The following is a 57,671-nucleotide window of genomic DNA, read 5'->3' as shown; positions in this document are numbered from 1 at the left end:
CGGGTCCTTTCGGGCCCACTCTCATTACGCGGATCGTATGAGAAGATGAATTGGCGCTGATATAGCCCTTTCCGGCCGCCCGGACAAGGCCCCTCGCAGGCGGATGCCGCCTTTTTGCGCGCGCGACGACACCCCCCGGGGAGCAACGCTTCCTTCATGAAGCAGGCCTAAATTTCAAGCTTGTGGGGCGGCTTGAGCTATGGCGCGCCCACGGCGTGCCAGATTTCGAGTTGCGTTCATGACCGTTGCCACGTCGCTCATTCCCGGACTGGACGATATCGTCAAACGCGGCGATCCCCGGCGTCGTGGCGAGATCGCGAGCGCCATTGCCGCGCTGTTTTTCCAGGATCCCTCAAAACTCCGTCCCGAGCTCGTCGATCTCTTCGACGATCTCCTGATCGATCTCGTCCCGCATGCGGAGCTTGCCGCGCGCGTCGATCTCGCCGAGCGCTTCTCGCGGGTGGACAATGCGCCGCGTCATCTGGTCGGCCAGCTCGCTCGTGAGAACGAGATCATGGTGGCAGGTCCGGTGCTGCGCCGCTCGCCCGTGCTCGATGAGGCCGCACTCATCGAGATTGCTCGGCTGAAGGGTCAGGGTCATCTGCTGGCAATGACGGAGCGGCCGACCCTGTCGACGCAAATTACCGACGTGCTGGTCGAGCGCGGCGATCGCGACGTGGTGCGCCGCGCCGCCGGCAATGCCGGCGCGCATTTCTCGCCCGGCGGCTATTCCGAGCTGATCAAGCGCGCGAGCCAGGATGGCGTGCTGACGCTCAAGATCGGCCAGCGCGCGGATCTCTCGGGCGAAAACCTCAAGGAGCTTCTGAACGGCACCCTCGACGTCATCAGGCGTCGTCTCTCCAGCGTGGTCAATCCGACCCGTCAAGCCGAGATCAAGCGCGCCATGGCCGCGATCGAGGAGGCCGCGCTGCCGCCCGGGCCGCGGCGCGATTTCTCGGCCGCGCAGCGCACGGTGCTCGGCCTGCATCGCGACGGCCATCTCGGCGAGAGTGCGCTGCTCGGCTTCGCCAAGGCGCACAAATACGAGGAATCAGTCGCCTCGCTCTCGGCGATGTCCGGCGTCAGGCTCGCGATCCTCGACCGCTTGGTCGCGGGCGATCGCTACGACCCGATCCTGGTCCTCGGCCGGGTCCTGAATCTCGGCTGGCCCACGGTGCGCGCGTTGATCCTGATGTGGTACGGGCCGCATCGTATGCCTGCCGAGGCCGATCTCGAAACGGCGCGAATGAACTTCACCCGCCTGATGCCGACGACCGCCGAGCGCGTCGTGAATTTCTGGCGCAACCGGCGCACGATCTGAGATTTTCTTGCTGGTCATTCCGGGGCGGTGCGAAGCATCGAACCCGGAATCTCGAGGTTCTCAGGTGCGCAATTGCGCACCATAGTTCGCGCTTTGCGCGCGCCCCGGAACGACAGTCAAATCCGCCTGAAGCGTAGATAGGCCGCTTTGCGGCCCTCGCGTGCGGCTTTTCGTCCATAGCGCGTCATGGTGTAGCCGGCCCAGGGCTTTCGGAAATCATCGGCGCGTTCCGCGAGCCACTGGAAATCCGGTGCGCGCGCGAGATGCGACAACGTCCAGGCGCAGTAATCGTCGATATCGCAGACGAAGCGGAATTCACCGCCCGCCTTCAGCACGCGCGCCATCGCGGCGATCGTGCGGTCCTGAACAAAGCGCCGCTTCCAGTGCCGCCGTTTCGGCCATGGATCGGGATGGATCAGATCGATCCGCGATAGCGAGGTGTCAGGCAGCCAGGCGAGCAGCTCTGCGGCATCGCCGGCGAACAGACGGATGTTGCCGATGTTGGCGACCTCGATCTGCGCCAGGATCTTGGCCATGCCGTTGACGTAGGGCTCGCAGCCGATGAAGCCGGTCGTCGGAAAGTTCTGGGCTTCCGCCGCAAGATGCTCGCCGCCGCCGAAACCGATCTCGAGCCGCAGATCTTCCGCGGCGGGACTGAAGATCTCAGCGGCGTTCGCCGGCCGCTCCGTCGTGATGTCGAGCGCCAGATGCGGCAGCAGATGATTGACCAGTTCGGCCTGATGCTGCCTGAGCCTGTGGCCCTTGCGCCGTCCAAAGAAGGCGCGCTCGCTCTCGCTGCGATCAGGGTCTGATTTGCGTTCGCTCATCGCAGCGTCTGGTACAGCCGATAGAGCAGCCGCGCGCGGGGCTCGAGCGAGGAGACGTAGAGCTGCTCATAATGCGTGTGTGCGCCCTTGCCGTCGACGCCGAGCCCGTCGAGCGTGCCGGTGTGCGGCGCCGTGAAATTGCCGTCCGAGCCGCCGCCGGTGTGGGTGTCGATCAGCTCGAAGCCGATTTCCGCGGCGAGCGTCTTCGCATGCTCGAACAGCGATGCGCCTGCATTGCCCTTTTCATAGGGCGGACGATTGAGCTCGCCGGTGACGGTCACGGTCACACCGTCCGTCTTCGATGTCAGCCCGAGGATCTTGCCGACGAACTCTTCCGCATCGTCGAAACCAGGCACGCGCAGATCGACTTCGGCATAGGCCTCTTCCGGCGTGACGTTGGGGCGCGTGCCGCCGCGCACCACGCCGACATTGACGGTGACGCCGCGCTTCAGGTCGTTCATCGCCTCCAGCGTCTGGATGACATTGGCGAGCTCGCGGATGGCGCTGCGGCCGTCTTCGGGCCGCGAGCCGGCATGCGCGGGCACGCCTTTGATGAAGACCTCGAACCGTCCGACGCCCTTGCGCCCGGTGACGATCTTGCCGCCGTCGCGCGCCGGTTCCGTCACCAGCACGTATTTGGCCTTGCGACCCTCGTTCTCAATCAGCGCACGCGAAGTCGGGCTGCCGATCTCCTCGTCGGAGGTGAACAGGTGGGTGATGCCGAGCGGCGGGCGATCGGAGGCGGCGCAGAGTTCGCGAAAGGCGTGATAGGCGATGTAGGCACCGCCTTTCATGTCGTAGATGCCGGGACCGAATGCGCTATCGCCCTCGACCTTGAACGGCAGGCGCGCGATGAAGCCCAGGGGGTGAACGGTATCGAGATGACTGAGCACCAAGATACCGGGCCGGTCCTGGCCCCAGGTCGAACGCACCACGAGATGATCGCCACAGCCATCGACGCCGGCGACACGTTCGAGCGTGACGGGCAGATCACGATAATGATCGGCAACCATCGAGGTCAGCTTGTTGACCTGCTCGGGCATTTCCGTCGGCGTCTCGACCTCCACCCAGCGGCGGATACCAGCGAGGATAGTTTGGGAATCGAACGAATTGGAGCTCGCCATGAACGTATCTGTGCCTTCGAATCGCATCACTTAAGCGGAGGCAGCATAAGGCGCGGTCCGCAAATGACGACATAAGCCAGATTTGGCGCAGTCTCAAATCGGAATGAAGCGTCGCGTCAGCGCTTGTCCGGGCCTTCGCGGGCGGCGATCTGCTCGACGAGATCGACGATCGAACGACGCAGCTTCGAATCAGTGATTCTCGTGAACGCCCTGGTCAGCGCCAGTCCTTCGGAGGTCGCGAGAAAATCGGAGACATAGGAGGGCGAAGCACCTTCAGCGAAGCCTTCGGGGCCGGGCACGCCACTCGGTCCGCCTTCGAACAGGAACGATACCGGCACCTGGAGAATCTCGGCAATTTGCTGGATTCGGCTCGCGCCGACCCGGTTCGTGCCTTTCTCGTACTTCTGAATCTGCTGGAATGTCAGGCCCAAAGCTTCGCCGAGCTTTTCCTGACTCATGCCCAACATGATGCGGCGCATGCGCACGCGACTGCCGACATATTTGTCAACAGGGTTGGGCGCTTTCGACATTTCCTCAGCCCTCCAAACATCACCCTCGGCGCAATCGAAAACATTGCCTCAGGTGCCAGCGACGCCAAACTTCACTCTGATTGGGGAAACATTGCGGAGAAATTTAGCAATGCACCGCTGTCTTGCGCAGCCCGTGCAGAATGGGGAGGCCACATGCAGTCTGTCAACCGTGGGACTGCGGTTGTCAAAGGTTTCCGGCCGCCTTGCCTGAAATCGCTAGCGCGATCAGGGGTGCCGTTTGGCAACACGGCGGCGCATCGCCAAAATCACGGCCAACGCAACGAGCATGGCCGCGGGGATGTCGCCGACCTTTGCATAGATCGTGGGCGGAATTGCGGTGGGCAGGCCCGCGTCCAAGATGCCTTCGATTCCGAGACCGAGGCTGGCCACCGTGCGTCCCATGGGATCAATCACCGCCGAGATGCCGGTATTGGCAGAGCGGACCAGCGGCAATCCGAGCTCGACGGCGCGCATCCGCGCTTGCTCTAGATGCTGATAGGGGCCAGTCGAGATGCCGAACCAGCCGTCATTGGTGAGGTTCACCATCCAACCCGGGCGCTCGTCGCGCGTCCCAACCTCGCCGGGAAAGATCGCCTCGTAGCAGATCAGCGGCAGCGCGGATGGCGCACCCGGCACCGGCAGCACGTGTCGCACCGTGCCGGGAATGAAGCCGCCGCGGACTCGCGTCAGCTGCTCGAAGCCGAGCTTCTCCATTATCTCCTGGAACGGGAGATATTCTCCGAACGGAACCAGGTGCAGCTTGTCGTAGACCGCGAGTACGCTGCCGTCGTGGTCGATCACGTAGATCGAATTGTAGGCGCGCGTGATCGGCCTGCCGGGCGGTAAATCGGGGGCGCGGACCGATCCGGTGATCAGCACCGTGCCCTTGGGCAGCAGCTCGGCGATCGCGGCCATCGCATCGGCTTCGCGGGTCAGGAAAAATGGAAAGGCGGATTCCGGCCAGATCAGGATGGTGGCATCGCGCACGCCGGTCGATTGCGGTCCGGAGGCGCGGTCCGACAGCGCCAGATATTTCTTCATCACCTCCGCCTTGGCGGAGTAGTTGAACTTGGCATCCTGCTGCAGATCCGGCTGCATCAGGCGCAGCTTGGTGCCCGCGACCATCGAGGTCGGATGCAGCGACATCCGGATGGCACCGAAGATTCCCATGACGACCAACAGCGCAATCGCCGCAGCCGGCACACGCCACGCCAGGTTGCGATCGCGCGTGCGGTCGATCAGCACCGCCGGGCTCGCGAAGATCGCAACGGTGAGGAAGGTCATGCCCCATTGGCCGATCAGCGAGGCCGTCTGCGCCAGCGCCAGCGGTTCCGACAGTGCATAGCCGAACGCATTCCAGGGAAAGCCGGTGAGCACGTGCCCGCGCAACCATTCACCGATCGTGAGGCTCGCGGCGAGCGCGAGAACGCGGGCGGCATCCTTGGTCCAGAGCAAACGGGCCAGCGCGAAACCGATCGCCGTGAAAATCGAGAGATAGGCTGGCAGCCCCAGCACGGCGAAGGGTGTCAGCCAGGCGAACACATCGGCGTCGACGAAGAAGGCGTAGCCGATCCAGTAGAGGCCGGGGACGAAATAGCCGAGCCCGAACCAGTAGCCCGTCAGCGCTGCGGCGGGGACACCGCCATACCGTCCGGCACCGGCGCCGTCGATCAGCCAGACCATCATGGGAAAGGTGATGAACAGCACGGGAAAGATGTTGAACGGTGCCAGTGCCAGCACCGACAGGGCGCCGCATGCCATCGCCAGCAGCGCGCGCTTCCATCCCCAGGTCAGGATGACGGCAAGCGCAATCTGTCGAAATCGCTGGACGACGCTCACTGCGGGCCAGTCCCGTCGGCCGGCGGCGGGGTCGGCGTGTCGCCGGTCGGCGGCTGACCGCTCTCGGACGCGGCCTCGCGGCGGCTTCTCTCGCGTTGGGTGCGCGGCGTGGGCCGTTCCTTCCGGGTCGAGATGCGCAGCCGTTTGACGCGGCGCGGATCGGCGTCGAGCACTTCAACCTCGTAAGTGCCGGGGCCCGAGATCACCTCGCCGCGCACCGGCAGACGGCCGACGAAGCTGACGAGATAACCGCCCAGCGTCTCCACCTCCTCGCCGGCCTCGCCGGTGACGAAGTCTTCGCCGATCACAGTGCGGACGTCGTCGAGACTGGCGCGGGCGTCCGCAATGAAGGCGTTGTCGGGCAGCCGCACGATCGAGGGTGGCTCGTCGCTGTCATGCTCGTCGTCGATCTCGCCGACGATCTGCTCGACGATATCCTCGAGCGAAACCAGCCCGTCGCTGCCGCCATATTCGTCGACGACCAGCGCCAGGTGGATGCGGGTGGCCTGCATCTGCGCCAACAGGTCGATCGCGCGCATCGACGGCGGCACGTAGAGCAGCTTGCGGATGATGCGCGCGTCCTGCAGCGGCAGCGCAAGGTCCACCGCCTTCAAATCGAGCCCGGCCGGCAGCGGCTTCTTGCGCTTGGTCTTGGTGGCCTCCGAGACGCGCGCGCGCACGGTCATGAAGGCGAGCAGGTCGCGGATGTGGACGATGCCGACGGGATCGTCGAGCGTCTCGTTGTAGACGACGAGGCGCGAATGGCCGGCGCTCTCGAAACGGTCCATCAATTCGCCGAGCGGGATGTCGCGCTTCACCGCGATGATATCGGCGCGATGCACCATGACGTCGGCGATGCGACGCTCGTGCAGGCCGAGAATGTTGCGCAGCATGGTGCGCTCGACCGCGGAGAAGCCGGTGTCGTCGGGCGTCGTCGCATTGAGCACGACCTGGAGATCGTCGCGCACCGATCCCGCCTTCCAGCCGAATAGCGTGCGGATCGCGCGCAGCAGCCAGCCCTCCGCCGTCGGGCGCAGGGCTTCGCCCGGCGTCACAACGGCTGGCAGATTGGCCGTGTTGCGCGGATTGTCGTGAATAGGGTCTGAATCCGGCATCTCAGTGCGTCCCCGCGCGGTCTGCATAGGGATCGGGGATGCCGAGGTGAGCCAGGATCTCGGTTTCGAGTGCTTCCATCTCTTCCGCGTCGTCGTCGTTCTCGTGATCGTAGCCGATCAGGTGCAGGAAACCATGCACGGCGAGATGACTCAAATGATGATCGAACGGCTTGTGTTCCTCGTCCGCCTCGCGCCGCATGGTCTCAAAGGCGATCGCGATGTCGCCGAGCATGCGTGGCGCATCCCCCGGCTTCCACGCGCCCTCCGGCTGGAGCGCGGGAAACGACAGCACGTTGGTCGGCTTGTCCATGCCGCGCCAGTTGCTGTTGAGCGTGCGGATGCCGGCGTCATCGGTCAGCATCACGGCCACTTCTGCGTCCGCAACGTCTTCCTCGACGGATTCGGCGGCTGCGGCGACGGCGCGCTGGATGACGGTTTCGGCGTCAGGCTCGCTCTGCCAGCAATCGGCGACGACGAGGACCTCGGTGATGGGAAGGTTGGGATGCGACATGGCTTTGTTCGGAACGATAAGGCGCCGTGCTTGCGCCCGGATGGTCCCGCTGTATCTCGTCAGGATTTGTTGCCGGCGGGTGGCCGCTGCGGCGACCCTTCATAGGCGGCGACGATTCGTGCCACGAGCTCGTGGCGGATCACGTCCTCGGCCTTGAAATGAACTTGCGCAATGCCTTCGACGCCATCGAGCAGACGCGTCGCCTCGGCCAGACCCGAAGTCTGGCCGTTCGGCAAATCGATCTGCGAGGGGTCGCCGGTGACGATCATGCGGCTGTTCTCGCCGAGGCGGGTCAGGAACATTTTCATCTGCATCGATGTCGTGTTCTGCGCTTCGTCGAGGATGATCGCGGCGTTGGTCAGCGTGCGGCCGCGCATGAAGGCGAGCGGCGCGATCTCGATCTCGCCGGTCTGCAGCGCGCGCTCGACGATGCGCGCATCCATGAGATCGTACAGCGCGTCGTAGATCGGGCGCAGATAAGGATCGACCTTCTCGCGGAGGTCGCCGGGCAAAAAGCCCAGCCGCTCGCCGGCTTCCACCGCCGGACGCGACAGGATGATCTTGTCGACCTCCTTGCGCTCGAACAATTGCGCGGCATGCGCAACCGCGAGCCAGGTCTTGCCGGTGCCGGCCGGACCAATGCCGAACACCAGCTCGTGGCGCTTCAGCGCGCGGATGTAGGAGTCTTGCGCCGCCGTGCGCGCGCGCACCGGGCGCTTGCGCAAGTTGATGCTGTCGAAGGTGGACTTCGCCGACTTGGCGTCGAACTCGAACAGCGAGCCTTGCGCGATCACGGCGCGGATCGCGCCTTCGACCTCGCCCTGGTCGACATCCTGCCCCTTCACCGCGTGCGCATAGAGGGTTTCCAATACGCGCCGCGCCGCGTCGCAGCCGTCGCGCGTGCCGCCGATGGTGATGTGGTTGCCCTTGGAGTCGACGACGACGCCAAGCCTGCGCTCGATCTGCGCCAGGTTCTGGCCATAGGGGCCGACCAGCGCGGATGCGGCGCGATTGTCATCGAAATCGATGACGACCTGGGTCTCGGGCGGAACTTGCATGTCGCGGTCAAATTTGCGGCTGGGAGCGATAGATGACGAATCCGATGCGCTTTTTGGCAAGGGTTCAGGCTCCAGTGGCTGGCGATAAAGCGGGCTCGCGCACATTGCGTCGCGCGGCGAGCTCGCCGAGGAAACTGTAGCGCTCGAGGCTGTCGATCCGCACAGGCAGGATCTGTCCGATGATGTCGGGCGAGGCCATGACATGCGCGGGCTGGAGAAAGGCGGTGCGGCCGACGATCTGGCCGTCCTTGCGCGCCGGACGCTCGAACAGCACGTCGACCGTTGTGCCAATCGCAGCCCTGTTGAAGGCCGATTGCTGGCTGTCGATCAAGTCCTGGAGCCGCTCCAATCGCTGGTCCATCTCGGCGGGGGACACCGTCTCCTGCATGTCCGCGGCCGGCGTTCCCGGCCGGGCGGAGTATTTGAACGAATAGGCCGCAGCGTAGCCGATTTGTGCGACAAGCGCGAGGGTGGCGAGAAAATCTTGCTCGCTCTCGCCGGGGAAGCCCACGATAAAATCTGATGAAAAAGCAATGTCTTGGCGCGCCGTGCGGAAACGATCGATGACACGCCGATAATCATCGGCGGTATGTTTCCGGTTCATGGCGGCCAGAATCCGGTCCGAGCCGGACTGTACCGGCAGGTGCACGAACGGCATCAGGGCGTCGAGATCGCGATGGGCTGCAATCAAGCTGTCATCGACGTCGCGGGGGTGGCTGGTCGAGTAGCGCAGCCGCGCGATGCCGGGAAGTTTGGCCAGATGCTCCAGCAATTGGCCGAGCCCCCAGCTTTTTCCGTCGGGTCCCTCGCCGTGATAGGCGTTGACGTTCTGCCCGATCAGCGTGAGTTCGCGCACCCCGTTGTCGGCAAGGCGCTTCACGTCCTCGACGATCTTCGCGACGGGGCGGGAGACTTCGGAGCCTCGCGTGTAGGGCACGACGCAGAAGGTGCAGAACTTGTCGCAGCCTTCCTGCACCGTGACGAAAGCGGAAATGCCGCGGGCGCGGATCGCGTTGGGCTTGGGCTGGGCGAGGAAACCGAACTTGTCCGCGGCGGGAAATTCGGTTTCGATCGCGCGGCCTTCGCTGCCGGCGCGCTTCAACAGCGCGGGCAGGTGATGATAGCTCTGCGGGCCGACCACGACGTCGACCGTGGGCGCGCGGCGCACGATCTCCTCGCCTTCGGCCTGCGCCACGCAGCCGGCGACGGCGATCTGCATGGCGCGGCCCTCGCGTGCAGCCCCGTCCTTGGCCACGCGCAGGCGGCCGAGTTCGGAATAGACCTTTTCAGAGGCCTTCTCGCGGATGTGGCAGGTGTTGAGGATGACGAGGTCAGCGTCCTCGGCGCTATCAGTCTCCACAAATCCTTCAGGAGCCAGCGTGTCCACCATGCGCTGGGCATCGTAGACGTTCATCTGGCAGCCATATGATTTGATGTGCAGCTTGCGCGGCGTCGTCATGGAACCCGAAAATTGCGGTGGAGGAAGGCCTTCAAATAGAGGTTGGAGAGCCGAAAATCCAGCGATTGGGGGCCAATTGCGAGCGCTGTGGGGCGTTCGCGGCGCCAGTGAGCCCGGAATCCGGACATTTTGGAAGGGATTCAGCCTGCCAGAGCGTCCGCCGCGACCCGCCGGATCAGCTCTGGCAATTGATGCATGTCGGCGAAGACCAGATCGGCGCCGGCGCGGCGCAGGGTCTCAGCATGGCCGGCTCCGCAATGGCTGCCGCCGTAAAAGCCGAATACCTTCATCCCGGCTGCTCGCGCCCCAGCAATTCCTGCCAGACTGTCTTCGATCACGACACAGCGCTCGGGCGGCACGCCCATTTCCTTGGCCGCGAACAGGAACAAGTCCGGTGCCGGCTTGCCGTTGGTCACCTGCGAGGACGAGAAGATGTTGGGCGCGAGGCGCTCATAGAGCCCCGTGCTGCCGAGACTCACTTGCATGCGCGGATGCGAGCCGCTCGAGGCAACGCAAACGCGCTGCGTTACGACATCAAGTACATCGTGGATGCCGCGGATCGCCTCGAGGTCGGCTTCGAACGCGCGAAACAGCTCGTCTTGGAGATCGCCATGATACGCCTCGGGCAGCTTGCGGCCGAGCTCGGTCTCGATCTCGAGATTGGCCTGTTTTGTCGCGCGGCCGAGGAAGCGCGCGGATACCTGCTCCGCGGTGATCGGATAGCCGTGCCGGGTCAGCGCATTCGCATGCGCGCGACAGGAGATCACCTCGCTGTCCACGAGCACGCCGTCGCAGTCGAAGATGATGAGATCAATGGGCACGAGGTTTAAGACGCCGGCTTGTCGTCGTCGAGCGGGACGCAATAGAGCTCGAGCCGATGATCGACCAGCTTGTAGCCGAGCTTGCGGGCGATCTCAGCCTGGAGCTTTTCGATCTCTTCCGAGGTGAACTCGATCACCTTGCCGTCGCGCAGATTGATGAGGTGATCGTGATGGCTGTCGCGCATCTGCTCGTAGCGCGCGCGGCCTTCGCGGAAATCGTGGCGTTCGATGATACCGGCGTCCTCGAACAGCTTGACGGTGCGATAGACGGTCGAAATCGAGATCTTGTCGTCGACCGCGACGCAGCGCCGGTACAATTCCTCGACGTCGGGGTGATCGACCGCTTCCGCCAGCACGCGGGCGATGACGCGGCGCTGCTCGGTCATGCGCATGCCGGTGGCGGCGCAGCGCGCCTCGATGCCGGTCGCCTTGGATGCGGAAGAAGGTTTAAGTCCAGTCATATTGTATCTGCCTGACGGATCGCTTTCTGCCATCAATGTTACGACAAGTCACGCCGCATCAGTAGTGCATTCGATTGTTCCCCGCTGGCCTGCTTATAGTAGCGTTCGCGGCGCCCGACCACCACGAATCCGCATCCCGCATAGAGTCGTCGTGCCGGCTGGTTGTTCTCCTCGACCTCCAGAAATATCGTGCGCACGCCGCGCCCCGCGAGATGGCCGAGATGGGTCATCAGCAGCGTGCGGGAAAAACCGCGGCCGCGATGGGCCGGATCAACCGCAACCGAGAGGATTTCCGCTTCGTCCGCGCCGATCCGCGACACCGCAAAGCCGATGATCTTGCGCCCCAGGCGCAAGCGGTGGACGAGGGTGTTGCTCTCGATGAGCATGCTCTCGAATTCGCCTTCGCCCCAGCCGTGCGCGAAGGATTGGCCGTGAAGCTGCGCCAGCCGCGCCGCATCGCGCGCGGATGCCGGCTCGACGGCCGCAGTGTCGCCGCGCCACCAATCCGAAAGCCATCTCATCATGAGCTTGCGGCTTGTGCGAGCGGCGGCTGCGCGGCCGGCTTTGCATCGGGCGCCTTCAGGTAGAACGGCCGGGCCGGATTGGTATCGGGATTGGCCGCGGCGCCGAGCCAGGCGACCCAACTGATGTCCGGCGCGGGCTGCGCATCAACCGCAACGGGTTGCGGCCCATCCTTCGGCCAGCGGTCGGCGAGGATCTTTGCGGCATTGCCGACCAGATGCGGCGCGCCGAACTGCGAGGCCGCGATGGCTTCGCCGATCGGAGCGATGGCCGGCTGCACCAGCTGGCTGCCGTCTCCGGCGACAATCTGGAAATAGACATGATCGTGCCGGGCATCGATTGCCGAGATCACCGGCGCTGTTCCGCTCTGGCCGACGATGGCCGCCGCATACGCCGACAAGGTGGTCACGCCGACGGCGGGCCGCTTCGCCGCGAGCGCGAGGCCGCGGGCGGCCGATATGCCGACACGCAGGCCGGTGAAGCTTCCTGGACCCAGTGTGACCGCGATGCGATCGAGCGAGGTGAAGGCAAGATCGGCCGACCGCATCACGCGCGCGATCATCGGCATCAGCGCCTCGGCGTGACCGCGCTTCATGAGCAGCTGCTCCCGCGCAAGGAGTTCGCCGGCGTCGGTGTCCAGCACGGCGGCCGCGCACGCCTCGAGCGCGGTATCGATGGCAAGGATCAGCATGGAAAAGCGAATGACTGATGGCGAATAGCGAACAGCCTAGCCGATCGGAGTGCCATTCGCCATTCGCTACTCACTATTCGCCCACCGATTACATCGGCCGGACTTCGACCACGTCGGGCACGAAGTGCTTCAGCAGGTTCTGGATACCGTGCTGGAGCGTTGCGGTCGAGGACGGGCAGCCCGAGCAGGCGCCCTTCATGTTGAGATAGACGATGCCGTCCTTGAAGCCGCGGAAGGTGATGTCGCCGCCGTCATTGGCGACCGCCGGTCGCACGCGGGTCTCGATCAGATCCTTGATCATGTCGACCGTCTCGGCATCGGCCTCGTCGAAGAACTCGTCCTCGTCGTCGAGATCGACATCGGCTTGCGCTGTGCCGTCGGCGAGCAGCGGCGCGCCGGACATGTAGTGCTCCATGATCGCGCCGAGAATCGCGGGCTTGAGCTGCTGCCATTCACCGCTCGCTTTGGTCACGGTGATGAAATCCGATCCGTAGAACACGCCGACGACGCCGGGCACCTCGAACAGCTTTTCCGCGAGCGGCGAACGGCCAGCAGCTTCGCGGCTCGAAAATTCCATCGGGCTGCCATCGGAAACGACGCGGCCGGGAATGAATTTCAGCGTGGCAGGATTGGGGGTGGCTTCGGTTTGAATGAACATGGCTTTCTCCAGACGTCGCCGGTTCAAGGCCGGCGCGTGCGCTATTCCCTAGCAGATGGCGACGGGGAACGCACGGTCAAGGCCGTTTTGCAGATAAATCAGCAAGTTAGAGGCCTATTGCCGTCCCTCGCATGCTTCTTGCTCCGTCATTCCGGGTTTGCCCTACGGGCCCCCCGGTATGACGGTGACGATAAGCAATCACCGTCGGCGGATGAAGCCGACGATGTCCTTCGAGAGCTTCATGGTCTCGTCGGCGATGGCGCGGGCGCGGTCGGAACCGTCGTTCAAGATCGCGTCGATATGGCCGGGATCGACGACCAGACGCTTCATTTCGCCGGCGATCGGCGCGAGCTTGGTGACGCACAGCTCCGCCAGCGCGTTCTTGAAGCTGGAGAACGGGCCGCCGCCGAAATCGCGCAGCACGTCCGCCTTCGAGCGATCGGAGAGTGCGGCGAAGATGCCGACGAGATTGTCGGCTTCGGGTCGCGCTTCCAGGCCCTTCTCTTCCGTCGGCAGCGGCTCCGGGTCGGTCTTCGCCTTGCGGATCTTCTGCGCGATGGTGTCGGCGTCGTCGGTCAGATTGATGCGCGAATTGTCTGACGGATCCGATTTCGACATCTTCTTGGTGCCGTCGCGCAAGCTCATCACGCGCGTCGCCGGTCCGGTGATGAAGGGTTCCGGCAGCGGGAAGAACAAACCATCATCGAAGCCGTGGCTGCGGATCGAGTCGCCGAAATCGTTGTTGAACTTCTGGGCGATGTCGCGCGAGAGCTCCAGATGCTGCTTCTGGTCCTCGCCAACAGGAACGTGGGTGGCGCGGTAAAGCAGGATGTCGGCAGCCATCAGCACGGGATAGTCGTAGAGCCCGACCGAGACGTTCTCGCGGTCCTTGCCGGCCTTCTCCTTGAACTGGGTCATGCGGTTCAGCCAGCCCAGACGGGCGACGCAGTTGAAGATCCAGGTGAGCTCGGCGTGGCCCGAGACCTGGCTCTGGTTGAACACGATGTGCTTCTTCGGATCGATGCCGCTGGCGATGAACGCCGCGGTCACCTCGCGGGTGACGCGCGCGAGCTCGGTCGGCCCGCCCCAGACGTCGACGCCCTGCGTGATCGCGTGCATGTCGACGACGCAATAGATGCAGTTGTGGGTCTGCTGCATCTTCACGAAGTTGACGATCGCGCCGAGGTAATTGCCGAGGTGCAGATTGCCCGTCGGCTGGACGCCCGAAAAAACCCGTTCAACGAATGGCATGGCCAGTTTTCCTGAGATGTCGCCGGCCGTCGTTTCCAACAGCGGCGCTGCCCCGTCAAGGGCAATTCGTCAGGCGGACCGCTTCAGGGCGCTAACCGCATCGCGCCAGGAAGCCGCGCCGAGGACTTGCAGGAGCACGCCGTAGGTTGCGATCCCGGCGGCGATTTGCAGGCCCAGCGCAATGAAGCGGATCAGGCCATGGGCCTCTACCGGCACCAGTCCCGTCGTAAGCCAGAGCAGGACGCCCATGGCGGCTGCGGCGAGAACGATCCGCGGCAGCCGATTGCGGGCCGCCGCATCGATCGAGAAGCCGAATTCGCTGGTGCCTTTCCGAAGCAGCGAGACGGCACTGCTCCAGGCGCCGGCCGCGATGCTCGCAGCGATCCCGCTCGCGCCGAAGACGCGATTGAGCAGCACGGCGAGCAAGATTGTGACCACAAATCCTTTGGCCATTGCGAGCAGCGGCGTCATCGTGTCGCTGCGGGCATAGAAGGCTGGCGACAGCGCCTTGATCAGCACATGGGCCGGCAGGCCCAGCGCCAGCCATATCAGCGCATACGCGGTCGCCGCGCTGTCCTCAGCGCCGAAGGCGCCATGCTCGAACAACAGCCGCACGATCGGTTCGGCCAGCACGGCGAGGCCGAGCGTCGCGGGCAGGGCGAGCCCGGTCGCGAGTTCCAGCGCACGCGATTCCGCATGTGCGACAGCATCGCGATCGCCGCTCCCGACTGCCCGCGTCAGCTCCGGCACCAGCACCGTGCCCATCGCGACGCCGACAATGCCGAGCGGCAGCTCGATCAGGCGGTTGGCAAAATAGAGCCAGGACACGGCGGATGGCGTTGCGGAGGCGATGATCGCGCCCGCGACCATCAGCCATTGGGGGCCAGAGCTTGCGATCATGCCGGGGATCGCCTTGGCGAAGAAGCCGCGCATCTCCTTGTCGAAGCTCGCGCGCAGTGGTGTCGCAAGGCGCGCACTTCGCTGCGAGGACAGCATCACCAGTTGCAGCAGGCCGGCGATGCCGACGGTCGCAGCGAGTGTCCATGCGGCGAGCGCCGCATCGGCGTGCCACAGCAGCAGCGCGGCGATGGCCGCAATCAGCGCGATATTGAACAGCAGCGGCGAGAATGCGGTGAGCGCAAATTTCCCTTGCGCGTTCAGCAATCCCATCAGCACCGTGACCGGACCGGCAAAGGCGAGATAAGGCAGCATCAGCCGCGCGTTCTGCACCGCGAGATCGAGCGTGCGACTTCCGATGAAACCCGGCGCGATGATCACAATGATCAGCGGCATCGCGACCGCGATGCCAATCGAGATCACGATCAGTGTCGCGCTGACCGTGCCGAGCACGCGCCCCGCAAAAGCAGACGCGGCCTCCGCGCCATCACGGTCACGAACCCGCAGCCAGGCTGGAATCAGAGCCGCATTGAGCGCCCCTTCGCTGAGCAGCCGCCGCACCACGTTGACGAGCTGGAACGCGGCCAGAAATGCATCCGCCACGGCACCGGTGCCGAGCAGCGCGGCGATCAGGGAATCGCGGGCAAAGCCCAGGAGGCGCGAGGCCAGTGTTCCCGTCGAGACGGTCAGGAAGGAGCGGATCATGTCCTTTGATCATACCGTTGCTTGCCCGCGTAGGGCCGGTCGTGATAGGCCGCGGGCCAGATTTCAAGCCGACAGGAAGCGGATTTCCGCAGGGACCGCAATCCGCCAAGCAGGATCAAGGTGAATGGCTGACGTGAAATATGACGTTCTCGGCATCGGCAACGCGCTGTTCGACGTGCTGGTCCGGACCGATGAAGCCTTTTTGGTCAAGCATGGCATGGCCAAGGGCAGCATGTCCCTGATCGATGAGGCGCGGGCCGCCGCCATCTACGCCGACATGGGCCCGGCGACGGAAGTCTCGGGTGGCTCGGCCGCCAATACCATCGTCGGCATCGGCAGCTTCGGCGCGCGTGCGGCCTATGTCGGCAAGGTCAAGGACGACCAGATCGGCAAGCTGTATGTCCACGACATCCGCGCCGCTGGCGTCGCCTTCAGCACGCCGGCCGCAAAGGATGGCCCCGCCACCGGATGCTCCTACATTTTGGTGACGGGCGATGGCGAGCGCACCATGAACACCTATCTCGGCGCGGCGCAGGACCTGTCGCCGGCCGATATCGATCCGGCCGAGGTCGCGGCTGCAAAAATCGTCTATCTCGAAGGCTATCTCTGGGATCCGCCGGGTGCCAAGGAAGCCTTCCTCAAGGCTTCCAAGATCGCGCATGAGGCGGGCAGAAAGGTGGCGCTGACGCTGTCGGACTCCTTCTGCGTCGGTCGCTACCGCGACGAATTCTTGGGGTTGATGCGTAACGGCACCGCCGATATCGTCTTCGCCAACGAGTCCGAGCTGCACTCCCTCTACGAGACCTCCGACTTCGACACCGCGCTCAAGCAGCTGCGGAGCGACGTCAAGCTCGGCGTGGTGACCCGCAGCGAGAAGGGCTGCGTGGTGGTGACGCCGACCGATGCCGTCGCGGCTCCCGCTTCGCCGATCACGCAGCTGGTCGACACCACCGGTGCCGGCGATCTGTTCGCCGCTGGCTTCCTGTACGGTCTCTCGCGCGACCTCTCGCACAAGCAGTGCGGCGAGCTCGGTGCGCTTGCTGCCGCCGAAGTCATCCAGCATATCGGCGCGCGTCCGCTTGTGTCGTTGAAGGAGCTGGCCCAGCAGCGCGGGCTGACGGTTTAGGGCGAAGTCGCGCCTCATACTCCGCTGTCATCGCCCGCGCAGGCGGGCGATCCGGTATTCCAGAGACGTTAGTGGGAAACGGAGAAGCTGCGGCGTACCGGATTCCCCGCTTTCGCGGGGAATGACAGTCGTCGTGTCGGGAGTAGTCGGCCTCACGCCGTCTTCGCCGCCTTCAACCCAAGCCGCTGTTCGACCGCGTCCCGCATCACGAATTTCTGGATCTTTCCGGTCACGGTCATCGGGAATTCATCGACGAATTCCACATAGCGCGGGATCTTGTTGTGGGCGATCTGGCCGTCGCAGAAGGCGCGAATCTCCTCGGCGGTCAGCGTCTCGCCCGGTCTGACGCGGATCCAGGCGCAGAGCTCCTCGCCATAGCGGGTGTCGGCCACGCCAAAGATCTGCACGTCCTGGACCTTGGGGTGCCGGTACAGAAACTCCTCGATCTCGCGCGGATAGAGATTCTCGCCGCCGCGGATCACCATGTCCTTGATGCGGCCGACGATGTTGCAATAGCCCTCGTCGTCGATGGTGGCGAGGTCGCCGGTATGCATCCAACCATTGGAGTCGAGCACGTCGGCGGTCTTCTCCTTCTCTTCCCAATAGCCGAGCATCACGCTGTAGCCGCGGGTGCAGAGCTCGCCGCGTTCGCCGCGCTTGACGATCCGCCCCTCGAGATCGACGACCTTCACCTCGACATGCGGATGGATTCGCCCGACGGTGGAGACGCGCCGCTCCAGCGGATCGTCGGTCGCGCTCTGGAAGCTGACCGGGCTGGTCTCGGTCATGCCATAGGCGATGGTGACCTCGCGCATGTTCATCTCGGAGACGACGCGCCTCATCACCTCGATCGGGCAGGGCGCGCCGGCCATGATGCCTGTGCGCAGTGATGTCAGGTTGAACGTCTTGAACTCGGGGTGATCGAGCTCGGCGATGAACATGGTCGGCACGCCGTAAAGCGTCGTGCATTTTTCCTGCTCGATCGCGCGCAGCGTCGCGAGCGGATCGAAGCCCTCGCCGGGATAGACCATGGTTGCGCCGAGCGTGACGGAGGCGAGATTGCCCATCACCATGCCGAAGCAATGGTAGAGCGGCACCGGAATGCAGATGCGATCCGCTTCCGTCAGGCGCATGGCGCGTCCGGTGAAATAGCCGTTGTTGAGGATATTGTGGTGCGTCAGCGTCACGCCTTTTGGTGATCCCGTGGTGCCGCTGGTGAACTGGATGTTGACGGCGTCGTCGAATTGGAGCGCAGCGCCAAGCGCGGCAAGCTGCTCGCGATGTTCGGCTTTGCCCATGTGCGCGACCTTCTCGAACGGAATCGTGCCTGATGCGGCCGGACCGCCAATCTGGATCACCGTCCGCAGGGCCGGTAGCCGCGCGGCCCGCAACTGTCCGGGCGTGGCGCTCGCCAGCTCCGGCAGCAGCGTGTTGAGCATTTCCATGTATTGGCTGGTCTTGAACGCCGTCGCGGTGACGATCGCTGCGCAGCCGACCTTCTTCAGCGCGAACTCCAGCTCGCTGAGCCGATAGGCGGGGTTGATCGTCACCAGGATCAGGCCGGCCTTGGCAGCGGCGAACTGGGTCAGGGTCCATTCCGGCCGGTTCAGCGACCAGATGCCGATCCGCTCGCCACGCTGCAGTCCCAGCGCGAGAAAGCCTGCCGCCAGCGCATCAACGCGCTCGGCGAATTCCGTCCAGGTCCATCGCACGCCGTGGCTGGGCGAAACCAGCGCCTCGCGATCACCCCAACGCCGCACCGCGTGGTCGAGACTGCGGCCGATGGTGTCGCCGAGCAGCGGAGTGTCCGAGATGCCGCAAACGTAGCTGTCGGCTTTGCCTGCAAGATCGTTCGCCAAGTTGGTCTCCTCAAACCTTTATTGCCTCGTGCCCGTGAGCCGATGGCTCTTGGGCACGAGGTTATCCCTTGCCGGGGAGGCGCGCGATGGCGCGCGCCTCATACTAAGGGTTAGGCCGCCTTCTTGCCGCTGCCCGCATCAAGACCGGCATAGACGCCACGCTCGAAGCCCGCGAAGGCCTGGAGACACTTGGCGTCGACGAACGGCAACACCTGCATCAGGATGACGCCGGAAACATCGCGCGCCGGGTCGATCCAGAAATAGGTGTTGGCAAGGCCCGCCCAGGCGAGGCTGCCGGCACTGCGGCCCTCCGGCGTCTTGGCCGTATTGATCAGGAAGGACAGTCCCCACTTCTTCACGATGTCGGGGAAGAGATCGACGTCGTTGGTGTACATGGGCGCAACTGTCGTCATCTTGCCGATCGTAAGATCGCCGATGTGGTTCTGGCCCATCAGCGCGACCGTCTCCGGTTTCAGGACCTGGTTGCCGTTGCCACGGCCCTTGTTGAGGATCATCTGGGTGAACTTGATGTAGTCGCCGGCCGTGCTGTAAAGGCCGCCGCCGCCCATGTGGAATTCCGGGTTCTGTTCGATCTCGAACGGGATCGGCGCCAGCGATCCGTCCTCGCCGCGCGCATGCGTGGCGACCAGCCGCTTGCGCATGTCGTCGGTGATCTTGAAGGCGGTGTCGCTCATGCCGAGCGGCGTGAACAGATTGTCGCGCAGATAGGCATCGAGACGCTTGCCGCTTACTGCTTCCACCGCCTTGCCGACGAAGTCGATGTTGATGCCATATTCCCAGCGCGTGCCGGGGTCGGACATGATCGGCGTCTTCAGCGCGACGTTCTGGCAGGAGAAGATGTTCGGGGTTCCGGTCTTCTCCAGATATTGCGCGCAATCGCCGTTCCACACGTTGTAGGCAAAACCGGCAGTGTGGGTCATGAGGTGGCGCAGTGTGATCGTGCCCTTCGCCGGCCGCAGCTTTGGCTCGCCCTTGGCATCGAAGCCTTCGAGCACTTGCGGATTGGCGAGATCGGGCAGCACCGAACCGATCGGCGCGTCGAGCGAGAGCTTGCCCTGCTCGACCAGCTGCATCGCGCCGGCTGCTGTCACTGCCTTCGTCATCGAGGCGATCCAGAATACGCTGTCCAGCGTCATCGCATCGGGCTTGGACAGATCGCGCTTGCCGAACGCGCCCTGATACAGCACATCGTTACCGCTGGCGGCGATCGCCACCACGCCGGGGATGTCCTTGGCATCGCTTGCCTTGCGCAGAATCTCGTCGATCTCGGCTTTGCTTTGCATCTACGTTTCCTCCGGTTTGATTATTGTTGGAAGTGATCGGATTGTCCTCCCGGAGGTCGCGTGCGGCAAGCATCTCAACCTCAGCGCCGGTCGCGATGTCGTGACTTGACGGTTCCGGCCCCGCGCGGGACGACTGATCTGCAACACACCTTCACAATCTGCGGTGGATGGCCGCAACTGACCGTAACCTGGGATGGCCGCGGCGATATGTTTCGGGGCGTTTGAAGCACTTGAAACATTTTCTGCGTTGCGCCGTTCAGCTTGCGGCCGGACTTGAGGGCTGACGTTAGGATTTGATGCAAATTTGGCGGCCCCAGCGGCCGCGGGGGGCCTGAGATGATTTCGACCTGGAGCGAATGGAAGCGCTATCCCCGTCCCGGACGGGGCGACAATCTGGAAGCGCCGATCTCGCCCGGCATTTACGAAGTCCGGATCGCCGGATCAGGCGCGCTCTATTCGTTCGGCGCAGTCGATAATCTCGCGCAGTCGCTGGCGCTGCTGCCGGTTGGCTCGAAGAGCTGGTTCGGCCGCCGCAACCCGTCGGACGTGCCCGATCTCGAATACCGCACCTGCGCAACCTCCTCGAAGGCCGACGCCAAGGCGGCCGCCGAACGCATGATCGGCCGGCGCGAGACTTACATGAGCGGCGCGGCTTAAGTCGCCGCTGCCAGCGTATCTCCCATCAGCTGTGCGTTGTCGGGCGGTGCATTGCGCCCCGTCCGTCCCTATATTCCGGCCGATCTTGATCGCCTCCGAGGGAGTAACGCCATGACGCCAACCGCCGCCGCACGCGCCCAACATGCCACCACCCTGCGTGACCGGTTGAAGGACACGTCGCTGCTGAAGGAGGCCTGCTACATCGATGGCGCCTGGGTCGGCACACCTGTTTTCGCCGTGAACAATCCCGCGACCGGTGTCGAGCTCGCAAAGGTGCCGCAGTTGGGGGCGGACGACACCACCAAGGCGGTCGAAGCCGCCCAGCGCGCGTTCCCGGTCTGGGCCAAGCACACCGCCAAGCAGCGCTCCAACATCCTGCGCAAATGGTTCGAGCTGATCATCGCAAACCGCGAGGACCTTGCCCTGATCCTCACCTCCGAGCAGGGCAAGCCGTTGTCGGAAGCGCTTGGGGAGGTCGACATCGGCGCCGCCTATATCGAGTTCTTCGCCGAGGAAGCCCGCCGCGTCTATGGCGAGACCATCCCGACGCAGCGGCCCGATGCGCGGCTGCTCGCGATCAAGCAGCCGATCGGTGTCTGCGGCGCAATCACGCCGTGGAACTTTCCCAACTCCATGATCACACGAAAAGTGTCGCCGGCGCTCGCCGCAGGCTGCACCGTGGTGCTGAAGCCCGCCAACGAGACGCCGCTCTCGGCGCTGGCGCTGGCCGTGCTCGCCGAGAAGGCCGGCATCCCCAAGGGGGTGCTCAACATCATCACCGGTGATGCGCCACCGATCGGCAAGGTGCTGTGCGAGCATCCGGCCGTGCGCTTCGTCGGCTTCACCGGCTCGACCGCGGTCGGCAAGATCCTCTATCAGCAGGCCTCCGTCGGCGTGAAGCGCCTCGGCCTCGAGCTCGGCGGCAACGCGCCGTTCGTGGTGTTCGACGACGCCGATATCGATGCCGCGGTCGAAGGTGCAATCGTCTCGAAATATCGCAACATGGGCCAGACCTGCGTCTGCGCCAACCGCCTCTACGCCCAAGACAAGATCTACGACGAGTTCGTCAAGAAGCTGTCGGCGAAGGTCGCAGCGATGAAGATCGGCGACGGCACCGAGAGCGGCGTCACGCAAGGGCCGCTGATCAACATGAAGGCGATCGACAAGGTCGAGCGTCACATCGCCGATGCCGTCAAGCGGGGCGCCAAGGTCGTGACCGGCGGCAAGCGCAGCGAGCTCGGACGTTCGTTCTTCGAGCCGACCGTGCTCGCCGACGTCAAGCCGGATTCGCTGGTCTCGCAGGAGGAAACCTTCGGCCCGCTCGCCCCGGTGATCCGCTTCAAGGACGAGGCCGACGTCATCGCCATGTGCAACGCCTCGCCTTTCGGCCTCGCGTCCTACTTCTATTCCCGCGACATCGGCCGCGTCTGGCGCGTCGCCGAAGCGCTGGAATCAGGCATGGTCGGCGTCAACACCGGCCTGATCACCACGGAAGTCGCGCCCTTCGGCGGCGTCAAGGAAAGCGGCTTGGGGCGCGAAGGCTCGCGTCATGGCATGGAAGAATATGTCGAGATCAAATACGTGATGATGGCGGGGGTTTAGCCGCCGGCGTCGCTTGAGGCAGGTCAAAAGGACTCGGGCAAGACACCGCGAGCTGGTGCAGGCATCGGGGGCCTTTGTCGTCGTCCAGACCGCGTTCAACTGGTTCACGGACAACTACGCCAAGCAGAATGGACGGCCTCCGCCAACCGGGTTGCCGAACTCCTGCTCGCCCTGGATGGGGATCAGGCGATCCGGTCCTAGCCTGTCCGATCTGTTTCGCTAGCGCCTGAGCACCGCGATCGTTCGGTTCGCAAATGTCAGCCGCTCGGCCATGACCGACACGAAAATAGGTCAGCAGCTTGTGCTCGAGGCCGTGACGAAGATCACCGCAACGAGATTGCCGGACAATTCAGGCAGCGTGGACCAGGGGTAATGGGCGAGCGCCTGCACCGACCATGGCCATTCCAGCCCGATCTGCTGCGGCGGGTGAAAGGTCCATCCCAGTGCCTGTGCGTCCGCGGGGGAAATGCCGGCAAGCCAGAACGCGACATGCGCGGCGATCGTCCCCGCGATCAGGATCAGCGGCAGTCCGATCGGCGTGCGCGAGCGGTGCCAGGTGAGATAGAGCACGGCGGCCATCGCGCAGGCGGCACTGAGCTCGAAGACCGTCGTCGTGTCGGCAAAGCGTCCCAGTGTTGCCAGCTGAAGTGGCTGGCCGGTGATGACCCTGATGGCGCCCAGCAGGATCAGGCAGCCGGTCGCGCCCAGGAAGCCGCCGACCACTGGATAGGGTACGTGCGGCCAATTCGCGTCACGCCGAACGTGCAAAGCATAAGGCCGGTGGCGATGCTGACGAGGCCAAAGGTGATGATCACGGGCGCCAGAAGCGGTGCGGTGGGATCCGCTTCCGTAATCCGCTCGACCAGCGACGAGGCGACGATCCCGGTCATGGCGGCCGTCGAGGCCTCGGGCGCGGCGATCGCAAAGCGCAGCGAGCTTCCAAGCCCTAAGACGAGGGCCAAAATGGCCGACGCCATGAAGGTGACTCCGACGCCGGTGCTGAGATAGGGCGCGAGCGGACCGGCGAAAATCAGGACTGCATAGGACAGGCCGAGAGTAACGGTCAGGATGCTGGCGGCAGCACCGCCCAGCACATCATTCAGCGCCCGCGTGATCGCCGGATTCAACCGGAGCAACGGATTGGATTGGATCGTTGAATCTGCCACTCCCGGACGCCCGCCCCGTGCTCGATGGTCGCGTGATGAGGACGGGCGAGCCTAGCGCAACCGAGTGCTCCGGTCCCTCAACGGCCATTGATGAAGGAAAGGCGGTGACGGAGAGCTTCGAGGAGTGCACCAGCCTCTCCACGTCATTATGAGCGCAGGGAAGCAATCCAGACTGTTTCCGCGGAGGGATTCTCGATTGCTTCGCCGCGCTCGCAATGACGGAGCTTGCGGCAGCGGACGGGCTAAATCTTCAGCTCCGTTCCGGTGACGCGCCGATACGCTTCGAGGTACCGCTTGCTGGTCGCATCGACCACGCTCGCGGGTAGCGGCGGTGGCGGGGCGTCGCCGTTCCAGCGGCCGGCGCGGCGCTCGCCGTCGAGATAATCGCGTAGGGGCTGCTTGTCGAAGCTGGCCTGCGACTGGCCGGGCTTGTAGGCGTCGACCGCCCAGAAGCGCGACGAGTCCGGCGTCATGACTTCGTCGATCAGGATGATTCGGTCGTTCTTGTCGCGGCCGAACTCGAACTTGGTGTCGGCGATGATGATGCCCTGCTCGCGCGCGAGCTCTTCGCCGAGCGTGTAGATCGCGCGCGTCATGCTCTCGAGCGTATAGGCGACCTCGTCGCCGACGACCTCGCGCATTTTCGCGATGGTGATGTTCTCGTCATGGCCGCTCTCGGCCTTGGTCGCGGGGCTGAAGATCGCCGGATCGAGCTTCTCGCTTTCGACGAGACCGGTCTTCAGTTTCTCGCCCGCCAGCGTGCCGCTCTGCGCATATTCCTTCCAGGCCGAGCCCGAGAGATAGCCGCGGATCACGCATTCGATCGGAAATACCGTGGTGCGCTTGCAGAGCATGGCGCGGCCCAGGATCTCGGCGCGATGCGGCTTCAAGGCCGGTAGCGCCGCGACGATCTCGTCGGTATCGGCGCTGATCATGTGATGCGGCACGATGCCTTCGAGCTTGCCAAACCAGTACGCGCTTACTTGCGTGAGGACCGCGCCCTTCATTGGAATGGTCTCGGCCATCACGACGTCGAAGGCGCTGATGCGGTCAGTGGTGACGAGCAGCAGACGGTCGTCGTCGACGGCGTAGATGTCGCGCACCTTGCCGCGCCCGATCTTGGTCAGGGGCAGGTCGCTGGAGAGCATGGTGGTCATCGCAAAGCTTTCGTAGACTTGGCTGTCGGGGCGTCCGTGCAGCACATCCGGCCGCACCGGGCAGTGCGGCCGGACACCGGATTAGCCTATTCCGGCAGCGGAATGAACTCATGTTCCTGCGGAACTGCGGCGAAGCGGCCGGTTTTCCAGTCCTGCTTGGCCTGCTCGATCCGCTCCTTGCTTGAGGACACGAAATTCCACCAGATGTGCCGTGGCCCCTCCAGCGCTTCGCCACCCAGAAACATCATCCGCGTGGCCTTGAGCGCCTTCACGGTGATGCGGTCGCCGGGTCGGAAGATCAGCAGCCGCGGCCCTTCATAGCGCTCCTTCGCGATCTCGACCTCGCCATCGACGATGTAGATCGCGCGCTCCTCGTGGTCGGGGTCGAGCGGCACGGTCGCTCCGGCAGCGGCCGTGACCTCGGTGTAGAACCAGGGCGAGACCATCTCCACCGGCGAGGAGATGCCGAATGATGAGCCCGCAATCACCCGCGCGGTAAAATCACGCTCGGAAATCATCGGCAGATCGCCCGCCGCATAATGCTGGAACGAGGGATCGATCTCCTCGGAGCCTTCAGGCAGCGCGATCCAGCTCTGCAGGCCCAGCATCTTCTGGCCCGAGGCGCGCTGCGCATCCGGCGTGCGTTCGGAATGGGCGATGCCGCGCCCCGCCGTCATCAAATTCATCGCGCCGGGCGCGATCTCCTGCACATTGCCCTCGCTATCGCGATGCATGATGGATCCGTCGAACAGATAGGTGACGGTGGCAAGCCCGATATGCGGATGCGGGCGCACGTCCATGCCCTTGCCGGAGACGAACTGCACCGGGCCGAAATGATCGAAGAAGATGAACGGCCCGACCATTTGCCGCTTGCCATGCGGCAGCGCGCGCCGCACCGCGAATCCGTCGCCGAGGTCGCGGGTGCGCGGCACGATGACGAGATCGAGCGCATCGCAGGACATGGGATCGCCGAGCACGGGATCGTTGGAGGGTTGCCAGCTCATGGTGGACTCCTGTTTCTTGCTGGTATGATCGTAGCAGAATGACATTGGGAACGGGAGGAGACAGATGATTCCGCCGCTCAAGCCTGGGGCAAGGCTGCTTGAGGTCTCGGGACCCAGAATCGAGACGGAACGACTTATCCTGCGTCCATGGCGCGCCAGCGACATCGCGGTCAATTCCGCAATGTTGAGCGATCCCGGCACCGCGCGTTTCATCGCGGCCGACGGCAAGCCAGTGACCACCGAGATTGCCGGCTGGCGCAACGCGGCGGTGATATCGGGACATTGGGCGCTCCATGGCTTCGGCATGTTCGTGGTCGAGGAGAAGTCGAGCGGCCGATACGTCGGCCGAGTTGGCCCGTGGTGTCCGCCAGGCTGGCCTGGCTTTGAGGTCGGATGGGGCATCGCGAAGGAGTTTCGCGGCAAGGGCTATGCCGTGGAAGCAGCCCGCGCGTCGATCGACTGGACGTTCGACAGTTTTGAGGTCGATGAAATCATGCATTGTATCGAAAGCGTGAATGCGCCATCGCAGGCCGTGGCGCGCAAGCTCGGTGCGCGGAAGGATCGCGAGATCGATCTGTTTGGCAAGCCTGCCGACGCCTGGCTGACGTCACGGGCATCTTGGCGGCGAAATTGAATCGACGCCTAATCTGACCTAAGTTCGCGGCACGGACGATCGGACCAACCCATGCTGCTGACTGATCTCGACCTCGCCTTTCGCGCCGCCAGCGTCGCGCTGCTGCTGGTGCTGGCAGCGTCGTTGCTCGCCGACTTCCGCAATGTGCTCGCTGCTCGCCTCGGCGCGGCCTTCGCGCTGGGCTCGGCCGCGCATGCGGTGAGCTATTCGGTGGATGTCACGGCGCGGGTCCCGCTCTGGCATGCACCGCTGATCGCAATATCGACCGGCACCATGGTGGTATTCTGGCTGTTCACACGCGCGCTGTTCGATGACGAGTTTCGGCTCCGCTGGTGGCACGGAGGCGTTTGGGCGCTGGTGACGGCCTTCAGCTTCGCAGGCTGCGTCTGGATTGCACCCAGCGGCCATGTGCGGTTCTCGGTAACGATGGTCAATCTGGTCGTGCTCGGCTTCATCGCGCTTGCGATCGGGCAGACGATCACCTCCTGGCCGGTTGACCTCGTCGAGCGCCGCCGCAGCGCGCGCGTCTTCATCGTCTGCGCAACGGCCCTCTATGGCGGCCTGAACGCGGTGCTCCAGATCGCGGTCGCCGGCCACCACGTCGGCGATATCGCCGAGACCATCAATGCCGGCGTGCTCGCCTGCACCGTCGCGGCGATCGTCTATGCCATGATGCGTGTTGACGGAGCGGATCTGTTTCCGGCCGCGGCGGAGCCGGCACCGCCTGAAGTTTTCAGTCAGCGCCCGGCGGATGACCCCGCCGATCAAAAGCTCATCAACGCCCTGATGCGGCTGATGGCGGACGAGCGGATCTATCGTCGGGAGAACATCACCATCGGCGTGCTGGCGGGCCGGCTGAAAATTCCGGAATACCGGCTGCGCCGGTTGATCAACCAGCGGCTCGGCTACCGCAACTTCAATGTGTTCCTGAATAACCACCGGATCGAGGAAGCCAAGGCCGCCCTCGCCGATCCCGCGCAGGCCGAGGTTCCCGTCATCACCATCGCAATGGACGCCGGCTTCCAGTCGCTGGGGCCGTTCAACCGCGCCTTCAAGGCGGTGACCGGGGTGACGCCGACGGAATATCGCCGGCTCAAGGTCGATGCCGCTTAGATTTTAGGCCTTTGAAATCACATAGGAATTTCGAAATCGGCAAGCCTCGATCAGTTTCGACGAGGTCGTTTTCTAAATCCGGCGAGCGCCCATCGCCCGCATCCGGCCTGCTCTCCCGCATTCGCCCCGCAGCCGGAGAAAGCCCGTGACCCCTCGCCGTAAGATCATCCTCGCTACCACCGCCATCGCCTGTGTCGGCCTCGCGCTCGGCGCCGCGCGGGCCCGTGACGTGCCCAAGGTCGCCACCGGCTTCATCGCCCACACAATCTGCTCGGAGACGTTCGTCTCCGGCCTCGATCCCATGCGCGACCTGGCTGAGACCACGGACGCGATGCCGGGCACCAGCCTGCTGACCTGGGCGATGAATTTGCAGATCGATCGCGCCCGCAAGGACGTCACGGTGACCCTGTTCGGCATCGGCCGCAGCCACGCCGTCTATCGCGAGGGACTCGGCTGCACGCTCGAGCACGGCCAGGGGATCGCAGATGTTCCGTTGCCGACCGGCGACAATCAGGCCGCGCTGCTCCCCGAGATCGCCGGTCCGGGGATTGTGCCGCCGCAAAGCGAGGCACTGTCAGCCGCGCTCGACCGCGCCTTTGCCGAGCCGGCGCAGCTGCCCTATCGCTACACCCGCGCGATCGTCGTCATGAGGGCCGGCCGCATCATCGCTGAGCGCTATGCCGACGGCATCGGGCCGGAGACGCAACTGCTCGGCTTCTCCATGACGAAATCGGTGATCTCGGCACTATCTGGCATTCTCGTGCGCCAGGGCAAGTTGAAGCTGAACGGGCCCGCGCCGGTTGCGGCTTGGCAAGATCCCGACGATCCGCGTCACGCCATCACCGTGGATCAATTGCTGCGCCACACCGCCGGCATTGCGCTCGGAAGCTCGTTGCAGGCCTCGCTCGGCTCCGTGCTGGAGCCGGTCAACACCATGAAATATGCCGAGGACGATATGGCGAACTACGCCGAGCGCGTGCCGCTTGCGACTGCACCGGGCACGGCATGGAACTACCACGATGGCAACACCATCATCCTCTCGCATCTCATCCGCGATGCCTCCGGCGGCAAGCCGGCCGATGCGCTCCGCTTCGCACGCCGCGAATTGTTTGGCCCGCTCGGCATGACCAACGTCACGCTCCAGCTCGATGCTTCAGGCACCATCGAAGGCGCCGGCGAGATGATGGCCTCTGCGCGCGACTGGGCCCGCTTCGGCCAACTCTATCTCAACGACGGCGTCGTCGGCGGCAAGCGCATTCTGCCCGAGGGCTGGGTGAACTATTCGGCCTCCGCCACGCCCAACGCATGGGTCGGCATCGGCGCCGGCTTCTGGACCAACCAGGGCGACAGCTTTGGCGCGAAGTTTCGCGTGGAGCATGGCTGGCCGCGCGATGCGTTCTTCGCCAAGGGCACGATCGGGCAATACACGATCGTCATTCCATCCGATCAGCTGGTGATCGTGCGCCTCGGCCGCTCGCCGAACTGGCCGCCGGAAGCTGACGGCGTGTTCGATCTCGTGCGCGATGTCGTGGCCGCAACGCGCGAGAAGGGAAAACTGGCAGGAGCGAATTAGGCGGCTACTGTCGCCCGAGCTCCGTCGCCTTGGCCACGCGATCGAAACGCTCCAGCGTCATGATCGCATCGGCGAATTTGTCGGCCCGTGCGTTCAGCACGGGCCGCGCCAGCGTCAGGAATTTCTGCTGCATCGCCTGCGTGTCCGGGAACGAATTCGGCTCGCCGGAAGGGTCGGCGTAGAGCCGCTCATGCACGCCGTCGTCGGTGGTGATGCTGACGCGCGCACCAAAGGGATGCGTTCGGCCGATCTCGAGCCGGTCGTCCTGCACCACGTCGAACTTGTCGGCGAGTGCGTCGATTGCGGCGTCGCCCAACCTGACGTAATCGTCCCAGCCGAACGAGCCCTGGTCGAGCGCGAGCGCGCCGGTGAAGAACATCGAGAACTGGCCGCCGACGATCGAGGTCGGATGCCGCTTGGTGGCGGCATCGCCGGTCAGCGTGATGCCGTTGCGATGCAAGCCGATCTCGACGCGCTTGACCTGGTCTGGCGTCAGATTGTGCTCGCGCCGCATCGCGATCAGCGCGTCGATTGCGGCGTGCGTGTAGCGGCAGCTCGGATAGGGTTTGACGCCGATCTTCATGGTCTCATAGGTCTCGCCGAGCTCGGCCACCGCTTTGTCCGGATGCGGATCGTCGGTGTAGCCGGAGAGCAGGCCGTGCTTGCCTTCGATCGATTCCGTGGCGCCGACGAACTCGTTGCGCGCCAGCGTCGCTGATATCACGCCGTTCATCGCGGCGGCGCCGACCTGGTAGCGCTTGTTCCAGGCACCGTTCATCAGGAATTGCAGCGAGCCCGCCGCCTGGCTGCCGGCGACGCCGAAGGCGGCGACGATCTGCGGCTCGGAGAGACCGAACAATTTCGCTGCTGCTGCGGCCGAACCGTAAGTGCCGGCGGTCGCGGTCGGATGAAAGCCGCGCGCATAATGCGAGGTCGGGTCGAGCGCATTGCCGAGCCGGCAGCAGACCTCATAGCCCGCAACGATCGCGGTCAGCACGTCGCGCCCGGAGGCGCCAACCATTTCGCCGACGGCAAAGGCGGCTGGAACCACCGGCGCGCTTGGATGCAGCGAGGAGTCCGCATGCGTGTCGTCGAAATCGAGGGAATGACCGAGCGCGCCGTTGAGCAGGGCGGCGACTGCCGGCGTCCAGGTCCTGGTATCGCCGAACACGGTGGACTCACCCTTGGTGTCGAGCGACAGCGCTTCCAGCATCTTCAGTAGCGAGGGGGTGGATTCGGCTTCGCGCCGCGCCCGGATGGCGCTGCCGAGGAAATCCAGCGTCAGCACCTTGGCGCGCTCCAGCACCTCCGCCGGAATATCGGCGAATTTCAGCTTGGCGACATAGGCGGCGAGCGTTGCGGTTTCGTGGGCCATCGTGTTTCCTCGTTTTGGCGGCAAGTTAGGCGGGCTGATTTTGCCTTTCAAGCCGCCGAAGGGGTGCGGGCATCAGCTATGCTTTTGCCTTGGCTTCGAGAGGATCGGGACATCGGACGATGGCAGGTGCGAAAGAGCTGTTCGACCGGGTCAGGCCGCGGCGGACGCAATTGGGGCTGGCGATCCGGGTCACGGTGGCGGCGACAGCCGCCTATGCGCTCGCGACCGCGCTGCATCTGTTGCTGCCGCTCTGGGCGGTCCTGACGTCGCTGATCGTGACCCAGATGAGCGTCGGCCGCTCGCTGAAGGCGACGCGCGACTACATGCTCGGCACGATCGGCGGCGCCATCTATGGCGGCGCGATTGCGATCACGCTCCCCTATTCCACCGAAGCGGGCCTGTTGGGGCTGCTGGTGCTGGCGGTCGCGCCGCTTTCTCTCGTCGCCGCGGTCTATCCGAACCTGAGCACCGCCACCGTGACCGCCGTGATCGTGCTGCTGGTCCCGACCATGCATCATGCCGATCCGCTGGCCTCCGCGATTGATCGCGTCAGCGAGGTCTCGGTCGGCGCCATCACCGGGCTCCTGGTCTCCTTCCTGGTGCTGCCCTCGCGCGCGGTGCGGCAGATCCGCGCCAGCGCCGCGAAGCTGCTCGAGCTGATCGCGGAGGCCTTCACCGAATTGCTCGCGGGCCTCACCCGCGGCCGCGACAACGACGCGCTGCACCGGATCCAGGACGGCATCGGCACCGCCATGGTGGGCATGAATGCGATCGGCGCCGAGGCCGAGCGCGAGCGTTCGGCGCGGCTGTCGAGCGGTCCCGACACCGGCCCCTTGCTGCGCACGATCCTGCGGCTGCGCCACGACGTCGTGATGATCGGCCGCGCCACCGTGGTGCCGCTGCCGGTCGAGGTGCAGGTCAGGCTCGCCGCGCCGCTGGCGGAGGTCGGCGCTGCGATCGCACGCTTTCTGAAGTCGGCGGCCGAAGCCTTGCGCGCGGGCGCCGGCGCGCCGCCGATCCATCCCGTCCATCTCGCGCTTCAGCATTACGCCGAAGCGGTCGCGGCCGTGCGCCAGGAGGGCCTGATCCGTGGCCACGCAAGCGACACTGCGGAGCGCTTCTTCGCGCTCGGTTTCTCGCTGGAGCAGATGCACCAGAATCTCTGCGATCTCGACCGCGTCGTTGGCGAATGGTCGGAGGCCGCGCGCGACAAGTCCGCGCGCATGGCAGAGTAGGTAAGTCAAGCGGGACTTAGACCGAGAGGAAAGGAGAGAGCATGTTGGGCAGCGCAAAGGTTGCGACGCGGCTTCCGGCCAAAGACCTCGACCGCGCGCGGACATTTTACGCCGAAAAACTTGGACTCGAGCCGGTGGAAGAGCGTGCCGGCGGACTCCGCTACGTCTGCGCTGGAGGTGAGTTCGCGATATTCCTCTCTGCCGGAATGCAATCCGGCACGCATACGCAAATGGGTTGGGAAGTCGAAGATATCGAGGCAACCGTGAGCGAGCTTCGCGCGCGCGGCGTCGAATTCGAGGAGTACGATCTGCCCAGTTTGAAGACGGTCGATGGCATAGCGGAGATTTCTGGGAATTATCCCAGCAAGGGAATCGGAGAGCGTGGCGCGTGGTTTCGCGATAGCGAAGGTAACTTGCTGGGCATCGGGCAGCCGCTGCGAGCTCAAGAAGCGGCTGTGTAGAGTGAGCAGCTCAAGGACTGCTGAGGGGGCGAGCAGACAGCGTCATCGCACCGGCTCCTCTATCCTTCCCATCATGCCGCGGGCCACGAGCTTGTGGAACGGCGTGATCAGCGTGAGGTAGGTCCGGCCGAGGAAATTGTTCGTTTTCACCAGGGTGGTCAGGGTGACCTGGCGGCTCGCCGCATCCCCGGCTACGTCGACGACGATGCGAAAATCGAGATGAGAATCGTCGAAGCCGGCGATCAGCCGCTCCGGGGTCTCGCTCAGCACCGGAAACAGGCCTATCAGGCCGCCGGGCGCCGGCGCGCCTTCGCCCGATGTCTTGAGCCCGAACGGCGTCACGAGAACGTTGCGCAAGCGCGTCAGCGCCTCGACCCAGCGCGGCCCGTTCAAGACCATTCTTGTGCAGGCCTCGCGGGCGTTCACCGCCGCTGTGCCGATGTCGACGCGAAAGGCGTCGATGAACTGCGCGCCTGCCAGCACCGCGCCGGCATCGACGTCAGGGGTGATTTCGCGGACCGTTCCTGTCATTCCAGCAGTTTGCGCGTCAACATGCGGAAGCGCAAGATCAACAGGCCGGCATAGACGAACGATCCGATCGATAGTCCGATCCAGACGCCGACCGCACTGAAGCCGGCGTGGAAGGCGAGCATCCAGGCGATCGGGAAGCCGACGCACCAGTAGCCGATCGCTGCGAACACCAGCGTCATTCTGGTGTCATTGATGCCGCGGAGCGCCCCGCCCATGATGGTCTGCAGCGCATCGGCGATGAAGAAGGTCGCGCCGACCAGCAGGAGTGTCGCGGTCAGCTCGACCGTCGGCTCGCCGGCCTCGCTGTTACCGAAGAACAGCCGTCCCAGCTCGTAGCGGCCGAGGATGATGGCAACCGTCAGGGCTGCGACGAACGCAATCCCGAGCACCGCCGCGACGAGGCCCGCGCGCCGCACGCCGGCCGGATCGTTGCGGCCGAAGGCGTGACCGACGCGCACGGTCGCAGCCATGCCGATGCCGAGTGGGACCATGAACAGAACTGCTGTGACCTGGAGCGCGATCTGGTGCGCGGCCAGCGCGGTGGTCGAGATCAAGCCCATCAAGAGTGCGGCCGAGGAGAATAGGCCGTATTCCAGCAGGAGCGAGAACGAGATCGGAGCGCCGATCACGATCAGCTGGCGCGTCAAAGGCCAGTCAATCCGCCACAGATGCGCCAGCGGATGATAGTCCGAGAACGGCTTGCGCCACGCCGCAATGGCGAGTGCGGCGATGAAGGTGCCGAGATTGACCAGCGTGGTCGCAAGCCCCGCGCCGAACAGCCCGAGCTCCGGCAGGCCGAAAAGGCCATGGATCAGGCAATAGACCAGCGCGAAATTCGCAGGGATCGCCGCGAGCGTGATCCACAGCGGCGCCTGCGGCCGGTTCACCGCGCTCATCATGCTGCGCAGGGCGATGAAGCCGAGCGCCGGCGCGATGCCCCAGGCGAGACCATTCAGATAACGCTGCGCGAGGCCGGCGGAATGCGGCGCCTGTCCTAGCGCGATCAGGATGTGCTCGCCATAAAGCGGCGAGGCCATCATCGGCAGCGAAATGAGGAATGCGACCCACAGGCCGACGCGCAAGGAGCGGCGGATGCGCCTGACGTCGCCGGCGCCGAACGCCTGCGCGGCCAGCGGGGACACCGCAGCCATCAGGCCGAGCCCGAAGGTGAAGCTGACGAAATAGACGGTGTGCGCAAGTGCCGCAGCTGCCACCGCATCCTCGCCGAGCCGGCCGATCAGCGCGAGATCGCTCGTGATCATCGCGATCTGCCCGAGCTGCGTCAGCATCATCGGCACGGCCAGCCGCAGCGTCTCGACGAATTCCTGCGCGAGATGGTTTTGCTGCACGCCGGTTTGCGGCTGCGGATGTGGTTGGACGGTGTCGAGCATGGCGGCGTCAATAGCAGAACCGCACGTCGAAAACATGGCCCTCGTGTCCCGGACGCGCCGAAGCGCGAAGCGGTGCGGCGCAGAGCCGGACCCAGAAACCACAGGCTCCGATGTCGCAGTATGGGCCCCGGCTCAGAAGCGCATCACTGACGTGCTGCGCTGCGTCCCGGGGCACGGGAGCATTGATAGGAGGAGAGTGCGACCCTCAGCCCTTCCGCTCCGGCACGCGGCGGATCTTCGCACCCAGCGCGTTCAGCCGTTCGTCGATGCGCTCATAGCCGCGCTCGATCTGGTCGGCGTTGTTGATGGTGGAGGTGCCCTCGGCGCAGACGGCGGCGAGCAGCATCGCCATGCCGGCGCGGATGTCGGGCGAGATCATCGAGGCGCCGCGCAGACGGCTGGGCCCGGCGATGATGGCGCGATGCGGGTCGCACAGCACGATGCGCGCGCCCATCGCGATCAGCTTGTCGACGAAGAACATCCGCGATTCGAACATCTTCTCGAACATCAGGATCACGCCTTCGCATTGCGTGGCGGTGACGATCGCGATCGACATCAGGTCGGCCGGAAACGCCGGCCACGGTTGGTCCTCCAACTTCGGCACGTGGCCGCCGAAATCGTCCTGGATCTTCAGCGTCTGGTTGGACGGCACGATGAGATCGTCGCCCTCGACCCGGCAGACGATGCCAAGCCGCTCGAAGCCCATGCGGATCGAGCGCAGATGCTCGACGCCTGCACGTACGATGCGAAGCGGCGAGCGCGTCACGGCAGCAAGGCCGACCAGCGAGCCGACCTCGATATGGTCGGGCTGGATCCGATAGGTCGCTTCCCCCAGCGCCGCCGGGCCATGCACGATCATGGTGTTGGTGCCGACGCCCTCGATTCTGGCGCCGAGCGCAACCAGGAAATGCGCGAGGTCCTGCACATGCGGCTCGGACGCCGCGTTGCGCAAATAGGTGACGCCGTCGGCCGCGACCGCGGCGACCAGTGCGTTCTCGGTCGCGGTGACGCTCGGCTCATCCAGGAACACGTCGGCCCCGGTGAGCTTGGGGCAGCGGAATTCGAGTCGGTCGGTCGCGGTGACCTTGGCGCCGAGTTGCTCCAGGGCCAGCATGTGGGTGTCGAGCCGGCGCCGGCCGATGACGTCGCCGCCGGGCGGCGGCAGCATCACCTCGCCGCAGCGCGCGAGCAGGGGGCCTGCGAGCAGGATGGAAGCGCGGATCCGCACGCAAAGCTCGGGATCGAGATCGGCGGCGCGGATGCTCTTGGCGTGGATGTGAAGCGTATTGCGCGCCGTCCATTCCGCGGACGCGCCGACCGAGCGGATCAGCTCGACCAGCGTTTCGGTATCGCGGATCCGCGGCACGTTCTCCAGCGTCACCGGATGCTCGGTGAGCAGCGCCGCCGCGATGATCGGCAGCGCCGAGTTCTTGTTGCCGGCCGGTTCGATCGAACCCGAGAGCCGGTGACCGCCCTCGACGATGTATTGAATGGGCGCCACTTGGTACTCGCTGTTCTGTTGAGGTTGGGCGGGCTGCTTTGGGCGGAAACTATAGCGAATTGCGCGTGGGGGCAATTCAGGCTGGTTGGACGAACAAGGTGCGCTCCCTCTCCCGCTTGCCGGGGCGGGGCTGGGGTGGGGGTGCTTCCGCAATGGGATCGTCGAATTCTACGGAGAATATCCCCAAGAGGAGAAAGCCCTCACCCGACGCGCTCAAATATCGATCGTCGCGCTCAGCGAATGTTCCTGGATGAAGTCGCGGCGCGGCTCGACCACGTCGCCCATCAGCTTGGTGAAGATGTCGTCGGCCTCGTCGACCTCCTTGACCTTCACCTGCAGCAGCGAGCGCGCGTCGGTATCGAGCGTGGTCTCCCAGAGCTGCTCGGGGTTCATCTCGCCGAGACCTTTGTAACGTTGCAGCGTGATGCCCTTGCGGCCGGCTTCGGTGACGGCCTCGAACAACTCGACCGGGCCGTGAACCACGTGCTCGGTGTCCTTGCGCCGCAGCTTGCCGGCGCGCGCATAGACGTCCTGCAGCCTGGTCGTGTACTCGTCGAGCTTGCGCGCCTCGGCGGAGCCGAGCAGCGCGTCGTCGATCACAGCGGCTTCCTTGACGCCGCGCACCGTGCGCTCGAATAGAAAACCCTGGCCTTCGACGAACTGCCCGACCCAGCCGCGCTCGACCTCCTCGGCCTGGCTGTCCAGCCGGGTCGCGATGTACTGTGCCGCGGCCGTGGCGTTCTCGGGGTTGCCATAGACCGATTTGTTCAGGACGCCGGTGATCGCGGCCTGCTCGATCACCTTGCGGTTATAGCGGCTGTGGAGGTTGCGCAGAATGCTGCGGACGACGCGGGCGTCATCGACCAGCGCGCGCAGGTCGCGCCCGGTGCGGTCGCCGCCGGTTCCGGGAATGTAGACGCAGTCATCGAGGCCGGCGTCGATCAGATAATCTTCCAGCGCGCGCTCATCCTTCAGATACTGCTCGGACTTGCCGCGTGAGACCTTATAGAGCGGCGGCTGGGCGATATAGAGATAACCGCCATCGATGATGTCACGCATTTGCCGGTAGAAGAACGTCAGCAGCAGCGTACGGATATGGGCGCCGTCGACGTCGGCGTCCGTCATCACGATGATCTTGTGATAGCGCAGCTTCTCGACCGAGAACTCGTCGCTGATGCCGGTGCCGAGCGCGGTGATCAACGTGCCGATCTGCTCGCTCGACAGCATCTTGTCGGGGCGGACGCGCTCCACATTGAGGATCTTGCCGCGCAGCGGCAGCACCGCCTGGAATTCGCGATTGCGGCCCTGCTTGGCGCTGCCGCCTGCCGAGTCACCCTCGACGATGAAGAGCTCCGACTTGGCCGGATCCTTTTCCTGGCAGTCGGCAAGCTTGCCGGGCAGCGAGGAGACCGAGAGCGGGCTCTTGCGGGTGAGCTCGCGCGCCTTGCGCGCGGCTTCGCGGGCGGCGGCGGCCTGGATCACCTTGCCGACGATCATCTTGGCCTCGGACGGATGCTCCTCGAACCAGGCCTGGAGCGCCTCGTTGAGGACGTTCTCGACCACGGGGCGCACTTCCGAAGACACCAGCTTGTCCTTGGTCTGCGACGAAAACTTCGGGTCGGGCACCTTCACCGACAAGACGGCGGTGAGGCCTTCGCGGCAATCGTCGCCGGTCAGCGCGATCTTTTCCTTTTTCGCGTTGGTGTCGGCATAGCCGTTGACCTGGCGCGTCAGCGCGCCGCGGAAACCGGCGAGATGGGTGCCGCCGTCACGCTGCGGGATGTTGTTGGTGAAGCACAGCACGTTCTCGTGGTAGCTGTCGTTCCACCACAGCGCGGCCTCGACGCCGATGCCGTTGGCTTCCGAGCGCACCATGATCGGCGCCGGCACGATCGCCTTCTTGTTGCGATCGAGATATTTGACGAACTCCTCGACGCCGCCGGAATAGTGCATCTCCTCGCGCTTCTCGACCGCGTGGCGCATGTCGGAGAGGATGATGTTGACGCCGGAATTGAGGAAGGCGAGCTCGCGCAGGCGGTGCTCGAGGGTCGCAAAATCATACTCGACGTTTTTGAACGTCTCGGTCGAGGCCAGGAACGTCACCTCGGTGCCGCGCTTGCCCGGGGCATCGCCGACGACCTTGAGCGGCGCTACCGCATCGCCATGGGCAAACTCGATGTAGTGCTCCTTGTTGTCGCGCCAGATGCGCAAGCCGAGCTTGCTCGACAGCGCGTTGACGACGGAGACGCCGACGCCGTGCAGACCGCCTGAGACCTTGTAGGAGTTCTGGTCGAACTTTCCGCCGGCGTGGAGCTGGGTCATGATCACCTCGGCTGCCGAGATGCCTTCGCCCTTGTGGATGTCGACGGGAATGCCGCGGCCGTCGTCGCGCACGGTGACGGAATTGTCGGCGTTGAGCACGACGTCGACGCGCGTGGCGTGGCCTGCCAGCGCTTCGTCGATCGCGTTGTCGACGACCTCATAGACCATGTGGTGCAGGCCCGAGCCGTCATCGGTATCGCCGATATACATGCCGGGGCGCTTGCGGACGGCATCGAGGCCCTTGAGCACGCGGATCGATTCCGCGCCGTATTCGCTCGCGGAAGAGGACTCGTTTTCGGCAGCTTGCTGCCGAGCAGGTTCTGTCATGAGAGGCCTTCGAAATGTCGCCCGAATCAACCGCGCAAAAGGGGCTGATCTGGAGGCTATTTGTGCCACGAAAGAGGGTTTGCGCCTAGCGCAAAGTATCGCCTCGCAACCCCTTGAGCAGATGGGATTTTTGGGCCGATTTTCAAGGCGCCTGAAGGCCGATTCCGGGGCTCGTGAAAAGCCCGATTCGGGGCCCCATTCCGGCCCCTCAAAGGCGTGGATTTTGCGTGGGTGCGGAGGCCATTTTCGGCCGCATCGCGGCGCCTTGGGACTGCCGCGAATTCAGTAGACCTGAGACGGCTCCTTATCGCCGTGAAGATCCCAAGCCTCGTCGGCGGCCAAGGTAATGGTATCGGTGCGGACCAGATGGCCAGACACCAGCAATTGATACGAATACGTGCCGGGCGGCAGATCGAGGGTTTGGGGATGATTTTCGCCGCCTTCGATCTTGATGGTTTGATCGTTGATCACAAGCGAAGCCACATCGGGCACGAGATAGCCGAATATCAGCCGCGCTTGCCCTGATATGGGCAGGACATTGGCCTTGGCCGCGATCTCTGTATTTCGCTGCACCAGGTCGACTGTGGTCTCGCCCTCGGCACGGTCGAGCCTCAGCACACCCGGCCCCTTCGGGGAAGCGAAGGCAAGCAGCGCGCGATCGGCGGCGACCATCATGCCATCCGGCTTTTCCTGCCAACCGCGCTTTCCGAGTTCCGCGCGGTAGAAGGCGAGGACGTCGGTGAGCTCTGCGGGTACCTGGACCTTGAGCTCGGTCCGGAACGGGATTTCGATGCCGGACGCGTGCGTGGTACTGAAGCTCGAGTGGCTGGCGCGCGTCGGCACGGGCAGGTCGGCGTGGGGATCTGCTGCGGTCAGCGGCTCCTGCGAACAGCTTGAAAGCAGCAAGAGGCCGCACACCAGCAGCTGCCACCGTGCCGGGAGCTTCGTCCCGCGCCTTACCGTCGTCATGCCACTCTCCGGGATGTTGCGCGTCTTGATCTTCGCGCGATCCAGCGGCTCCGAGCGGAGCGCCACCTCGGCGACTAGTCGCGCTGCGAACCTGATGGGTTCAATCCGGCCGTTACAGGCGCAGGCGGGATCAATACATCTGCAGCGGCAGTATCTCGCCGGTCGGGCCCACCATGAGGCCCCAGGCATCGCCCGCGGCGATATTGATCGTTTCGTTGCGGGCGGGACGGCCTGCCATTTTGAGCGAATACTGATACTTGCCGGGCGGCAGATCGAGCATCGGTCCCTTCGGCGATTGTGGGCCACCGGCGCCGGCCGCAACCTTGATGGTTTGCTTGTTGATGGTGAGCACGGCTTCCTGGCTCCCCATATTGCCGAGCAGCAGCCTGGCCTGACCCGGCTTGGGCATGATGTCCGCCTTGGTCGCGGCATCGGTGTTCTTCTGCACCAGATTGACCGACGTCTCCCCGTTTGCACGGCCGAGCTTCAACATGGCCGGTCCCTGTGATGACGCGAAGGCGAGCTGGACATGGTCGGCGGTCGTCACCGCACCTTCGGACTTCTCTTGCCAGCCGAGCTTCGTCAGTTCGCGGCGATAGAATGCGAGCACGTCGCCGATCTCGGCCGGCACGCTGGCCTCGAGCTCGCGGCGGAACGGCACCTCGATCCCGGGCAGTTTCGCCGTGCCGAGCGACGTCGAGCTGTGCTGCTTCGGCACGGGCAGCGCAGAATCCGGGTCCGCTTCGAGCGGGGCGGACGCTTTGGCTTGCGCGCTGGCCTGATCGCCGCTCGCAGATTTGCTGCTAGGGGCAGCCTTGGCGCCTGCAACCCGCAGGCCCGATCCGTTGGCGCTGACGTTCACCTTGGCACCCATCTGCATCAAGGTCATCGAGATCGACTTGCCCACCTTGGAGAACTCCATCACCGCCATGCTCGGCTGGTTGATCACCGAGGGCTGCTCCTTCCAGCCCGCCGGCTTCAGCGCAGCGCGGTAGAAGGCGGCCAGCGCCTTCACGCTCGAGGTGGAGTTGAATTCGAGCCGGCCATCGCCGGACTCCACCTCCTGCGCATTCTCGGGCACCGGCAGCGGCGTGTTGCTGCCAGCGAGGGCCTGCAACGGCGCATCGGAGAGCGTCGCGGCCTGCGCCTTGCGCCTGACAGCGTCTTCGGCGAGGACCTGTTTGGTCATCGCCTCCGCGTCCTTCATGAACTTCTCGTCGGCATCCTTCTTCGCCTTGGCGCGGGCGGCGAGCACGCTCTCTTTCACCTGCGCGGTCAAATGCACCATGGTGAAATCGTATTTGCGGCCGAGATGCAGCACGCCGTTCTCCTCGGGAGAGGAGAATTTCAGCGCGACTTCGTCGCCGGGAGCGAGCGGTGCTTGTCCCTCTTCCGTCCAGCCCCGCGCTGCAAATTCACGATGGTAGAAGGCCTCTACGGCGGGCAGATCGGCAAGGGCCGCGACGATCAGCTCGCGCGTGGCTGTTCGGGCGTTGCCACGGCCCGAGGATGATTTGTACGGTTTCGGCTCCGGCAGGCCCGCCGTATCGCCGGCCTCGAGATTGGTAGCCAGCGCGAACGGCGCGATCCTGATGTCGACATTGGTCCTGCCGTCGTCCCGGCGCGTCAAGGTCAGCATCGCCGGCTTCTGCCTGTAGAACCCGGTCGAATCGTCGTCGGGATGATCGTAGAAGGCACGCACGCCGTTCGGCACTGACGCCGTCAGGTCTGCGTTCGGCCAGCTTGCGGCGGTCTCGGGCGTGAGCTTGCGCCAGCCGATCGCGGCCATTTCCTTCGCATAGAAGTCCGCCGTTGCCTCGATTGCGGTGGGTGCGATGCAGCCGAGATACGGCCGGGTCTCGTCGTACACGAGATCGACAGCGCCCTCGGGGAAGGGCACGTTCGAATAGATGCGGGTCGGGGAGTAATCGAGCCCCGATTGACCGGGCCCGCCGAGCCACAGAGTGAGCGAAAGTCCCTGCCGTCCCTTCTTGAAGACGAGACCGCCATTGTTTTCATCGAGCGGCCGGACATAGGGCACCCAACCATTGGCGGCGAACAGCTTCTTCGCGGCGGCTCTGGTCGCCGGCACTGCGGTCGGCACACGATAGCTCACCGTGTTGCGATCGGAACGCGAGGTGTCTTCCTCTGCGCCATCGAGCTTCGGCAGGCTGTGGACGTCGACGATGCCTTCGTCGGCGCGCGCGGGGAGCGAAGCGCTGGCCAGCAGCAGAAGGCCGCAGGCAAGCAGCCGCCAACCTGCCGGGATCTGTGTCCCGCGCGTGATCATCGTCATTGGCAAGTCTCCTGAATTTCGCTGCTGGATTTCGCGAGAAATGGCGCGGCCCAGACAACTAGTCGCTGATGGAACCGGGCAGGTTCAACAGCGGTATCCCGCGGCGCTGCGCTCAATACAGCTGCAGCGGCGACCAGAGGTCGCCCTCGGGCCCGACTGTAACCTCCCAGGCATCGCCGGCGGCGAGTTCGATCGTGGCGTCACGCTCCGGGCGGCCGTCGATCTTTAAGGCATAGGCATGCTTGCCCGGAGGCATGTTGAACAGTGGCGCCTCGGGACGTCCCTTGCCGGCGCGCGCGGGAAGCGTGACGGTGTGGTCGTCGAGCGTGAGCACAGCTTCCTTGTCGCTGAGATTTGTCAGCATCAGCGCCGCGCGGTCAGGCCGGGGCATGACATGCGCCATGGTCGCGGCCTGCTGGTTTCGCTGCACCAGATTGACCGAGGTGCTCGAGTCCTTGCGATCGAGCTCCAGCGCCGCTGGCCCGAGTGGAGTCGCATAGCTGAGCCTGATGTGATCGGTGGCGATATCGGCGCCAGCGTGCTGTTCCTGCCAGCCGAGCTTGCCGAGCTCGGTGCGGTAGAAGGCGAGGACGTCGGCGAGCTCCGCGGGGATACGCGCTGTGAGTTTGGTCCGCAGCGGCGCTTCGACGCCCAGCATCTTGGTGGTGCCGATCTCGCGGTAGCTGGCCCGGGTCGGCGCGGGCAGGGCGGCATCGGGATCCGGCGTGAGCGCGCACGAAAACAGCAGCGGCAGACGCGGCACCCAGGCGCCCGCGCTCGCCGCGAGGGCGTAGCTTGCGAGCAAGGCGAGGCCGCACACGAACAGCCGCCATCGTGCCGGGGCTTTCGCCCCGTGCCTTACCGTCATCATGGTCTCTCTCTCCAGGGATATCGCGCGTGTCGATCGCGCGATTGCAACGGCTGCGACACCGCCAGCAGCGGCCTCACAGTGCTAGTCGCGGCCGGAATATGCCGGGTTCAACGAGCGGGCTATCGCCGGGCGGAAACGCGTCCGCTCTCGACGTCAAAGACTTCGCCGCCCGCGCCGATCTCGGTGAACGCCGCCGGATCCGCGCCCGTCAGCCATACCTGCGCGCCGAGCTTGCGCAACTCGTCGAACAGCGCGGCGCGCCTGCTGGGATCGAGATGGGCGACGACCTCGTCGAGCAAGAGCAGCGGCACGATGCCGGTCATCTCCGCGACCAGCGTCGCGTGCGCCAGCACGAGGCCGATCAGGAGCGCCTTCTGCTCGCCGGTGGAGGCATCGCGCGCGGGCATGCTCTTGGGCGCATAGACGACCTGGAGATCGGTGAGATGCGGGCCGTCGGTGGTGCGGCCGGCGATGGCATCGCGCGGCCGGTTGTCGCGCAGGATCTGGCGGTAGCGGTCCTCGACCGACGTCGCAGGCTCCTCGAGCAGCGCGTTCTCCATCCAGCCGTCCAGCGCGATTCGAGCGGACGGAAACGCGGACGCCTGCGCGCGCGCATTCAGCATGCCGGTGAGGCGCGCCGCGGTCTGGCCGCGCGTGGCCGCGACCGCGACCGCGAGCTCGGCGGTCTCGCGCTCGATCGCATCACACCAATGGTCGTCGTAATTGCGCGTCTCGAGCAGGCGGTTGCGCGAGCGCAAGGAGCGCTCCAGCGCGTTGATGCGGCTGGAATGCTCAACGTCGATCGCCAGCACCAGGCGATCGAAGAAGCGACGCCGCTCGGAGGCGGCACCCATGAACAGCCCGTCCATTGCGGGCGTCAGCCACACCATGCGGATGTGGTCGCCAAAGGCGCTCGCCGAACTCACCGGTTCGCGGTCGATGCGGCAGCGCCGGCTCACCGTGCTGTCCGCGCGCGGCGGCTCGATGCCGGTGCCGAGCGTGGCAAGGCCCAGCGCGCCTTCAACCTGCGCGGAGACCGCCCAGGATCCGTCGCCCTGGTTGTCGGCGACATCTTCCAGCGTGGCGCGCCGCAGGCCGCGCCCCGGCGACAGGAAGGAGATCGCCTCGATGCAATTGGTCTTGCCCGCCCCGTTCGGCCCGACCAACGCCACCATGTCAGCCGCCGTCTCGAGCCCCGCCGCCCGGTAATTGCGAAAATGCGTCAGCGTCAGGCGATGAATGCGGGAGGGGGTCATATCACTCTGTCATTGCCGGGCTTGACCCGGCAATCCATCGCCCGCGTCAGCGGGCAATTTCACCATATAGGTCTTGCCAGGTGGGATTGCTCTTCGCGATCAGATCGATCTTCCACTCGCGCGACCAGTGTTTCATGTTCTTTTCGCGTTGAAGGGCAGCGGCGATCGTGTCATGCGCCTCAAAATAGACCAAGGTTTTCACGCCGTAACGTTTGGTGAAACCATCTGCCAGGCCCTCGCGATGTTCATAGACGCGCCGAACCAGATTGTTTGTGACGCCGATGTAGAGTGTTCCACCGGGCTTGCTTGCGAGGATGTACACCCGATAGGTCATCTTGTTCGATGGATGGCCGGGTCAAGCCCGGCCATGACGAAAGGGGGAAATATCCTCACACCCGCATCGGCATCAGCACGTACAGCGCGCTCTTGTCGTCCTTGTCTTGCACCAGGGTCGGCGAGCCGGGGTCGGCGAGCCGGAGCACTGCGACGTCGCCTTCGATCTGGGCGGCGATGTCGAGGAGATAGCGCGAGTTGAAGCCGATATCGAGCGCGTCGGAGGCGTATTCGACCTCGAGCTCTTCGGTGGCGCTGCCGGAATCCGGATTGGTCACCGACAGCACCAGCTTGCCCGGGGACAGCGACAATTTCACCGCGCGGCCGCGCTCGCTGGAGATGGTGGAGACGCGGTCGACCGCGTTCTCGAAATCCTTCTTGTCGACGACGAGCTCCTTGTCATTGCCCTGCGGGATGACGCGGCCATAGTCGGGGAAGGTGCCGTCGATCAGTTTCGAGGTCAGCACCACATTGCCGATCGTGAAGCGGATCTTGGCCTGCGACAGCTCGATCGTCATCTCGGCGTCGGTGTCCTCGATCAGGCGCTGCACCTCGCCGACGGTCTTGCGCGGGACGATCACGCCCGGCATGCCCTCGGCGCCCTTCGGCTGCACCAGATCGAGCTGGGCGAGGCGATGACCGTCGGTGGCGACGCCGCGCAAGGTCGCGGCCTTCGCGGTGCCGGCGGCGTGCAGATAGATGCCGTTGAGGTAATAGCGCGTTTCCTCGGTCGAGATCGCGAACTGGGTGCGGTCGATCAGCCGCTTGACGTCCTTGGCGGCGAGATTGAAAGAATGCGACAGCTCGCCGGCGGCAAGGTCGGGGAAATCATTCTCCGGCAGCGTCTGCAGCGTGAAGCGCGAGCGGCCGGCGCGGATCGCGAGCACCGCGCGGTCGCCGTCGGCTTCCAGCACGATCTGCGACCCATCAGGCAGCTTGCGCACGATGTCGTAGAACATGTGCGCGGGCACGGTGGTGGAACCTGCGGTTGCGGTCTCCGCCGGCAGCGTCTCCGTCACCTCGAGGTCGAGGTCGGTCGCCTTCAGCGACAAGTTCGCGTTCTCGGCGCGGACCAGCACGTTGCCCAGGATCGGAATCGTGTTGCGGCGCTCGACCACGCGGTGGACATGGCCCAACGATTTCAGGAGTTGCGCGCGTTCGACCGTAACCTTCATTGCACTACTCGCCCGATCCCCAAAGATGGAAAAAGCCGGGCGGAGGACAGCGCGCCGCGGCACCGAAGACCCCGGAAGCCCGGGTCATCGAGCCGATATGACCAAAGCCGTCAGGGTCGCGCAAGGTGGCGCGGATGGCCCCGGGATTCAAGGGATCGGGAGCCAGTTCCCCACGATTTACCGCTGTTTTCGTCCCGACACTCAGCGTCCTCCGCGAGGGCGCAGGCCTCTCCACGCGTCATGGCCGGGCCTGTCCCGGCTGCGCCGCCCGTCGAAGAACGTGGATGCCCGGGACAAGCCCGGGCATGACGATCTCGAAGGGATATTGGAAAGTCGAGAAAAATAGGCCTTTATTCCTGAAGCTGGCGCTTCAGCGACTCCACTTCCTCGGACAGCGCATTGTCCTTGGACACCAGCGCTTCGATCTTGCGCACGGCGTGCAGCACCGTGGTGTGGTCGCGTCCGCCGAAGCGGCGGCCGATCTCGGGCAGCGAGCGCAGGGTCAGCGTCTTGGCGAGATACATCGCCACCTGGCGCGGACGCACCACATTGGCGGTGCGGCGCGAGGACAACAGATCGGAGCGGCTGACATTATACTGCCGCGCCACCACGCGCTGGATGTCCTCGATCTTGATCCGCTTCGGCTCCGAGGGCCGGATCAAATCGCGCACCTCGCGCTCGGCCATCTCCAGCGTCACCGGCTGGCTGTTCAGTTTGGAGTGCGCCAGCAGGCGGTTGATCGCGCCTTCGAGGTCGCGCCCGTTATGGGTGATGGCGCGCGCCAGGTAATGCAGCACTTCTTCCGGTACGTCGAAAGTCGCATGATGGGTGCGGGCGGCTGCGACACGCGATTTGAGAATGCCGTGGCGCAGCTCCTCGCCGAGCGAGCCCATCTCGACCACGAGGCCGCCGGCGAGGCGCGAGCGGACGCGGTCGTCCAGGCTTTCCAGATCGGACGGCGGACGGTCGGCCGCGATCACGACCTGACGGCCGGCATCGATCAGCGCATTCAGCGTGTGACAGAACTCGGCCTGCGTCGACTTGCCCTGCAGGAACTGGAGATCGTCGATGACGAGCACGTCGATGCCGCGCAGCGCTTCCTTGAAAGCGAGCGCCGTCTGCGTCTTCAGTGCGGCGACGAAGCCGTACATGAATTTTTCCGCGGTGAGATACAGCACCTTGCGCTCGTTGCCGGAATTGCCGGCCCAGGTCACCGCCTGCAGCAGATGCGTTTTGCCGAGGCCAACGCCCGCATGGATGTAGAGCGGGTTGAACATCACGGGGTCGCCGCGGCGCCCCTCGGCGACCTGACGCGCGGCCGCATGGGCCAGCGTGTTGGAGCGGCCGACGACGAAGCTTGCAAAGGTCAGACGCGGATCGAGCGGCGAGCCGCCGAGCGCATCATGATTGGCGGAAACCGGTGCGGTTGCGGTCGAGCGCAATTCCGGCGCAGGGGCGCGGCGGGCTTCGACCGGCGCGGGCGCTTCCTTCGGCTGCGCCACGGGGCGCACCGCGGAGCGAACGGTGAGATCGATGCGATGCACTTCCGGCATCTCGGCCTGCCAGCACGACAGCACGCGCTCGGCATAATGGGCCTGGATCCAGCTCTTCAGAAAGCGCGTGGGCACCGAGAGGCGTACGCTCTCGTCCTGCACGCCTTCGAGGTCCATGCGCGCAAACCAGCTCGTATAGACGTCTTCGCCAACGTTCGAGCGCAGGCGATTCTTCACGCGCGACCAGCGATCCTGTTCCGATGTCGTCATCATTTGAAAACTTTTCTAGAGAGAGAAGGTTGCGTGGTGGGCGCCATGCAGAAGTCCTGCCGGACTCCTGGATGACGCGACCTCAAGCGAGTCCATCTTCCGGGCACAGCTCGACCGTTCGGCGCAAGTGCCGCGGGTCAGATCAGCGATGTCGGAGATGGAGAGTTCGCGAGGTCAGCGCGTACTCGACGCGCATTCACGCGGAGGATGGTCGCAGGACGGATCGGAAACGGCATCGTTGCACGATGAAGCCAAAGTCAATACCGCGTTGAATCCGTAGGACATGATACCTCCCCGTCCTGCCGTGATCGCTCACGGCAAGGTCCTGCATGTGAAAGACAGCCGTTCCTGAATTGCCCAAGTCGCGGATGTCCTGCCCGTCTGCTCGTGTCGTCCGCTCGGCTTCGCCATCGCTCCTATCGGGGTAGCCTCGATGTGTCTCTCATTGCCGTCTGGCGCGAGCGGGATCGCTAGGATCACGCTTGGAGACATCAAGACAAAGGCCTACCGTTCCCATACTGCTATGGGTTTGATCCGACAATCGCTTGTTGAAGCGTCGCCTACGTGCACACCGCCGCCGATTTGCACGCTCGCCCCGTTTCTTAAACCGCGCTGGTCTCAAGATCGTGGGCGCCGCGAACGACTTAAGGAATACACTAAGCGGAAAGACTCGCAACGGAATTGATTCACACTTGAGGCATCAAAAAACTTGACCAGCGTTAACGCCGCGCACGAGTTGTTCACAGCCCTGAGACCAAGTTTTTGGATTCGTGCACAGATTCGAAAACGCGGTGCGTCATGTGACAAGGATGCCGCCGTCGCCAAAAAAAATTTACAAAATCGTCACGCACGCGAGCTGCGGGCGAATTTTCCAAATGCTTGTCGGCGCTATGTCGATAAGTGATTAGCGAGACATCGTTTTTCGAGTCTCGTTTCGCAGGGTAACCCGTGTTCCGGGGAAATTACGGTGTGCAGAACTCTGGCGCGTGCGAATTCAACTTAGGCCCGTGCCGCAAGGGTTTTTGCCAAGCGCTTTCGCAGCGCAGTGGAAGTTTCCGCTGTTGCAAAAACACGGCTGGTAGAACTACGGATGCAGCTTGGCGAAGGCAGCGAGACTCTTCCAGGCTAAGATTGGTTTGCCAGAGACCGCGGCGTGGATTGTGACAGGCAACAAAAAGCCCGGCGTGAAAGCCGGGCTGATTGGCGTGCGCGATGTTCGATTGCTTCAACCGATCGAACGAGAGATCGGGGTCGCACTGCGAACTTTACTTCGCGACATGATATCGCGAAGTGACTTCGCGAATTTACTTGGCGAGCTTACTTGGCGAGCTTGGCGATCTGCGCGGTGAGGCGCGAGACTTTGCGGCTGGCGTTGTTCTTGTGAATGATGTTGCGCTGGGCGGCGCGCATCAAGGCGGGCTCGGCAGCGGCCAGCGCCTTGGCGGCGGCGGCGCGATCGCCGGTCTTGATCGCTTCCTCGACGTTGCGGACGGCGCCGCGCATCTGGGTACGGCGCGACTTGTTGACGGCGGTGCGGCGGGCGATCTTGCGCGTCGCTTTCTTGGCGGAAGTGGTATTGGCCATGGTCTCAATGTCCTTTGCGGGTACCGGTCGCGTCTTGGTCGGGTAGCGCCGGCAGCTTGACCGCGGAATCGACGCTCGGATTTAGGGTGTTCGGTTGCTGGGCCGTTCCCGGAACATGAGCGATAGGCCTTGCGGCTATCTCTGAGGCCCAAAAGGGCCTGCAACTGCTCAAAGAACAGCGGCGGCAGGATTGCGCCTGCCGCCAGTTGGCGCCCTTATAGAGGGGGTCTTTGGCACCGTCAACGCTTTAGGGGCTGGAAAAGCGGCCCCGGGGGCGCGCCGTGGGGGCCGTAACGCCCTGATGAGGTTGAATTTCTGCCGTCTCCCGGGTATTGGCTGGCGGCGTTTCGAAGGTCGTCCGATCCGACGATCATCTGGGGTGGACTATGATCCGCGGCTTTTTCCGACTGATTGGCTTGCTGCTGCTGGCCGGCGGGTTCTTCTTCATGGTCTATGACGGCGCCCGCTGGGTGGCCGACCAGACGCTGCGCTTCACCCGGTTCGGCCAGTTCTGGAACGACATCAACCAGGCCAGCCAATCGGCCTTCCGGACCTGGGTCGAGGCCAAGGCGCCCTGGCTCTGGACTTCAGTGATCCGCCTCGTGCTGGACCAGCCGGTTTTCGCCGTCCTCGGCCTCCTCGGCATCTTGCTGATGATCCTGTTCCGTCCGCGCAAGCCGCTAATCGGCTATTCCCGGGATTGATCTTTCAATTCCCGCCGGAACTGAGCCGACCGAACGACGCGCCGTAACAAGCCTGTCCCTTGCTGCGTAAAGACCTATATTCCCACTCGATCGCGAGCACGCCGCCTGAGCGCCTGGTTCAGGCGACGCACAGCTCGTTTTCCCGGAGATCCGATCATGCTGTTCACGCGCAAGACCACCGCACTGCCTGATGCAGCCGAAGCGTTGCCCGGCCGTGCGCAGCCGATTCCGACCGCGACGACCCATTTCGTCAACGGCGCAAAACTGCAGCCGCCTTATCCCGCCGGCCTCGAGCAGGCCGTGTTCGGGCTCGGCTGCTTCTGGGGCGCCGAGCGCAAATTCTGGGAGCTCGGCGAGGGCATCTATACGACCGCCGTCGGCTATGCCGGCGGCCACACGCCGAACCCGACCTATGAGGAGACCTGTTCGGGACGCACCGGCCACACCGAAGTGGTGCTGGTCGTGTTCGATCCGACCAAGATCTCCTACGAGAAGCTCCTGAAAACGTTCTGGGAGAGCCACAACCCGACGCAGGGCATGCGTCAGGGCAACGATGTCGGCACGCAGTACCGAAGCGCGATCTACACTTCCTCCGACGCGCAGAAGAAGGCGGCCGAGGAGTCGAAGGCGCTCTATCAAAAGGCGCTCGCGGCAAAAGGCCTGGGAGCCATCACCACCGAGATCGCGCCCGCGGGTCCGTTCTATTTCGCCGAGGATTATCATCAGCAATATCTGGCGAAGAACCCCGCCGGCTATTGCGGGCTTGGCGGCACTGGCGTGTCGTGTCCCATCGGCGTTGGTGTGAGCGCGTAAGGTTTCAGGCCGATCATTCCGGGGCGCGCGCCAGCGCGAACCCGGAATCCAGAAATTGTAGCGCGAGATTCCGGGTTCGACGCTGACGCGTCGCCCCGGAATGACGCCAAGCCATTGGCGCCCCAGGCCCCCTCAACCCTTTGTTAACCATAACGAGTGCATCACTGAAGCTGTCTCGTTTGTAGGGATGCTCCAAGTGCGGGTTCTGCGCGCGTTTCGATGGTCGATCCTGGCAGCGTCCGCCGCGCTGACCCTGGGCGGCTGCATGCAGACCACAGGTCCTGTCGCAATGGTGCAGCCCCGTCCCGACCTCGACGCGATGGCCTATGGCCAGCCGTATAGCGCTCCGCCGCCTGTTGTCGTTGCCAATGGCGGCGGCGCCATCGATGCGCTCGCCAGTTCCTTTGCCTCGGGTCCCGCGCCCGTGCCGGTCGCCTATGGCGGACCCGTGGTGGCCGCCCCCGTGCGCTACGATTCCTCTTATCACCTCGATGCCGGCGACAAGCTGCGCGTCGTGGTCTACGGCCAGGAAGGTCTCACCAACAGCTACGCCATCGATGCCGGTGGCTCCATCACCATGCCGCTGATCGGCGCGGTGCCGGCGCGCGGCCGCACCACCGCGGGGCTTGCCGGCGAGATCGCCGCGCGGCTTCGCAACGGCTATATCCGCGAGCCGTCGGTCGCCGTGGAGATCGAGTCCTATCGTCCGTTCTTCATTCTCGGCGAGGTCGCCGCGCCCGGCCAATATCCTTATGTGCCGAACATGACGGTCGAGAGCGCTGTCGCGATCGCCGGCGGCTTTTCACCGCGCGCCAAGCGCGACATGGTCACCGTCACCCACACCGAAGCCGGCGGCGCCATGCGCGCCGTCGTGCCGCTCGGCACCCCCGTCAGCCCCGGCGACACCGTGTTCGTCGGCGAGCGCTGGTTTTAGTTTCAGTCCAATTCTGTCTCCCGGTCATTCCGGGGCGCACGTAGCGCGAACTGTGGTGCGCAATTGCGCACCTGAGACTCCATCGCGCCTCAAACTCTGGGGCTCAATGGATTCCGGGCCTGCACCGCTTCGCGGCGCATCCCGGAATGACGAGCGGAGGCTTATCTCCGAAAATCCAGCCGCCCGTTCGGAAAGCATCCGTCGATCCTGAAGGCGTCGACCACAAGCCCGATCCATGGCCGCGTGATCGCCGGATTGGTCAGGTTGATGTATTTCCCGATCAGACGATTGCCGCTCTCGCGCGCGGCATCGATCAGTCCGTGCCGACGGCCCTCATCCCAGTCGAACCGCAGATAGATTCGGTTGCCAACCACACGAGGCTCCGCGCGGCCTTGCTTCCATGCCTCCGGCGTGTCGCCTGCGATGGTTGGATCGGCGCCGCCGTTCCAGCGGCTCGCCCAGGCGCCTTCGAGCGGATCGGAAGGTGCGGGAATCGACGCCCAATCCGCCGCATTGCCGTCGGCGGCGTCGCCGGCCAGCGCGGCCGATATTGCATAGTGCATGACTTCGGAATCATCAGGCGTCGGCACATCCATGGTGCCGAACGGGTTGCGAATGATGATGTTCGTGTTGGCCTGCTGCATGGCGCTCTCCGGCGTGAACTCGCTTGATCAGCCAGCTCTATCGCCGGGCGGAGTGATGCGGCCACCCGATTTCTGCTCAGAGTGAGCGCGCGCAACTCTCTCCTCGTCATTCCGGGGGCGCGCGTAGCGCGAGCCCGGAATCCATACTCCCGATGGTGGTTATGGATTCCGGGCCTGCACCTCGCGGCGCATCCCGGAATGACGGTGGAGAGAGTTTGCGCCGCTACTTCGTCAAATGCTTCGCGAAAAACGCCATGCTGCGCGGCCAGGCAATATCCGAGCTGGTCTTGTCGTAGCTCGGCCGCTCATCGCAATGAAAGCCGTGCTGGGCGCCGGGATAAACGAACACTTCGATATCAGGCCGCTTGGCCTTGATGGTCTCGACATCGCTCGAGGGAATGCCGGCATCCTTCTCGCCGAAATGCAATTGTGTCGGCACCTTGGGCTTCTCATCCGCAAAGCGGACCACGGCACCGCCGTAATAGCCGATCGCGGCCTTCAGGCCGGTCAGGCGCGTCGCCGCGACATAGGCGATGCTGCCGCCAAGACAGAAGCCGATGATGCCGACCGGGCCGACGCTGCTGACCGCATCGATCGCGGCTTGCGTGTCGCGCAGCATCGCCTCCCAATCGGGATTGGCGACGAATTTGCGCGCTTCTGCGATCTCGTCGGGCGTATAGCCCGATTGGAAGTTCGGCGAGGTGCGGTCGAAGATCGACGGCGCGATCGCGACATAGCCTTCGCCGGCGAGGCGGTCGCAAACCGAGCGGATGTGATGATTGACGCCGAAAATCTCCTGGATCACCACCACTGCGCCCTTGGGGGTGCTTGCGGGATCGGCGCGATAGGCGCCGAGCTGGAAATTGTCCGAGGCCGTCAGTTTGATGTCTTGTCCCACGGGGGTTGTCCTTCTTGGTTGAGTTGTTGATTGAGCTTCGGCTCGCTCACCAAACTGTCATGGCCGGGCTTGTCCCGGCCATCCACGATCTCTAGAGCGGCACGAAGAACGTGGATGCCCGGGACAAGCCCGGGCATGACGATGTGGCAACCTCAATGCAATGCAGCGCGAATACGATTTCTCTGGGACATGAACGGCCACTTCACTCCCACATCCAGTTCTCGCCGTAATCCTCCTTCCATCCTGCCAGCCGTCCATGGCGGAACTGCAGGAACAGGCGGTGGCGATAAGGAATCAATCCGCTGCCGCCGATATCGCGAAGCGCGATATAGATCTCGTTGCCGGGGCGGCCCCGGACATATTGGAGGGGCTGTCCGAGCGCATGCGCGGTCTGCTCCGCATCCATCCCGAACGCCAGCGGCGTGTTGTTCGACAAGGTGTCGACGAAGGGCCGACGCAGCGGCACCGTGCCGAACGGCTCGGCCTGCACCGACGCTGCCGTTGCGAGCAGCGCTGCGCCCGCTGCCAGGATTGCCCGCTTCATGGCCGTGATCCTCATCTTGCCGCCTATGCCGGCAAGTTCTTCAGGAAAGGCACCACCGCGTCAACAAAAGCCTGGGGCTGATCGATGTTGACGGCATGTCCAGCCGCGGGGATCACGACCTTTTGTGCGCCGGGAATCTTGGCTGCCATGTAGTCGGACGCCGCCAGGAACGGCGCGTCATCGGCGCCGACCACGATGAGGCTGGGCACTGCGATGTCGGGCAGCAGCTCCATCACCTTGGCGTCGCGCTGGGTCAGCATGCCGCGCGCGGCGAGCGCCAAGCCCTTGGCGTTGCGATGGCTGGCGGTGGCGCGCTCGCGCGTCGCCGCCTTCAGCACCTCGAGGCCTTCGCGATCGAGGTTGTCGGCGGTGGCGAGCGCTCGCGCGTTCCAGGCCTCGCGGGCATCGTCCTTCCTGAAGCCGGGGCCGGTGTCGATGATCAGCAGCGCGCGCGTGCGCGTGGGATGGGCGCGGTAGAACGCGAGCGACATGTAGCCGCCGAGCGACAATCCGCCGATGATCGCGCGCTGCGCGCCGACCGCATCGAGGATCGCCGCCATGTCGCAGACGGTGAGCGCTTCGCTATAGGCTGCAGGGTCGTCAGGGCAATCGGACTGGCCGTGACCGCGCATGTCCCAGAAGATCAGTTTGTGCTCGCGCGCGAGCGCGTCGATCTGGCCATGCCACATCGCCGAGGTCGATGAGTATCCGTGCGTGAGCAGCAGCGGCGGCCCTTCGCCATGAACCTCGTAGAAGATCCCGACGCCGTCCCGATCGACCCTTGGCATTATCTCCGCCCTTTCGTGTTCTTTCATTCTAGCGACGACGTTGGTGTTTCACCCTCCTGGGAGGGGCAAGGAATTCAGCGACGCACCTTACTCCGCCAAGTTATCTCGAAGAAACTGCCTCGCGCGATGGCACGCAGGTCTGGACGCGCGGCTTGTTGCGTCCAGTCGCTAACGTCAGCGCTGTTGTCGCAACGCAAAACACTCCGACGCCGAGATAGTTTCGATCGCTTCCAATTTGCATTTGCCTCCAGCTCCGAACGCGATCATTCTCCCGCGCAAGGTGGACGCCGGCCCGGTGGGCGTTCGCTGTTCAAGTTGCCGCCGTAAGCGGCTTCATGCACCGGCAGGGGAAGACGCCTATGCCAACGCTCACAATCAACGGGCGGAGCATGTCCGTGGATGCGGCGAACGACACGCCGCTCCTTTGGGCCATCCGCGAACAATTGCAGATGACCGGTACGAAGTTCGGCTGCGGTGCCGGCCTGTGCGGCGCCTGCACCGTGCACGTCAACGGCGAAGCCGTTCGCTCGTGCCAGACCATGGTCGGCGACGTCGCCGGCAAGAAGATCACCACCATCGAAGGCCTCTCCGCCAAGGGCGATCATCCCTTGCAGAAGGCGTGGATCGCCGAGCAGGTGCCGCAATGCGGCTACTGCCAGTCCGGTCAGATCATGCAGGCGGCTTCGCTGCTGGCGAAGAATTCCAACCCGACCAAGGAAGAGGTCGTGGCGCATATGGACGGCAATCTCTGCCGTTGCATGACCTATTCGCGGATCCAGAAGGCAATCATGCGCGCCGCCACGGAGATGCGCACCGCATCCGCCGCCGGCAACGAGCGGAGGCCCACATGAACCAGCACGTAAAGAACGTCACACCTGAGTCGACCGATCTCAGCCGTCGCTCCTTCCTGGTCGGCACGGCCGCCACCGGCCTCGTGCTCGGCTATGCCGGCGTGCCCGGTGTCGGTGAGGCGCTTGCCGCAGCACCCGCCAATTTCGAGCCGAGTGTCTGGTACGCGATCTCGCCGGACGGGCTCGTCACCGTGACCTGCGGCAAGGCCGACATGGGTCAGCACATCGCCTCCACTATGGCCCAGATCGTCTGCGAGGAGCTGGGCGCGAAGTGGAGCGACATGCGCGTCAATCTCGCCTCCAACGATCCGAAGTTCAACGACCCGGTGCTGGGAGCGCAGATCACCGGCGGCAGCTGGTCGACCATGATGAACTTCGAGGCGATGAGCCGGGCCGGCGCTGCCGGCCGCATGGCCCTGACCGAGGCCGCCGCCGCGGCCATGGGCCTGCCGCCCTACTTCAAGGACCAGCTCGTCGTCCGCGACTCCATGATCTCGCATCCGAAGTCGAAGAAGCAGATGTCGTTTGCAGAGGTCGTGAAGAGCGGCAAGGCGACCAAGACCTTCACGCCCGACGAGCTCAAGGCGATCAAGCTGAAGACGCCGGATCAATACACCATGATCGGCGTGTCGGTGCCTCAGCTCGACATCCCCTCGAAGACCAACGGCACGGCCAAATACGGCATCGACGTGATGATTCCGGGCATGGCCTACGGCGCCATCGTGACGCCGCCAGTGCGCTTCGGCGCCACGGTGAAGTCGGTCGACGACGCCGATGCGAAGAAAGTGCCGGGCTTCATCAAGGCCGTCATCCTCGACGACAAGACGCAGACGACGTCGGGCTGGGTGGTCGCGGTGGCCGGTACCTACGCCAACGCCAAGAAGGCGGCGCAAGCGCTGAAGATCGCCTATGACGGCGGTCCGAACGCCAAGCTGTCGAGCCAGTCGCTGCTCGATGAGGCCAAGCGGCTTCAGGGCCTTGACGATTCCGGCCAGTTCTTCGTCAAGGACGGCGATCCCGCCGCCGCCCTCGGCACCGCGGCCAAGGTGCTGGAGGCGGAGTACACCACCAGCATCAACATCCACGCGCCGATGGAGCCGATGAACGCCACAGCGGAGTTCAAGGGCGACATCCTCCACATCTATTCCGGCAACCAGTTCGCGACGCGCTCCGGTGCGATCGCGGCGGGTGCGGCCGGGATCGATCCGAAGTTCGTGGTGATGCACCAGATGTGGCTCGGCGGCGGTTTCGGCCGCAGGCTGGACGCCGACATGATGGTGCCGGCGGTGCAGGCGGCGAAGGCCGTGGGCAAGCCGGTGAAGGTGATCTACACGCGCGAGAACGACATGACGATGGATTTCTCGCGTCCGCTCACCTATCAAAAAGTAAAGGCTGGCGTGGACGGCGACGGCAAGCTCGTTGCGCTCAGCCACGACGTGGTGTCGGCCTGGCCGACCGCGCGCTGGGGAATTCCTGACTTCCTCACGCCCTCGGTCGACAAGAAGGGTCCGCTCGACAGCTTCACGGTGAACGGCGCGGACTTCTTCTACACCGTGCCGAACCATCACGTGCGGGCGATCAAGAACGAGATGGCGCACAACGCCACCCCGTCGGGTCAGCTCCGTTCGGTGGCGCCGGGTTGGACCTTCTGGGCGGTCGAAAGCATGATCGACGAGATTGCAGCTGCGACCGGCAAGGATCCGGCGCAGTTCCGCATCTCGTTGCTCGATGGTGCCGGCAAGAATGACGGCGGCGCGCAGCGGCTGCGCAACACCCTGCTCGCCGCGATGGGCCTCGCCGGTTACGGCACCAAGAAACTCCCCAAAGGAGAAGGCATGGGCGTCGCCTGCGTATCGTCGCAGGAACGCGCGACCGCAAGCTGGACCGCCTGCGTCGCGCATGTTGCGGTGGCGCCCTCGGGCGAGGTGACCGTGAAGAAGCTCACGGTCGCAACCGACGTCGGCACCGAGGTGCATCCCGACAACATCCGTGCCCAGGTCGAGGGCGCGGCGCTGTGGGGTCTGTCGCTTGCCCTGTACGAGAAGGCGACGCTGAAGGACGGTGGCATCGAGCAGACCAATTTCGACAGCTACAGGCCCTTGCGGATGAGCCAGGTGCCGGAGGTCGCGGTCGCCGTGATCGCCAATGGCGAGAAGGCCACCGGCGTCGGCGAGCCCGCGGTGACGGTCGTCGCTCCCGCCATCGGCAACGCCATCTTCAATGCCTCCGGCGCCCGCGTCCGGGGGCTGCCGATCACGGCCGAAGCCGTGAAGGAGGCGATGAAGGCGTAAGCCGGGCCGCGATTGCTGAATGAGATGATCCGCCGGAGGGGCGACCTCCGGCGGATTTGTTTTGAGGAGCCGTTTCCACGCCCCCGCTGTCATGCCCCGCGAAAGCGGGGCATCCAGTACGCCGCGGCCTCTCGATTCCTGCCGCGGCGTCTCGGAGTACTGGGTCGCCCGGTCAAGCCGGGCGACGACAGCCAGGCCAAAATCCCCATTGTTTTCAACGGACGTTCTACTGTGCATGGGGTTGTTTTCGCGCTTCGACGGACCCGATCCCTAAAATTGCGTACAATTCGGGCAGGTTCCATTGAGCACGCCTCTTAAGGGCCGGAGAACCTGATCCGGCCTAGGCTTGAGGCTGAAGACACTCCCGTGCTCTGGGGAAACCATGAACGCGCCAGCCAAATCCGCCGCCAAACGCCGGCTTCTGCTCGCCTCCGACCGGAGCGATGCGAGCACCGAGCTCGCCAGCATTTTGAAGGCCGTCGGCGAGGTCTCGACGGTGACGACGGACGGCATCCCCGAGCAGCCCTCGCGCGATCTCTCCGGCCTCGTGGTCGACATCAACCTGCGCTCGCCCGAGAGCGTGCAGCGGGTGCGCAACAAGCTGCGCGGGGATGCCTATCGTTCGATGCCGCGGCTGTTCGTGCTGGCCGATGCGCTGCATCACGGCTCCATGCAGGCTTGGGCGCTGGGCGCCACCGACACCATCTCGCGGCCGCTGCAGCCCGACGCGATCCTCCAGCGCATCCGCGCCGCGTTTCCCGATACCGCAAGCTATGACGCGACCGATCGCGGCAAGACGCTCAACCGCGGCGTCGAGGCGGCGCATGCG

General features: G+C 64.6%; 51 protein-coding genes and 1 pseudogene (1 of these 52 cut by a window edge). 15 read left to right on the top strand and 37 right to left on the bottom strand.

What is annotated here, in order from left to right; translation table 11 throughout:
- Positions 1-238 precede the first annotated feature (238 nt).
- Entirely contained in the window at positions 239-1,321 is a 1,083-nt protein-coding gene (locus BM374_RS04540) for a DUF2336 domain-containing protein (RefSeq protein ID WP_092289335.1), read from the top strand.
- A 116-nt stretch (positions 1,322-1,437) separates the two neighbouring features.
- On the opposite strand, the gene trmB is transcribed toward BM374_RS04540, so the two are convergent.
- The 15 genes from trmB to murJ form a co-directional block, all read right to left on the bottom strand.
- On the bottom strand, positions 1,438-2,148 hold the full coding sequence (gene trmB / locus BM374_RS04535; protein WP_092289333.1) for a tRNA (guanosine(46)-N7)-methyltransferase TrmB: 711 nt from the start codon (positions 2,146-2,148) through the stop codon (positions 1,438-1,440).
- Positions 2,145-3,272 (bottom strand): M20 family metallopeptidase, encoded by a 1,128-nt coding sequence (locus tag BM374_RS04530; protein ID WP_177248084.1) that lies wholly within the window; start codon positions 3,270-3,272, stop codon positions 2,145-2,147. Before BM374_RS04530 ends, trmB begins: the two co-directional genes overlap by 4 nt.
- A gap of 116 nt (positions 3,273-3,388) precedes the next feature.
- The gene (locus BM374_RS04525; RefSeq protein WP_092289328.1) at positions 3,389-3,802 is read right to left on the bottom strand and encodes a helix-turn-helix domain-containing protein; all 414 of its coding nucleotides are present in this window, start codon (positions 3,800-3,802) and stop codon (positions 3,389-3,391) included.
- A gap of 225 nt (positions 3,803-4,027) precedes the next feature.
- Entirely contained in the window at positions 4,028-5,641 is a 1,614-nt protein-coding gene (gene lnt / locus BM374_RS04520; RefSeq protein WP_092289326.1) for an apolipoprotein N-acyltransferase, read from the bottom strand.
- Positions 5,638-6,756, bottom strand: a complete 1,119-nt coding sequence (locus BM374_RS04515; RefSeq protein ID WP_244552525.1) for a hemolysin family protein — start codon at positions 6,754-6,756, stop codon at positions 5,638-5,640. The genes lnt and BM374_RS04515 overlap by 4 nt, the downstream gene beginning before the upstream one ends.
- A 1-nt stretch (position 6,757) precedes the next feature.
- A complete protein-coding gene (ybeY, locus tag BM374_RS04510) occupies positions 6,758-7,267 on the bottom strand; it encodes an rRNA maturation RNase YbeY (protein ID WP_092289322.1) in 510 nt (169 codons plus the stop codon).
- Positions 7,268-7,326: 59 nt separating this feature from the next.
- Positions 7,327-8,325: a PhoH family protein gene (locus BM374_RS04505; protein WP_092289320.1), complete on the bottom strand. Its 999-nt coding sequence runs from the start codon at positions 8,323-8,325 to the stop codon at positions 7,327-7,329.
- A 64-nt stretch (positions 8,326-8,389) separates the two neighbouring features.
- Positions 8,390-9,784, bottom strand: a complete 1,395-nt coding sequence (miaB, locus tag BM374_RS04500; RefSeq protein WP_092289318.1) for a tRNA (N6-isopentenyl adenosine(37)-C2)-methylthiotransferase MiaB — start codon at positions 9,782-9,784, stop codon at positions 8,390-8,392.
- Between the two features lie 140 nt (positions 9,785-9,924).
- The gene (locus BM374_RS04495; protein WP_092289317.1) at positions 9,925-10,605 is read right to left on the bottom strand and encodes an HAD family hydrolase; all 681 of its coding nucleotides are present in this window, start codon (positions 10,603-10,605) and stop codon (positions 9,925-9,927) included.
- Between the two features lie 5 nt (positions 10,606-10,610).
- Positions 10,611-11,066, bottom strand: coding sequence for a Fur family transcriptional regulator (locus BM374_RS04490; RefSeq protein ID WP_092289316.1), 456 nt, complete (start codon positions 11,064-11,066; stop codon positions 10,611-10,613).
- A gap of 38 nt (positions 11,067-11,104) precedes the next feature.
- Positions 11,105-11,590, bottom strand: coding sequence for a ribosomal protein S18-alanine N-acetyltransferase (gene rimI / locus BM374_RS04485; RefSeq protein WP_092289315.1), 486 nt, complete (start codon positions 11,588-11,590; stop codon positions 11,105-11,107).
- On the bottom strand, positions 11,587-12,279 hold the full coding sequence (gene tsaB / locus BM374_RS04480; protein ID WP_092289314.1) for a tRNA (adenosine(37)-N6)-threonylcarbamoyltransferase complex dimerization subunit type 1 TsaB: 693 nt from the start codon (positions 12,277-12,279) through the stop codon (positions 11,587-11,589). The genes rimI and tsaB overlap by 4 nt, the downstream gene beginning before the upstream one ends.
- A gap of 88 nt (positions 12,280-12,367) precedes the next feature.
- A complete protein-coding gene (locus BM374_RS04475) occupies positions 12,368-12,937 on the bottom strand; it encodes a NifU family protein (RefSeq protein ID WP_092289313.1) in 570 nt (189 codons plus the stop codon).
- Positions 12,938-13,135: 198 nt separating this feature from the next.
- Positions 13,136-14,188: a tryptophan--tRNA ligase gene (gene trpS / locus BM374_RS04470; protein WP_092290236.1), complete on the bottom strand. Its 1,053-nt coding sequence runs from the start codon at positions 14,186-14,188 to the stop codon at positions 13,136-13,138.
- A gap of 69 nt (positions 14,189-14,257) precedes the next feature.
- Entirely contained in the window at positions 14,258-15,790 is a 1,533-nt protein-coding gene (gene murJ / locus BM374_RS04465; protein ID WP_092289312.1) for a murein biosynthesis integral membrane protein MurJ, read from the bottom strand.
- Between the two features lie 124 nt (positions 15,791-15,914).
- On the opposite strand from murJ, the gene BM374_RS04460 reads away from it, so the two are divergent.
- Positions 15,915-16,916, top strand: coding sequence for an adenosine kinase (locus BM374_RS04460; protein ID WP_092289311.1), 1,002 nt, complete (start codon positions 15,915-15,917; stop codon positions 16,914-16,916).
- Between the two features lie 152 nt (positions 16,917-17,068).
- Here the strand turns inward: BM374_RS04460 and BM374_RS04455 are convergent, their stop codons facing one another.
- Positions 17,069-18,775, bottom strand: coding sequence for an AMP-binding protein (locus BM374_RS04455; protein ID WP_092289310.1), 1,707 nt, complete (start codon positions 18,773-18,775; stop codon positions 17,069-17,071).
- Positions 18,776-18,885: 110 nt separating this feature from the next.
- The gene (locus BM374_RS04450; protein WP_092289309.1) at positions 18,886-20,079 is read right to left on the bottom strand and encodes a serine hydrolase domain-containing protein; all 1,194 of its coding nucleotides are present in this window, start codon (positions 20,077-20,079) and stop codon (positions 18,886-18,888) included.
- A gap of 336 nt (positions 20,080-20,415) precedes the next feature.
- Here BM374_RS04450 and BM374_RS04445 point away from each other — a divergent pair, with 336 nt between their 5' ends.
- Complete coding sequence (locus BM374_RS04445) at positions 20,416-20,736, top strand: hypothetical protein (RefSeq protein ID WP_092289308.1); 321 nt, start codon at positions 20,416-20,418, stop codon at positions 20,734-20,736.
- A gap of 111 nt (positions 20,737-20,847) precedes the next feature.
- Positions 20,848-22,338 carry an NAD-dependent succinate-semialdehyde dehydrogenase gene (locus tag BM374_RS04440; RefSeq protein WP_092289307.1) on the top strand — a complete coding sequence of 497 codons (1,491 nt, stop codon included), beginning with the start codon at positions 20,848-20,850 and terminating at the stop codon, positions 22,336-22,338.
- A gap of 300 nt (positions 22,339-22,638) precedes the next feature.
- Here the strand turns inward: BM374_RS04440 and BM374_RS39295 are convergent.
- The 3 genes and pseudogenes from BM374_RS39295 to BM374_RS04420 form a co-directional block, all read right to left on the bottom strand.
- Positions 22,639-23,504, bottom strand: a pseudogene (locus BM374_RS39295) (sulfate permease); the annotation flags it as partial.
- Between the two features lie 242 nt (positions 23,505-23,746).
- Entirely contained in the window at positions 23,747-24,661 is a 915-nt protein-coding gene (locus BM374_RS04425; RefSeq protein ID WP_092290235.1) for a phosphoribosylaminoimidazolesuccinocarboxamide synthase, read from the bottom strand.
- A gap of 86 nt (positions 24,662-24,747) precedes the next feature.
- Complete coding sequence (locus tag BM374_RS04420) at positions 24,748-25,665, bottom strand: pirin family protein (RefSeq protein WP_092290234.1); 918 nt, start codon at positions 25,663-25,665, stop codon at positions 24,748-24,750.
- Positions 25,666-25,729: 64 nt separating this feature from the next.
- Between BM374_RS04420 and BM374_RS04415 the strand changes: the two genes are divergently transcribed.
- The 3 genes from BM374_RS04415 (at position 25,730) to BM374_RS04405 (ending at position 28,985) form a co-directional block, all read left to right on the top strand.
- Entirely contained in the window at positions 25,730-26,299 is a 570-nt protein-coding gene (locus BM374_RS04415) for a GNAT family N-acetyltransferase (protein WP_092289304.1), read from the top strand.
- 51 nt (positions 26,300-26,350) lie between these two features.
- Positions 26,351-27,412: an AraC family transcriptional regulator gene (locus BM374_RS04410; RefSeq protein ID WP_092289303.1), complete on the top strand. Its 1,062-nt coding sequence runs from the start codon at positions 26,351-26,353 to the stop codon at positions 27,410-27,412.
- Positions 27,413-27,557: 145 nt separating this feature from the next.
- The gene (locus BM374_RS04405) at positions 27,558-28,985 is read left to right on the top strand and encodes a serine hydrolase domain-containing protein (protein ID WP_092289302.1); all 1,428 of its coding nucleotides are present in this window, start codon (positions 27,558-27,560) and stop codon (positions 28,983-28,985) included.
- Positions 28,986-28,989: 4 nt separating this feature from the next.
- On the opposite strand, the gene BM374_RS04400 is transcribed toward BM374_RS04405, so the two are convergent.
- Complete coding sequence (locus BM374_RS04400; RefSeq protein WP_092289301.1) at positions 28,990-30,360, bottom strand: MmgE/PrpD family protein; 1,371 nt, start codon at positions 30,358-30,360, stop codon at positions 28,990-28,992.
- A 119-nt stretch (positions 30,361-30,479) separates the two neighbouring features.
- Between BM374_RS04400 and BM374_RS04395 the strand changes: the two genes are divergently transcribed.
- Together BM374_RS04395 and BM374_RS04390 are read left to right on the top strand one after the other, a co-directional pair.
- On the top strand, positions 30,480-31,595 hold the full coding sequence (locus BM374_RS04395; RefSeq protein WP_092289300.1) for an FUSC family protein: 1,116 nt from the start codon (positions 30,480-30,482) through the stop codon (positions 31,593-31,595).
- A 41-nt stretch (positions 31,596-31,636) separates the two neighbouring features.
- A complete protein-coding gene (locus BM374_RS04390; protein WP_092289299.1) occupies positions 31,637-32,056 on the top strand; it encodes a VOC family protein in 420 nt (139 codons plus the stop codon).
- A 42-nt stretch (positions 32,057-32,098) separates the two neighbouring features.
- Here the strand turns inward: BM374_RS04390 and BM374_RS04385 are convergent, their stop codons facing one another.
- The 12 genes from BM374_RS04385 to rpsT form a co-directional block, all read right to left on the bottom strand.
- Entirely contained in the window at positions 32,099-32,587 is a 489-nt protein-coding gene (locus BM374_RS04385) for a DUF2867 domain-containing protein (RefSeq protein WP_092289298.1), read from the bottom strand.
- On the bottom strand, positions 32,584-33,978 hold the full coding sequence (locus BM374_RS04380; protein WP_092289297.1) for an MATE family efflux transporter: 1,395 nt from the start codon (positions 33,976-33,978) through the stop codon (positions 32,584-32,586). Before BM374_RS04380 ends, BM374_RS04385 begins: the two co-directional genes overlap by 4 nt.
- A 205-nt stretch (positions 33,979-34,183) precedes the next feature.
- Positions 34,184-35,479, bottom strand: a complete 1,296-nt coding sequence (gene murA / locus BM374_RS04375) for a UDP-N-acetylglucosamine 1-carboxyvinyltransferase (RefSeq protein WP_092289296.1) — start codon at positions 35,477-35,479, stop codon at positions 34,184-34,186.
- Between the two features lie 213 nt (positions 35,480-35,692).
- Positions 35,693-38,128, bottom strand: a complete 2,436-nt coding sequence (gene gyrB, locus BM374_RS04370; RefSeq protein WP_092289295.1) for a DNA topoisomerase (ATP-hydrolyzing) subunit B — start codon at positions 38,126-38,128, stop codon at positions 35,693-35,695.
- A gap of 282 nt (positions 38,129-38,410) precedes the next feature.
- On the bottom strand, positions 38,411-39,097 hold the full coding sequence (locus tag BM374_RS04365; protein ID WP_092290233.1) for a hypothetical protein: 687 nt from the start codon (positions 39,095-39,097) through the stop codon (positions 38,411-38,413).
- A gap of 130 nt (positions 39,098-39,227) precedes the next feature.
- A complete protein-coding gene (locus BM374_RS04360) occupies positions 39,228-41,393 on the bottom strand; it encodes a hypothetical protein (protein ID WP_092289294.1) in 2,166 nt (721 codons plus the stop codon).
- 112 nt (positions 41,394-41,505) lie between these two features.
- Positions 41,506-42,264, bottom strand: coding sequence for a hypothetical protein (locus tag BM374_RS04355; protein ID WP_092289293.1), 759 nt, complete (start codon positions 42,262-42,264; stop codon positions 41,506-41,508).
- A gap of 119 nt (positions 42,265-42,383) precedes the next feature.
- A complete protein-coding gene (gene recF / locus BM374_RS04350) occupies positions 42,384-43,520 on the bottom strand; it encodes a DNA replication/repair protein RecF (protein WP_092289292.1) in 1,137 nt (378 codons plus the stop codon).
- Positions 43,521-43,566: 46 nt separating this feature from the next.
- A complete protein-coding gene (locus BM374_RS04345) occupies positions 43,567-43,854 on the bottom strand; it encodes a GIY-YIG nuclease family protein (RefSeq protein WP_092289291.1) in 288 nt (95 codons plus the stop codon).
- Between the two features lie 55 nt (positions 43,855-43,909).
- On the bottom strand, positions 43,910-45,028 hold the full coding sequence (gene dnaN, locus BM374_RS04340; RefSeq protein WP_092289290.1) for a DNA polymerase III subunit beta: 1,119 nt from the start codon (positions 45,026-45,028) through the stop codon (positions 43,910-43,912).
- Between the two features lie 350 nt (positions 45,029-45,378).
- Entirely contained in the window at positions 45,379-46,791 is a 1,413-nt protein-coding gene (dnaA, locus tag BM374_RS04335) for a chromosomal replication initiator protein DnaA (RefSeq protein WP_092290232.1), read from the bottom strand.
- Positions 46,792-48,108: 1,317 nt separating this feature from the next.
- Positions 48,109-48,375 carry a 30S ribosomal protein S20 gene (rpsT, locus tag BM374_RS04325; RefSeq protein WP_092289289.1) on the bottom strand — a complete coding sequence of 89 codons (267 nt, stop codon included), beginning with the start codon at positions 48,373-48,375 and terminating at the stop codon, positions 48,109-48,111.
- Between the two features lie 386 nt (positions 48,376-48,761).
- Between rpsT and BM374_RS04320 the strand changes: the two genes are divergently transcribed.
- The 3 genes from BM374_RS04320 to BM374_RS04310 all read left to right on the top strand — a co-directional run bounded on the left by BM374_RS04320 (position 48,762) and on the right by BM374_RS04310 (position 50,826).
- Positions 48,762-49,079 (top strand): hypothetical protein, encoded by a 318-nt coding sequence (locus BM374_RS04320; protein WP_057754029.1) that lies wholly within the window; start codon positions 48,762-48,764, stop codon positions 49,077-49,079.
- 156 nt (positions 49,080-49,235) lie between these two features.
- Positions 49,236-49,892 carry a peptide-methionine (S)-S-oxide reductase MsrA gene (gene msrA, locus BM374_RS04315; protein ID WP_092289288.1) on the top strand — a complete coding sequence of 219 codons (657 nt, stop codon included), beginning with the start codon at positions 49,236-49,238 and terminating at the stop codon, positions 49,890-49,892.
- Positions 49,893-50,088: 196 nt separating this feature from the next.
- Complete coding sequence (locus BM374_RS04310; RefSeq protein ID WP_244552524.1) at positions 50,089-50,826, top strand: polysaccharide biosynthesis/export family protein; 738 nt, start codon at positions 50,089-50,091, stop codon at positions 50,824-50,826.
- 161 nt (positions 50,827-50,987) lie between these two features.
- Here the strand turns inward: BM374_RS04310 and BM374_RS04305 are convergent, their stop codons facing one another.
- The 4 genes from BM374_RS04305 to BM374_RS04290 form a co-directional block, all read right to left on the bottom strand.
- Complete coding sequence (locus BM374_RS04305; protein WP_092289286.1) at positions 50,988-51,470, bottom strand: hypothetical protein; 483 nt, start codon at positions 51,468-51,470, stop codon at positions 50,988-50,990.
- A 223-nt stretch (positions 51,471-51,693) separates the two neighbouring features.
- Positions 51,694-52,368: a dienelactone hydrolase family protein gene (locus BM374_RS04300; RefSeq protein WP_092289285.1), complete on the bottom strand. Its 675-nt coding sequence runs from the start codon at positions 52,366-52,368 to the stop codon at positions 51,694-51,696.
- Positions 52,369-52,570: 202 nt separating this feature from the next.
- Entirely contained in the window at positions 52,571-52,912 is a 342-nt protein-coding gene (locus tag BM374_RS04295) for a hypothetical protein (protein WP_092290231.1), read from the bottom strand.
- A 23-nt stretch (positions 52,913-52,935) separates the two neighbouring features.
- A complete protein-coding gene (locus BM374_RS04290; protein ID WP_092289284.1) occupies positions 52,936-53,700 on the bottom strand; it encodes an alpha/beta fold hydrolase in 765 nt (254 codons plus the stop codon).
- Between the two features lie 359 nt (positions 53,701-54,059).
- Here BM374_RS04290 and BM374_RS04285 point away from each other — a divergent pair, with 359 nt between their 5' ends.
- The 3 genes from BM374_RS04285 to BM374_RS04275 all read left to right on the top strand — a co-directional run.
- Positions 54,060-54,551, top strand: coding sequence for a (2Fe-2S)-binding protein (locus BM374_RS04285; RefSeq protein ID WP_057754010.1), 492 nt, complete (start codon positions 54,060-54,062; stop codon positions 54,549-54,551).
- Positions 54,548-56,842 carry a xanthine dehydrogenase family protein molybdopterin-binding subunit gene (locus BM374_RS04280; RefSeq protein WP_092289283.1) on the top strand — a complete coding sequence of 765 codons (2,295 nt, stop codon included), beginning with the start codon at positions 54,548-54,550 and terminating at the stop codon, positions 56,840-56,842. Before BM374_RS04285 ends, BM374_RS04280 begins: the two co-directional genes overlap by 4 nt.
- A 382-nt stretch (positions 56,843-57,224) precedes the next feature.
- Positions 57,225-57,671, top strand: the 5' end (the start) of a protein-coding gene (locus tag BM374_RS04275) for an HD domain-containing protein (RefSeq protein WP_092289282.1). Its footprint extends 648 nt past the window's final position; the window shows 447 of its 1,095 coding nt (coding positions 1-447); its start codon is at positions 57,225-57,227; its stop codon lies off the right edge, out of view.

Source organism: Bradyrhizobium sp. Ghvi, from assembly GCF_900115265.1.
Lineage (GTDB): Bacteria > Pseudomonadota > Alphaproteobacteria > Rhizobiales > Xanthobacteraceae > Bradyrhizobium.
The sequence above is the reverse complement of the archived record's forward strand: the minus strand, read 5'-3'. Positions and strand labels throughout refer to the sequence as shown.

Coding starts and splice junctions, on each gene's coding strand:
- BM374_RS04295 (WP_092290231.1), bottom strand. CDS start 52,912: ATGAAGCGGGCAATCCTGGCAGCGGGCGCAGCGCTGCTCGCAACGGCA.
- BM374_RS04440 (WP_092289307.1), top strand. CDS start 20,848: ATGACGCCAACCGCCGCCGCACGCGCCCAACATGCCACCACCCTGCGT.
- BM374_RS04395 (WP_092289300.1), top strand. CDS start 30,480: ATGGCAGGTGCGAAAGAGCTGTTCGACCGGGTCAGGCCGCGGCGGACG.
- BM374_RS04380 (WP_092289297.1), bottom strand. CDS start 33,978: ATGCTCGACACCGTCCAACCACATCCGCAGCCGCAAACCGGCGTGCAG.
- BM374_RS04525 (WP_092289328.1), bottom strand. CDS start 3,802: ATGTCGAAAGCGCCCAACCCTGTTGACAAATATGTCGGCAGTCGCGTG.
- msrA (WP_092289288.1), top strand. CDS start 49,236: ATGCTGTTCACGCGCAAGACCACCGCACTGCCTGATGCAGCCGAAGCG.
- BM374_RS04290 (WP_092289284.1), bottom strand. CDS start 53,700: ATGCCAAGGGTCGATCGGGACGGCGTCGGGATCTTCTACGAGGTTCAT.
- BM374_RS04420 (WP_092290234.1), bottom strand. CDS start 25,665: ATGAGCTGGCAACCCTCCAACGATCCCGTGCTCGGCGATCCCATGTCC.
- BM374_RS04450 (WP_092289309.1), bottom strand. CDS start 20,079: ATGCAAAGCAAAGCCGAGATCGACGAGATTCTGCGCAAGGCAAGCGAT.
- trmB (WP_092289333.1), bottom strand. CDS start 2,148: ATGAGCGAACGCAAATCAGACCCTGATCGCAGCGAGAGCGAGCGCGCC.
- BM374_RS04460 (WP_092289311.1), top strand. CDS start 15,915: ATGGCTGACGTGAAATATGACGTTCTCGGCATCGGCAACGCGCTGTTC.
- BM374_RS04400 (WP_092289301.1), bottom strand. CDS start 30,360: ATGGCCCACGAAACCGCAACGCTCGCCGCCTATGTCGCCAAGCTGAAA.
- BM374_RS04515 (WP_244552525.1), bottom strand. CDS start 6,756: ATGCCGGATTCAGACCCTATTCACGACAATCCGCGCAACACGGCCAAT.
- rimI (WP_092289315.1), bottom strand. CDS start 11,590: ATGATGAGATGGCTTTCGGATTGGTGGCGCGGCGACACTGCGGCCGTC.
- trpS (WP_092290236.1), bottom strand. CDS start 14,188: ATGCCATTCGTTGAACGGGTTTTTTCGGGCGTCCAGCCGACGGGCAAT.
- murJ (WP_092289312.1), bottom strand. CDS start 15,790: ATGATCCGCTCCTTCCTGACCGTCTCGACGGGAACACTGGCCTCGCGC.
- BM374_RS04385 (WP_092289298.1), bottom strand. CDS start 32,587: ATGACAGGAACGGTCCGCGAAATCACCCCTGACGTCGATGCCGGCGCG.
- BM374_RS04540 (WP_092289335.1), top strand. CDS start 239: ATGACCGTTGCCACGTCGCTCATTCCCGGACTGGACGATATCGTCAAA.
- BM374_RS04530 (WP_177248084.1), bottom strand. CDS start 3,272: ATGGCGAGCTCCAATTCGTTCGATTCCCAAACTATCCTCGCTGGTATC.
- BM374_RS04365 (WP_092290233.1), bottom strand. CDS start 39,097: ATGACGACGGTAAGGCGCGGGACGAAGCTCCCGGCACGGTGGCAGCTG.
- BM374_RS04345 (WP_092289291.1), bottom strand. CDS start 43,854: ATGACCTATCGGGTGTACATCCTCGCAAGCAAGCCCGGTGGAACACTC.
- BM374_RS04410 (WP_092289303.1), top strand. CDS start 26,351: ATGCTGCTGACTGATCTCGACCTCGCCTTTCGCGCCGCCAGCGTCGCG.
- gyrB (WP_092289295.1), bottom strand. CDS start 38,128: ATGACAGAACCTGCTCGGCAGCAAGCTGCCGAAAACGAGTCCTCTTCC.
- BM374_RS04490 (WP_092289316.1), bottom strand. CDS start 11,066: ATGACTGGACTTAAACCTTCTTCCGCATCCAAGGCGACCGGCATCGAG.
- BM374_RS04390 (WP_092289299.1), top strand. CDS start 31,637: ATGTTGGGCAGCGCAAAGGTTGCGACGCGGCTTCCGGCCAAAGACCTC.
- rpsT (WP_092289289.1), bottom strand. CDS start 48,375: ATGGCCAATACCACTTCCGCCAAGAAAGCGACGCGCAAGATCGCCCGC.
- BM374_RS04425 (WP_092290235.1), bottom strand. CDS start 24,661: ATGACCACCATGCTCTCCAGCGACCTGCCCCTGACCAAGATCGGGCGC.
- dnaN (WP_092289290.1), bottom strand. CDS start 45,028: ATGAAGGTTACGGTCGAACGCGCGCAACTCCTGAAATCGTTGGGCCAT.
- BM374_RS04360 (WP_092289294.1), bottom strand. CDS start 41,393: ATGACGATGATCACGCGCGGGACACAGATCCCGGCAGGTTGGCGGCTG.
- BM374_RS04355 (WP_092289293.1), bottom strand. CDS start 42,264: ATGATGACGGTAAGGCACGGGGCGAAAGCCCCGGCACGATGGCGGCTG.
- BM374_RS04415 (WP_092289304.1), top strand. CDS start 25,730: ATGATTCCGCCGCTCAAGCCTGGGGCAAGGCTGCTTGAGGTCTCGGGA.
- BM374_RS04280 (WP_092289283.1), top strand. CDS start 54,548: ATGAACCAGCACGTAAAGAACGTCACACCTGAGTCGACCGATCTCAGC.
- tsaB (WP_092289314.1), bottom strand. CDS start 12,279: ATGCTGATCCTTGCCATCGATACCGCGCTCGAGGCGTGCGCGGCCGCC.
- BM374_RS04285 (WP_057754010.1), top strand. CDS start 54,060: ATGCCAACGCTCACAATCAACGGGCGGAGCATGTCCGTGGATGCGGCG.
- dnaA (WP_092290232.1), bottom strand. CDS start 46,791: ATGACGACATCGGAACAGGATCGCTGGTCGCGCGTGAAGAATCGCCTG.
- BM374_RS04505 (WP_092289320.1), bottom strand. CDS start 8,325: ATGCAAGTTCCGCCCGAGACCCAGGTCGTCATCGATTTCGATGACAAT.
- BM374_RS04305 (WP_092289286.1), bottom strand. CDS start 51,470: ATGCAGCAGGCCAACACGAACATCATCATTCGCAACCCGTTCGGCACC.
- BM374_RS04445 (WP_092289308.1), top strand. CDS start 20,416: ATGATTTCGACCTGGAGCGAATGGAAGCGCTATCCCCGTCCCGGACGG.
- BM374_RS04320 (WP_057754029.1), top strand. CDS start 48,762: ATGATCCGCGGCTTTTTCCGACTGATTGGCTTGCTGCTGCTGGCCGGC.
- recF (WP_092289292.1), bottom strand. CDS start 43,520: ATGACCCCCTCCCGCATTCATCGCCTGACGCTGACGCATTTTCGCAAT.
- BM374_RS04475 (WP_092289313.1), bottom strand. CDS start 12,937: ATGTTCATTCAAACCGAAGCCACCCCCAATCCTGCCACGCTGAAATTC.
- ybeY (WP_092289322.1), bottom strand. CDS start 7,267: ATGTCGCATCCCAACCTTCCCATCACCGAGGTCCTCGTCGTCGCCGAT.
- miaB (WP_092289318.1), bottom strand. CDS start 9,784: ATGACGACGCCGCGCAAGCTGCACATCAAATCATATGGCTGCCAGATG.